We start from the raw sequence: 49,483 nt of genomic DNA on the forward strand, positions 1-49,483 counted from the left end.
CTATCAGCTATCAGCTATCAGCTATCAGCTATCAGCTATCAGCTATCAGCTATCAGCTATCAGCTATCAGCTATCAGCTATCAGCTATCAGCTATCAGCTATCAGCTATCAGCTATCAGCTATCAGCGATTAGCGCTATGGGCACGCTACTTTACGAACAGCTTTTGAATACAATAAGCTGACCACTGACGGCTGACGGCTGAATGCTTACGACCCCAGTTTGACAGAAACGTTATATATTTATTTTTGTACTAAGTCACGAATCATGATATAATACCGCGCCCTGAAACTGTGATCACGGAATTGTTTTAGGGACTTGCGTGTAAACAAAATAGTGATTAAAGTAGGTAGAGAAAAGTAATATAATTTACAATTATAAAAAAAACCAAACTGTTTTTGCGTAAGTATTCAGCTATCAGCCGTCAGCCGTCAGTGATTGGCCGTAGGCCACGCTACTTGAGGTGCCGTCAGCCGTCAGCCTTCAGCTTATTTTATTCAAAGGTGCGCTTGACCCATTAATAATTAAATTCGCTATAGGTGCGCGCCTAAAAGCACCGATTGCGCTACGGGCATAAGCTGATTACTGATAGCTGATAGCTGATAGCTGATTACTGAAGGCTGACAGCTGAATGCTTACGTTTTTGCCCACCCTACCAGCTACAAGCTTAAACTATGATAAAGGCATTGTTTTAGATTCTATTTGAGGTTTTTTTAGTCATGATTCTTCTTTTGATTGCTGTAATTATAAATACTACATTTTGAAGTGGTAAATGTGGATTGTAGCACTAAGGGAGATGCTGGCGAATCTGATGCAATGGCCTAGGAAGTGGCCTAGAAAATTCACTATCCGTGCAGTAGGTGGAGGAGTTTGTTGTTTTGTAATAGTCCTGTGCTTCACTTTATGGCCTTACCCTGGATCAGCCCAAGCCTGGTCTCTCCGGGAATGGTTAAATACCTTAGTCGTTCAAGAAATTAATCTAGGCCGTCAGTATCACCATACCCCCCTCCAGGTGCAGGGAACAATCCTGGGAACGGGGGGTATGCCTCTGGGTAATATTCCGGTTCGCCTAGGGCAAGCAGAAACAATTACTAATCCATCAGGGCAGTATCGCTTTATGTTGATGCCCCGTCATAATGCCCTGTTGGAAATTGATGCTCCTGACTATTACCAGGAAGTGATTCCTCTAGTTCTGGCCTTACCCCTGACAGTTTCGGAAGTGGAAGTAGAGCCGATTGCCCTGGTAAAACGGACAGATTCGGAGGCCAGGCTTCTGTTCGGGGGAGACGTAGCAATGGGTAGGCGGTTTCTCGACCCAGAACAGAATACCCCCCGCAATCGGATTCCTAAAAATAACCCTGATGCGCTGATTCAAGCATCCCATCCGAGACGGGGCAGTGCCAAGGTGTTAGAAGGTTTACAGCCTCTGTTCCAAGCTAAGGTCAGTGATTTTCGTAGTGTCAATCTGGAAACCCCTGTCCTGGATGACCCGACGACCCCCCACTGGGCGAAACCCTATAGTTTTTTTACCCTTCCTGAATCAGTCCGCCAGCTGCGCAAACTAGGGGTTGATTATGTCGCTCTAGGGAATAATCACCTCTGGGACTACTTAGCTTCTGGTTTGACTACCACTCTGGAGCAGTTACAAACTATTGGCCTGGCCTACAGTGGCGCTGGACTTACCCCACATGCAGCCCAGGAACCCGATCACCGACAATTGGGCAATACCAATTACAGCCTATTTTCCTTTACCTCCATTGCAGGCGATCGCTATCGAGAACCCCTACAGTTTGTGGCTAGCGACCATCAGGGGGGTGCAGCAGACTTGCGGGACATAGCAACAGTAAAATCCCTAATTGCCCAGGAACGAGAGCAAGGGCGTTTCCCGATTGTCCAAGTCCACACTGGTACTGAATACACCTATGCCCCCACTTCTTATGGGAGGGGTCTGATAGACCAAGTGGCGAGTGCTGGAGCAGGGCTAGTGGTGGGACACCATCCCCATGTGGCTCAAGGCTTAGGGTTTCGTCAGGGTGTGCCTTTATTTTATAGCCTTGGTAACTTGGTGTTTGATTCCGATCGCCTGGAGACCTTACTGGAATTGGTAGCCTTGGTGGATATCGAGGATGAAGAGGTGAGGAGGCTCCAGGTTATTCCGATTTATTTGGAAGACTATCGTCCTCAACTGATAGGGGGAGACCTAGCCAATCGGTTTATCCGGAGGATTGGGGAGTTTTCTGAGGATGGAGTGCTGGTTTATCCCTATCTAAATCGGGGCTGGGTTTCTCTGGAAGGGGCTGATGGGTCTGATGTCAGCATTCAAGACTACAGTATTCAAGACTACAGTATAGATGTTCCGGTCATGATCAATCAAGATGGCTGGGGAGTAGTGGATTTGCGGGGGCTGGCTCCGAGTGAAGCCTCTCTATATCAGGTGCAAGTCAGCGCTGGTGACGTCTCTCAACTCCGTTTAGGGCGGGATTTAATGGGGTTTGGTGAGGCAGAAGATTGGGACATGGACTCCAATGAACAAGACCTCAACCGCTGGGGGGTATCTACGACAGGGAAGACATCCTTTCCCTGTTATCAAGGAGCCTATCGAGGTATCACCGGGATTTGTCTAGAGCGATCGCATCGCAATCGTGAGGTGGCTGTGGTTCCTTTTCGTCATCGGATACGGGTATTTGGAGATGCCCTTGATCGCCCTCAGAAAGACCTGACGATGGTGGGATATGTACGGGGGGAAAATGCCGGTCCGATAGAGCTGAAAGTCCGCTATCGTGCCAGTGAAGGGGAGCAAGGGTTTGGGGATAGGACTGTATTTACTCACCCTGGTCATACTTTTGACTGGGAACGGATTGTGGTAGACTTAGCAATGCCTGAGGATAAGCCAAAGGAGCAGGTGGCCAATCCTAAAAGAGATAATCCTCGTGCTGTGATGCTCTGGTTGCGTCACTATCCTCCCCAAGAAGGAAAGGGGCTAGCAATGTTCGATGACTTTGCCTGTGTCAGTTGGGAAAAGCCCCATTATCTGAACAATCCGATTCAGCTTTCGGTGCCTCATGCCCTTGACTTTTTACGGTTGACTGGGACCTCTGGTCTAGTGAAACTGCACCTAACCTTTCGAGCTTTTCAGCCTCAGTCTTAAATATTGGTAGTGAATCATTGGGAGGCTTAAGTTTGAGATGTTCAAGGAGGCTTTGCCTTTTTTACTGACTCTAGCCAGCTTGGTAGTCTACATTTTATATTTACTTGTTTCCTATTGGCAATTTCGTCAAAAACGGGATCAAATTCTGTATCGGGTTCATGTTAATGGCATTCGAGGTAAGTCCACGGTGACCCGCTATGTGGCAGCAGTTGTTAGGGCAGCAGGGTATAAAACGTTTGGCAAGATTACTGGTAGCACTACCCATATTCTCCATCCCAATGGTAAAGAGTCTATTTGGCCGCGAAAAGGCTATGCCAATGTTAACGAGCAAGTGGCAGTGATGCGCTATTTTTTTCGCCAGCAGGTAGAAGCGGTGGTGATGGAATGTATGGCGATTAACCCAGTCTATGCGGAATGGCTGGAAAAAAAAGTGATGCGCTCTCACGTTAGCATCATTACTAATGTTCGCTACGACCATCCAGAATATTTAGGGGAAACTCTGGAAGAAATTGCCCATTCCCTAGCAGTGACTATTCCTGAAAATGGTATTGTGATCACGGCTGAATCAAATCCTGTATTACTGGATATTCTCAACAGGGAAGCTAAACAAAGGGGCGCTAAATTGATTGCAGCTAATGCTAGTGACGTGATGGCTGAAGACCTGAAAGGATTTAGTGCTGTGGCTATAGAAGATAATGTTGCGATCGCACTAGAAGTAGGAAAGCTATTGGGAGTTCCTCGTAAACGGGCGGTTCAGGCTATGTGGCAGACTCTCAATGATGAGAGTGCTCTGAAACTGGAATCCTTTAATTGGCGAGATACTGGCATCGTTTGGGCTAACTTGTTTGCGGTCAATGACAGGGAAAGCTTTAATTTACTTTGCGATCGCATTTTTAACCAATATCCTGACCACGCCAAAGTGGTTTTACTCAACAACCGTTCCGATCGACTACCACGAGTAGCGTTATTCGCCAATCTTGCTAAGAGCTTGAGCTTTGATCGAGTGGTTACCATCGGAAGCTGCGAAGCGGAAGTACAGAAGTTATTCGCTAGTGAACCAGAACGTTTAGTGTTACTGGGTGACTCTACTCCTTTTAAGGATGCTCCTGGGACGACCTTACTAACCCAAATTACCGAAACCATAAAGGAGCCAAAGATTCTGTTGGTGGGAGCTGTCAATATCCATACTCCTCAAGCCCAAGAACTCTTAAGTTTATTCCAAACCTTAGTCCAGGCTGCAAAATTGGAAGCAGTACCAAAACCGAAACAGAAAAAGAACAAACAGCAAAGGAACCAACAGAAACGACTCAAACAGAAACGACTCAAACAGAAACGATTCAAACAGAAAAGAACCAAACAAAAAGTATGTTCGAAACCATCAATACGTCAGAAATCACTCGTTTAGCCTTGCTGATTGGGGCTTATTCAGCCCTTCATTACAAAAAAACTGAAGGGGTAATCCCAGGGGGAATTATTGTTCCAGGGCTTTTAGTGGTAAGCCTAATCTTGTCGCCCATGTGGGGGATTAGCTTAATTGGATTGGCGTTTGTTTTATATGCTTTTTATCAATGCTACTTTAAACAATCGTCCAAACCTCGAACACCAATGTATATTTTGGCAATGATATCCCTATTTTCAGTTTATCCGATTGCCATCCTATACGACAGCTTAGGCTGGATGGAATTATCCCAGGATAGTCTGACCGGTAGTTTGCTCCCCGCTATCATTGCCTTTAGTTGGCTTAAACAGAAGCGGTTGAAGGTTCTACAAGGTATTGGTATCACTACCCTATTTACAGGGGGAATAGTGGCGACAATTTATTGGCTGGGTTGGTCTTGGCTCGATCTCGATTTTAATATTGTTCATCCTGCCTATGCCGATCAACTGGATATTGAGTTCAATTATCCGATGTTTCAATTTGGGATAGTACTGCTCTTAGGTTACTGGATTTACCAAAAGTCATCAGTACGATCCGGTGGTTATATTGTGCTTTCCGCTGCTGCTGCTTTGTTAATGGAACCCCTTAGTGCGGTGGCTTTTTTGCTGGGATGCCTGTTAGTTGGTACGTTAAGTTGGTTTATTTCTCGCTATAGCCTGATCATAGGACTTAATCGTTATAGTTTAGTGTTATTTATGAGTGTAGTCTATGTTTGGGGTGTGGAATTATTAGTACTGCTAGTTAATCCGACATTAGTTCCCTTCCGGGGCTTAAATTTATTAGTTGTAATTGCTATGATATCCTTGGTGAATGATGCCCTACTGTATTGGAAACAAGGAGGGGTAAAGTATATGACGCTTATTGGTTTGGTGGCAATTGTTATTCATGTATTAGCAAATAATATATAGGAAAGGGAGTAGGGAGTAGGGAGTAGGGAGTAGGGAGTAGGGAGTAGGGAGTAGGGAGTAGGGAGTAGGGAGTGTGGGGAGTGTGGGAAGTGTGGGAAGTTTATTATAATTTTTTGCTAATTTCAAAAGTGCTGCATTGCTTTATCATAATACTAAAAAATTATCGGATATCTTGACACTATTCCCGATTCCTTATTCACTGCTCACTGCTCCCTGCTCCCTGCTCCCTGCTCCCTTTTACCATCAATCCTATGTTCACAACTCAAAATATTTTCTATAAAAAGGATAACTAAAATGAAGCAGTTACTGTTACTGTTAGCTTTGGCAGGATTTCTGAGTTTAGGGAGTGCGATCGCTAAATTAAATTACCCTCAACCTCCGGATCTACAGTATCTGCTAGAGAGGGGTGAGTGTTCAGCTTGTGTATTAGAGGGGGTACATCTACAGGGGCTCAATTTTCATTTTGCTGAGCTAGAAGGAGCAAATTTGCAACATATTCATGGCAAAGGCACTAACTTTGAGGGAGCAAATTGTGAGAAAAGTCAATGGCAAAATTCTAAGCTTCAGTATGCTGATTTTAGGAATGCTAATCTGAGCAATGCTAGCCTACAATATGCTGATTTAATGGTAGCAAATTTCAAGGGAGCAAACCTGATTGAGGCTGATCTAGATTACGCTAATCTCCAAGGTGGTAAGTTTCAAGCTGCCCAAATCAGTAATGGACATTTACAGAGTGCTAATTTGGCCTATGCTCATTTAGAAGGAGCTAATCTAGCTAATGCTGATTTAAGCAACAGTCGGTTGGAAGGAGCAATACTGAAGGGGGCTAATTTGCAGGGAGCAAGTTTAGCAGGAGCTAATTTGAGGAAAGCTAATTTACAGGGAGCTAATTTAAAAGGGGCTAATCTAAATTTTACTAACTTCACCAACGCTAACCTATCTGATACTTATCTTGGGGGAGCAATTCTAGACCAAACTAACCTTGAAAAGGCTGTGCTGGAAAGAGCTTGTTTCGGTCCTGTGGAATGTACGTTCAAAACAAATTCAATAACATCGTTTTCAACAGCGGCTACTTTCAAAGAGGTTAACTTCAAGGGAACGAACGTAAAGGGAGCAAGTTTTAAGGGAATTGATGGGGAAACTATTCCCTGGGAAACTATGGAACTGTGCAATACAATTTTACCTGATGGAGTGGTAAGCGATCGCGATTGTTAGAATTAAGAATTTAGAATTTAGAATTTAGAATTGGGAGTAGGGAGTAGGGAGTAGGGAGTAGGGAGCAGGTAAGAGGTAAAAGGCAATAGGCAAGAGGCAAGAGGCAATAGGTAATAGGCAATAGGTAATAGGTAATAGGTAATAGGTAATAGGTAAAAAATCCTATGTACCTCTTAGTTATGGAAAACGCTGTATTAGCTTATTAGCTCATTATATAGCAATTCTCTATGCCATCAGGTACAAAGGTATCCCCCTAAATCCCCCGAGCGAGGGATTGCTCGCTCGGGGGACTTTGAGGTTGAGAAGCGTACCTCATAAATCCTATAAACCCTATAACTAATAATTTTATCATCCTTTGATGATGTTGTGATCCAAAATTACTAAACCATAAGTATTCCATTCCCGATTCCCAATTCCCGATTCCCGATTCCCGATTCCCGATTCCCGATTCCCAATTCTCAATTCTTAATTCCCAATTCTAAATTCTAAATTCTTAATTTCCTAAAAAAATAGCCGTAGAAATACTATCCACGGCTATGTCAATCACATATGTCAGAAATTTCCGAAACCCAAGGCCCCCGGGGGGGAAAACCCCCCAGAATTTTAGCGATGCAGCGCGGTCTTGGGGGTTTCCCCCATGAGCGACTGCATCAAGACAAGGTGTTATGGCAACAACCAATACTTGGTCATAGTAGTCATCACTTCACCTGGAATATCGGTCGGTTCTAGAGGCGTCCACTCCGCAATCTCCGCATAGCCTAGGGCATAAAGCATCTGCATACTATGGATTACTGATTGACGAGGACCTTTGAGAGTGTGCTGAGTAGGTTGTTTCTTGAAGTTGCGAGTAAAGTTGTCTGACATAGTGAAAAAGTTCAACTTGGTTTATATTGATTATTGTAATGATTATAAAATTATTTGTCAAGGTTTTTAAGAAAGTTTTTTTGGGAAGTTTTAGGGTTAATTAAAAAAGTTATTTGACCGATAATAGGCTAGATAATTTTATTTTTTAATATCATTTTTTTTGGTATAATTTTAATTATGCAGCAAGTTCCAGACCCAGTGGTGCGTTACGGGGCGGACTATACCAACCCTGGCTACGAGGCCAAAAATAAGGGCAAGTCCGCCCCTAACGCACCCTACGCACTACTCCCTACTCCCTACTCCCTGTTCCCTGTTCCCTGTTCCTTATTTAATGTTAAAATTATGTCCAACAATCCTAACTATGATGCTCTTAAGGCAGCAATGAAATCTTTGCACGACCAGACAGTATTTCCTGTGGCTGGTAAAGATTTCCGTCATATTGGATCGACGTTTATGTGTCGTACAGAAATCGATTCTGTCTCCTCAGACTTTCACCGTGGTATTGATATTGGAGAAATGGATGGTCAGGCTGGTGATGATGATATTATTGCTGCCTATGACGGGGTTTTTTGGGGATACCGGGAATACTCTGGTGCTGGTTTTACGGTGATGCTCAGTCATCAGTTTCCGACACCGTTTACTTACCATGGCAAAACAGTCAAGTATTTTTATACGTGGTATTGTCATCTCGACAAAGACAGCAGTTTGCCGATTGTTAGTGATTGGAAACAAGGAAAACATGGAGAAGCGATTAGTGCTGGTCAGTTAATCGGCAAAATGGGAAAAAGTGGAGAAACTAATGTGGTTCATTTGCATTTTGAGATTAGGATAGGTACTAATAATTCTTTAGAATATCAATTAGCAAATCCTAAGGTGACTCAATGGGGGTTCGATCCACATATTCACCCAATGCTACTCTACCAACCCCACGCTCCAGCTGCTTCACCATCGTTAACTCAGGTTGGTAGCTGTGTACCAGGAAATCCTGTGGTGCTGGAATATGCAATACACCGGGAGCAACCTCTGCTTAATCGAGTTGAAATTAAGATTATTGATCGTAGTACGGAAATGGCGGTTAAATCTCACGTTGTTGATTTAACTCTCCGGGAGGGAATGGATCCAACGAAAACCAAAAAATTGGATAACCTTGACCGGGATAAAACTCATTTTGAGTGTATTCCCTTTGGGTATCATCCAACAGTAAGTGAGTATAAGACGAAAATAATTATACCTGCTGAGTATATCGATAGTTACTTTGATTCTAATTATCAACTGAAGATTGAGGTATCTGATATTTGGGATTATAAAGTGGGTGAAATTTTGTCTCTTAGTGTTTAGGGAGCGGTGCGACCCGTGGCGAATTTAATTCGCCTACGGAAAGCGCACCGTAGGGAGTAGGGACTTCGGAGCAGTGTCAAGATATCCGAGGAGTGTTTGGTGTTACGATAAATTAAGATTGATTGTCATGATTTATTGATAAATGCTATAAATTATTAAATCTTGCTTCTTGCCTCTTGCCTCTTGGCTTTCCCTAAGAGATTCCGTTCACAACTCAAATAGAAATAGTATATTGACTGACCTGTCACTCCCATGAACGAAGAACGCCTCCAAGCCTATCGAAAGTTGATTGACCAACTACTCGCGGAGTCTAATGATCAAGAAGTCTCTCATATTTTGAATAGCTACCGGGATTTGGTTGATACGGGATTGCAGCAGACAATGCTGGCAGTGGCGGAAAATTTGCGAATCCAGGGCGATTTAAATTAGTTGAATTTTGTAATGAATATTGTCAAGCGGTTGTCTAATTTTGTAATAACTCTTGTAGAGCGGTTGATGGGGGTGAATCGCAACAGATCTGATGCCCAACTTGACTTTCTCTTAGAGGTACTACTAGCAACCGCAGACAGTAGTGGTGACGCCCAGGTAGTTTACCCATTACTGGCAGACAATACAGACAAACTTAATCAGAAGTTAGCAGAATTATTGCGGGCTTTGGGAACAACTGCCCTGGCGGAAGCGGAAGCAGATGAAGCGGAATCCCTAGCAGCAGTTATTGTCAATTTCAGCAATCTAATTCAGCAATTCCCCTTGGGTGACAAAGCTAAAAATATTGAAATTGCCATCACTGGCTATGAAGTGGCACTAACTGTTTTCACCCGTGAAGGGTTTCCTATTAAATGGGCATTGACTCAATACAATCTCGGTATTGCTTACTATTACAGAATCACAGGGGATAAAGCACAAAACCTCGAAGATGCCATCGCTTGCTCCCAATCCGCTTTAGAAGTAAGCACCCGTCAAGCTTTTCCCATTGATTGGGCATCGACTCAAAACAATCTCGGTCTTGCTTACTCAAACAGAATCACAGGGGATAAAGCACAAAACCTCGAAAATGCGTTCGCGTAGCGTGACCTACGGTCAATCGCTTGCTACCAATTGGCTTTAGAAGTACGCACCCGTGAAGCTTTTCCTATTGATTGGGCAATGACTCAAAACAATCTCGGTAATGCTTACTTAGAAAGAATTACAGATCAGAAAGCACAAAACCTAGAAGATGCGATCGCTTGCTACCAATTGGCTTTATCAGTTTTCACCCGTGAAGCTTTTCCTATTGATTGGGCAATGACTCAAAACAATCTCGGTAATGCTTACTCTGAGCGAATCACAGATCAGAAAGCACAAAACCTCGAAGAAGCGTTCGCGTAGCGTGACCTACGGTCAATCGCTTGCTACCAATTGGCTTTAGAAGTAAGCACCCGTGAAGCTTTTCCTATTAATTGGGCAGGTACTCAAAACAATCTCGGTAATGCTTACCGTAACAGAATCACAGGGGATAAAGCACAAAACCTCGAAGATGCGTTCGCGTAGCGTGACCTACGGTCAATCGCTTGCTACCAATCCGCTTTATCAGTTTTCACCCGTGAAGCTTTTCCCATTGATTGGGCATCGACTCAAAACAATCTCGGTAGTGCTTACTCTGAGCGAATCACAGGGGATAAAGCACAAAACCTCGAAGATGCGTTCGCGTAGCGTGACCTACGGTCAATCGCTTGCTACCAATCCGCTTTAGAAGTACGCACCCGTCAAGGGTTTCCCATTGATTGGGCAACCACTCAAAACAATCTCGGTAATGCTTACTCTGACAGAATCACAGGGGATAAAGCACAAAACCTCGAAGATGCGTTCGCGTAGCGTGACCTACGGTCAATCGCTTGCTACCAATCCGCTTTAGAAGTAAGCACCCGTGAAGCTTTTCCTATTGATTGGGCAATGACTCAAAACAATCTCGGTAGTGCTTACTCTGAGCGAATCACAGGGGATAAAGCACAAAACCTAGAAGATGCCATCGCTTGCTACCAATTGGCTTTAGAAGTACGCACCCGTGAACCTTTTCCTATTGAATGGGCAACGATTCAAATCAATCTCGGTGGTGCTTACTTTAACAGAATCACAGGTCAGAAGGCACAAAATCTAGAAGATGCCATCGCTTGCTACCAATTGGCAAAAGACGTTTTCACCCGTAAAGCTTTTCCAAAAAAATGGGCATTGACTCAAAACAATCTCGGTTTTGCTTACCAAGATGCTCAAAATTTCCCTGAAGCTTACAAGGCTTTTGATGCTGCCATTAAAACCGTAGAATTCCTGCGAGATGAAATTATTTATGGTTCTGGAGTAGAAGACTACAAGACCAAACTAGCTGAAAAATGGAATAGAGTCTATCGAGGCATGGTAGAAACTTGCCTAGACTTAACTAAGATCACCGCAGCCATTGAATATGTTGAACGGAGCAAAACCGGCAATTTAGTTGAAAAGATTATCAGCCGTGACCTGAAAACTATCTTTCCTGTAGATGTTGCTACTCAACTACAACAATACAGGGATGAAATAGCGGCAGGTCAGGATAAAATCCAACAGGGTAAAGCTGAGAATCCAAAAGTATTAGCACAACATCTTCAAGAATTGCGACAGCAGCGGAATGAATTACAAGAGCAATATTTACCTATCGGTTCTAGCTTTAAGTTTGAGCAATTTCAGCAGAAGCTGGATCACCATACTGCCATTGTAGAATTTTACATTACAGGGGATAAGCTGCTCACTTTCATCTTTACCAGCGAAACTCAACAACCCATAGTTTGGCAATCTGAACCACAAGACTTCAAAAAATTTCAAAAATCGGTAAATGGGTATCTCAGAGCCTACTACAACAAAAAATACCATTGGCAACGTCGCCTGACTACCCGTCTACATTTGCTTGCAAAAATTATACACATTGATGACATCATTGAGCAAATCCCCCCAGAGTGCGATCGCTTAATTTTAATCCCCCATCAGTATTTACATTTGTTCCCCCTTCATGCTTTACCTATCAACAGTCAGCAGGGAGAAGGTAAATATAAAATTCTGATCGATCGCTTTCCAGCAGGGGTAAGTTATGCCCCTAGCTGTCAACTACTCCAACTTGTTCAAACCAGAAAACGCCCGGACTTTACCCAGTTGTTTGCGGTTCAAAACCCTACTGATGATTTAGTTTACACTAACCTAGAAGTAGAAGTGATTAAATCATTTTTCCAGGATGCTGAAGTCTTAGCCAGCCAAGACGCAAAGGAAGCTGCTGTCAAAGTAAATCAGAACTTGACAACAGCCCACTGTTGCCACTTTTCCTGTCATGGTTACTTCAACTCAGAATCACCTGTAGAATCAGCACTCCTTTTAGCGGAAACTAAAACAGAACAGGTAGTCCAAGACAAAACTACAGAAGATGGATTTCTTACCTTAGGGGAAATTTTTGCCCTAAAATTAGAACAATGTCGCCTTGTCACCCTTTCTGCTTGCGAAACCGGATTAATCGACTTTAGTAACAGTAGCGATGAATACATTGGTTTACCCAGTGGTTTCCTAGTTGCGGGTAGTCCAGCAGTAGTTAGTAGCCTGTGGACGGTAAACGATTTATCGACAGCGTTGTTGATGATTAAATTTTATGATAATCTGCTAAACTACCACATGTCCTTAGCAGTTGCCCTTAACCAAGCGCAACTCTGGCTGCGGGATAGCAGCAAAGAAGAATTAGAGGAGTACATTGATAATTTGCCTGCGACTTTTGTTCAGAAATACGTAAGTAAGGCTATGCTTCACAATTTTGATAACAGCGATAAACCCTTTAATTCACCATTTTATTGGGCTGCATTCTGTGGGATTGGTCAATAGGAGTTAAGACTATGAAAGCTGAAAATTATCTATTTTTATCTGCTTTTAAACAACTACTGGATACCAAAACTGAGTTGTTTAAAGACTCAGAACGAACGGACCTAGAAGAATTAATTACTTCATTACCAAGTGATACGGAACAGCTAGCCAATGGGATTTCTCGGTGGTGTGCTTCTCACTCAGACATTAATAATGCTTTGATAGCTCTACTTGCTAGTAAAACAATTGATAAGAAGGGAATTGGAGGCACTTTCCCCACTGATGAAACTAAAGCCGAAGAGGAAAAAAACTTAAAGGAAACTCTGATTAATGCCCTCCGCAAGAGTTCTACTGAAGAAACCGAAAAACCCAAAAATCCCAAAGGCTGATGACTGACACCGCCTTGCCAATCAAAAACCCCAGCGTCACCCTTTATGCCTTCCATCTCTGGCAAGACCTCAGCCAAGAACTGGGACAGTTGCGACAGGATGCGGATCAGTTGTGGCAACACTGTGCTAACCTCAGCGAACCCCTAGCTATCCCAGACCTGAAATCTTTACCGGAAAAATTACAATCCCCTCCAAGCCAAACAGGGATCACAAGCGATCACGTAGACTTACTCCCAGGGAATGGTCGCTTAACCTATACGCCACCATTGCAAATAGAAGGCTCTGCCCTAACAGTAGAGGTCTATCCCCGACAAATTCATGACACCTATGCCCTTGACCTAACCCTCTATTACCAGAATGTCACCGTTGCAGCCAGTCAATTTAGTCGGTTAAATCCCCAAGGGTGCCTCCTATCCAGCACTATTCAAGCTTCTTTGGGACAAACCTTAGTGCTCTATGGCGAACCAGTGGGCAGTCCCGATGAAGATAGAAAGTTAGCCGATGCCTGTGTGGATGCTTTTTTCCAGGGAACCGACCAAAAACCTGAATTTAGCGCATTTGGGCAGTTATTTGGTAGCCCAATTTTTGCCTATGACAACGGTAAGGAGAAACCAACGGAGCAATGTCACCTTCTGGTCTGCTTAAACCGTCACCCAGAAACCTTAAAGCTGGTTGAAAAGACGTCTTTGTCATTTTTCAATCTATTGTGCTGTCGCAGTAAAATCCTGTTTGCTTATCATGAATCTCGTTGGTGTTATCGCGAAACTAGAGAGCTATATGGGCAACTAGAACAAGACGTTCAACGCTTCAAGGAATTGCCAACAGAGCGAGAAACACGGCTAGAGCAACTGAAGCAAAAACTGACCGAGATGCCATCCAAGACCTTTGACTATGCTGGTTATCTGCGAGACATGGAGGATCACAACACTGCGATCGCTACCAATGCCGCCAACTATGACTACTGGCTAGAAAAAATCCGCGAATATAGTCTCAAAGACGATAATATCGAGTTTTTGGAATACTTCCTCAACCAAAGAACCAAGCTGTTTCAAAATCAGATTCAAGTCAACCTCAATTATCTCAAACCGGGTCAGCAATTATTTGACCAGATGCTTGGTAGTATCCGAGGCATTGTGGAGACTGAACAAGCACAACAAGAGAAACGATTAGAACGTTGGATTGCCTCGGTGGGTATTGGTTTAGCGGTCAGTGGTATTTCTTCCCAAGCTGCTGGTAAACCGGTAGAGTCTATTATCGCCCAACTAGACCCTAAACAATCCTTAGATTGCCCCACCGCTGGTTTTACACCTTGCTTGACTTACAGTGTCGTGTTTGTGCTATTTCATGTGGTAGTTGGTGTGATCGCTGGGTTAATTGTGTATCGCATTATTCATCGGGTATCAAAATGATAAGGTTGTAGGGTGGGCAAAGACCGTTTATTTATTTTGATAATTCTAGATAATAGCACTTTGCCCACCCTACTTTCTATTCTAAGCATTCAGCGGTCAGCCGTCAGCTTGTCGGGTGGGCAAAAACCGTTTGGTTCTTTTGATAATTCTAGATAATAGCACTTTGCCCACCCTACTTTATAGCGTTTATCGCAGTTATGAGGTACGCTCCTCAACCTCAAAGTCCCCCTTATTAAGGGGGATTTAGGGGGATCAATTTGTACCTTATTGGATATAGGAAGGTTGTAGGGTGGGCAAAGACAGTTTATTTTTTTTTGATAATTCTAGATAATAGCACTTTGCCCACCCTACTTTATTGTGATGCAAGATATTAAAAAAGCAACTGTTTATTATGCACACAGTTGAACTTGAAAGGCTAAAAGCGAGAAAAGGAGCAAGGAAGCGTTCTGAAATTCCTAATGAAGTTTTATCGGCACTCAATCAAGGAAAAATTGAGACCGTCAATCTCGTCGAATGGTTAGCCATTGATATGCCTTTTCTGCTTCGGACTAGTCTTACAGAAATAGGTTGGGAAGAACAAATTGATCACTTGTATGATCAGAGCTTGAAACTTCAAGACCAAGGCATTACCAAGCGACTAAAAGGCATTGGCACAATACTCTTTCAGGCTCTAGAAGAAGAAAACCGAACAGAAATTTTTGAAAGGTTGGCTAGTCATACTTCTGACATGGTTAGAGCTTGGGCTGCTTTTAGTATAGCCGCTGACGAGACTTTATCCTTACCCGAGAGGTTAGAAATAATGCGTAGGTTCGCCACTGATGGTAGTTTCTCTGTCAGAGAATGCGCTTGGGATGCCCTTCGCTCTTATCTTGTGGATGATTTAGCTTATAGCTTCGAGTTACTAACAGAGTGGGTGAAAGATGAAGACCCCAATATTCGACGCTGTGCGGTAGAAGCTACTCGTCCTCGTGGCGTTTGGTGTAAACATATTCCGACTTTGAAGAAAAACCCCGATCCAGGTTTGACCATATTAGAATTTGTTCGTTCAGACCCCAGTAATTATGTGCAGCGTTCGGTTGGTAACTGGTTGAATGATGCCAGCAAATCTACTCCAGATTGGGTAATCAATACCTGTTTGCGGTGGCGAAAAGAATCTCCAACCAAGGAAACAAGTTGGATTATTAAACACGCTCTTAGGACTCTCAAAAAGCATAATACTTTATCCCAGAAGCTTCAATTAATAGCAATTAATTAGTCAAATGTGAACCTAATTAGCCAGTTGTAAACCCCTTATTATTAAGTAGGAATAGGTCATGGATTTATTGCTAAAATACATTTATACTTCAGAAGTATTAGACATATTTAACTCTCGTTTGAATCAGATTATTCAAGAGTCATTACAAGAAGAGCTACCAGAACTTGAAACTGACTTAATTGCAAATATTGCTGAACAATAGTCTACACTAATTATCAAGACATTAACTGAATCAATAAATAAAAAATATTTTGTCCCAAAGAGTGGGATGGTAATTGTGATATCATTGATTAAAGGATATTTAAAATCGACGTTTAAAATCAATTTTTTTATGTCTGTAAATAAGGCTTTGTTGGCAACGTTTTTCCTAACTATTAGGTGCCCTTTACCCATTAATAATTAAATTCGCCATGGCTCGCAGCTGAGGTACACAGGATTTTTTCCCTGCTCCCTCTTCCCCTCCTGGGAGGCCTTAGGGGTGGGTTTCTTATCTGTCTTCCCTGTTCCCTAAAACCAAATAATTTGTACCTCACCCAATTTAAAACTGCTAGATCGATAATAAAATAATCACAATTTTATTTATGAAAAATCTAAATTTTAAATCCCATCAAATAGCTCCAATGGCAGCAATTTTTACTGTCTGGCTAACCTATATGGTACATACCAATCAATGGGATTTATTTATCCAAAATTGGTTCATGTCCGTGACCATGATGTTTGCCTCTTTTATCGCTGGTGCTACAGCGGAGGGAGGTGGGGCTGTTGCTTTCCCCATTATGACCCTAATTTTTCAGATTGAACCAGAAGTAGCGCGTAATTTCAGTTTGGCGATTCAAAGTATTGGCATGACCTCAGCCACCTATCTGATTTTGACGAGAAAAATACCCATTCAAAAAAACTATTTATTATTATGTAGTTGGGGAGGAGTTGGCGGAGTTATTTTAGGAAGTTACTATATTGCTCCTCTGATTTCCCCTCCCTATGCCAAAATGTTCTTTGTTTCTCTATGGTTAAGTTTTGGCATAGCTCTTTTTTATTTAAATATGAACAGATCTCGCTCAGTTGTCGAGAAACTTCCACCTCTTTCATCAGGAGAAAGAAAACTTTTTATTTTTTTGGGCTTCCTAGGGGGAATAGTAGTTTCAATTGTGGGAAGTGGAATTGACATTTTAACTTTTTCAGTGGTGACAATTCGATATCGCCTGTCAGAAAAAGTTGCTACTCCTACAAGCGTCTGCCTCATGGCGGGAAATAGTATTGTAGGATTTGTTTGGCATCTTTTCTTTCTTCATGATTTTGGAATTCAAGAATTTCACTACTGGTTAGTTGGCATCCCTGTGGTTATTTTAGGTGCTCCCCTAGGAGCATATTTCATTAGCAATCGCTCTCGAAATTTTATTACTAATGTTCTCTATTTTATTTTGCTAGCTCAATTTATTGGAGCCTTATTAGTTATCCAACCAACTGGTGGTTTGGCTTGGTTTACTCTGAGTATTTTGATTGGTGGATTAATAGTATTCCTTAGTTTAGCTGTATTGGCTAAAAAAAATAGTATTATAGAATGACAAAATAAACTATAATTAAATAGCATAGGGTAGTTTAGGATGGTTACAAAAACACAATCTGGAGCTGCAACTCAAAACCAGGAAGCAAATGCGATCGCAGTATATCTCCAGGAAACAGAGTCTCGACTAGGGTAAGCTTGGCATTTTTTCGTCGATAAACCTCAACTTTAGTAGTGCGCCAATCCACAATCCAGTATTCCCGAACCCCCCGCACTGAATAGAGTTTCAGTTTTACCTCTCGGTCACGACGCTCATGTTGAGTTCCTGATGATAAAGACTCTATGATCAGGTCTGGCGCTTCAGTTAAATGGCCTGCTTCATCCAGCATCTGTGGCAAGCGATTCTTGTCGCAAACCCAGACAGCATCAGGTTCCACAGCATTTTCTTGGTCAAAAACAATACCTGGAACTAGGACAGCTTCACCATAGCCCTTATCACTTAAAGACCAGGAATCAAGGGCATTGTATAGTCTTCCCACCACCTTGTTGTGGTTCCAATGGCGGGATCTGGTCACAAACAGGTCTCCATCGATAACTTCATATCTATTACCGTCCTCTGGTAAAAGATCTAGGTCTGTAGTAGTGAATCGAATCTGATCAACGGTGGTTTCAGTCATGACTTCTTTTCAAGTTCACTCTTGTGATCAACTGCCAACTCTGACTAATGAATTGTGATAATTTTTGACTCTATATTCCCGACTCCCGACTCCCGAGTCCCGACTCCCGACTCCCTGTTCCCTTTCCTAAATAACAAAATTATTGGCAATCGTACCATAAATCGTCACAATTTAAAGGTAACCTAGTTCTAAGATATGGAATGGGGCGCGCTAAGGGTGGCAAAAATGTGCCTCATCAGGGTTAAAAAAATATAGTTATCATAATAGTTATTATAGTTATCTAATTATCTACTTATTGCTGGCTTCGTGCTCTGTTAAGTCTGACTAATTCTGACCAAATCTGACTACGTCCGGTTCCAGGTTCTTAGTCAAGAACTTTATATTATGGTTTATAACTCAAGAGGGAAACCAGATTACCCTGGTGATGGGTCATATGCTAAGAGACTTTCAACTGCAGCAACTGTGTTGGGTGAGGATATATGTTAAAAGAGCGTAGACAGCAATTTCGTTTATTGGCTGGAGCCATAGTGCTATTGGTATCAGTGTGCCTGGGAGCTGTATTCTTAGGTGTCACCGTAGCGAATCAACTAGAGGAAAGAGAGGAAAACAAGACTGCTAACCAAGGGTTAACGGAGTCAACAGGCAAATCCGCTGTAGCACGGCTGGTTTCCCTGCCACCTCAACAACGAGCAACTAACCTAGATGCCTTTGCCTCCGGTCCGAAGTCTCGGGAACAGTATCGCGCCCGTTATCTGTTGGCATCGGATTTAATTCAACAAAATCAGCCAGAACAAGCCCTAAAGCATCTCGAAGGGCTTGAGTCAGATTATCCGGTTTTAGCATCCCACGTTGCCCTCAAACGTGCTCAAGCTTACCAAGCCATGGGGGATAGGGAATCGGCTACAGGAGTTTGGCAAACTATCCTGAAAAAGTACCCCAACCAAGCAGTTGCAGCAGAAGCCCTTTATCATCTAGGCAAATCTAATCCCAAGTACTGGGACGATGCGATCGCAAAATATCCCAGCCATCCCCGTACTCTAGAAATTGTCCGACAGCGCCTCAAAAACAATCCCAACCAACTCCCATTACTATTAATCTTAGCCAAGCACACTCCTAAAGCCTTAGGAATGCAGGAGATCCGAGACCGGATCGTTGACAAGTACCCTGAGCAACTCACCCCCGAAGACTGGGAAATGATTGGCACTGGTTACTGGGAAACCTGGAAATATGGCAAAGCTGGTAAAGCCTACGCCCAAGCCCCCCGCACTCCCCGCAATCTCTACCGAGCAGGTCGAGGACTTCATTTAGATACCAAAGCCAGCAAAGGCAAAATCTTTTATGAACAGTTAATCAGCGCCTATCCCAATGCCAAAGAAACCGGATTAGCCTTAAGGCGTCTTGCCAGTATCTCTAAGCGAACAGAAGCCTTAGCTTATCTGGATCAAGTCATCCAGAATTATCCCGATGAAGCTCCTCAAGCCTTGCTCGACAAAGCCAAAATCCTAGAAAAGCTCAACAGCAAAGTGTCTGCTGGCCAAGCTCGTAAGTCGGTACTAACCCAATATGCTAGTTCTGATGCTGCGGCTAATTATCGTTGGCAAATGGCTCAAAAAAAAGCAGCAAAAGGCCAGCTACAAGAAGCATGGCAATGGGCGCAACCGATTACCACCAACAATCCTGATAGTGACATCGCTGCCCAAGCTGGCTTCTGGGTAGGTCGATGGGCAAGTCAGCTCGGGCGTCCTAATGATGCCAAAGCTGCCTTTGAACATGTACTAGCTCGTTATCCAGAATCCTACTATGCATGGCGGTCGGCCAACTATTTAGGCTGGAATGTAGGGGACTTCACCTCCGTGCGCTACTTAATGCCCAAAGTTGTCAGACCCCAAGCTAGACCCTTACTAAAAGACGGTTCTGGAACCCTAAAAGAACTGTACCAACTTGGTCAAGATCAGGATGCTTGGGCTCTGTGGCAAGTGGAATTAGGAAACCGCAAGGAACTCAGTGTCTCGGAGCAATTTACTGATGGTGTATTGCGCCTAGGGATTGGGGATAATCTCAAAGGCATTAACCAAGTCTGGAGCCTAAAACGACGAGAGACTCCCCAAGAAAAAGCCGAATGGGCAGCACTGCGTGACGAACCAAAATACTGGCATGCTCTATTTCCCTTCCCTTTCCAAAATTCAATTCTTAACTGGTCTGGTCAACGGCAGCTTAATCCCTTACTAGTAACTGCCTTAATTCGCCAAGAGTCTAGATTTGAACCAGAAATCCGTTCCGTTGCTGGTGCCATGGGTTTAATGCAAGTGATGCCAGGAACAGGTAGTTGGGTTGCCCAAAAAATCCAGTTGAAACAATACAATCTTAAAAATCCTGATGACAACATTAAATTGGGGACATGGTATCTCAGCTTTACCCACCAACAGAACAGTAACAACTCTTTATTAGCCGTTGCCAGTTACAATGCTGGTCCCGGTAATGTCTCCAAATGGGTGAATAGATACGGTTTTAGTGACCCCGACGCCTTTATTGAAAAAATCCCCTTTCGAGAAACCAAAGGTTACGTGAAAACAGTGTTTGGTAATTATTGGAATTATTTGCGACTCTATAATCCTGATATTTCCCGGATGGTAGAAGCTCACGCTGCTAATAAATCCGTAGCATCATCTAATTAATTCTAGGGAGTCGGGAGCGGTGCGACCCGTGGCGAATTTAATTCGACGACTGTAAGCGCACCGAGGGAGTCGGGAGTCGGGAGTGATTGTAAGCTATCAGCTAATGCGCTACGCGCACGCGATCGCGTTCAGCTATCAGCTTAAGCGCTACGCGCACGCGATCGCGTTCAGCCATTAGCCCTAGGCCAAGCTACACCGAACAGCTTTTGAATAAAATAAACTGACGGCTGACTACTGACGGCTGACCGCTGACAGCTAAATGTTTACATCCACAAAACCTGAAACTATGAATACTACTGAAACAATTAAACCCGTTTTGAACAGTTCTTTAATAATGAACTAGTCCCCAAAGCAGCTAATCCTAATAAACCTAAAATTGATGTGGTTTCAGGAACAGGGGCGGGCTGAAGATCAAGACCTTGGCTAGCTGGTTGAAATAGACTGGTTACGTCTATACCATTAGCATCAATTGCCGAGGTAACGGTAACTACTAAGTCAGGCAATCCATCATTCTTAAACCCAGGCAGTACTTGGTCAGTTGTCCCAACTATCTCTAGGATAGAGTCTGGAGAAACTCCAATTGAATCACTACGTTGAAAAAGTGCTGTAGATATCCCCAAGGGTGGGTTTTCTACTGGGCTGAATGTAAACTCTGAAAAGGCAGCTTGATCTGCATCTGTCCTAAATCCTTCTAGAGTAACAAGCTCAGTAGAATCTTGTTGTACAAGAATGTCTAATGATTGTAAATTAGCGGTGAGACCGCTAGTATCTAACACGAAAGAGAAATCAATGGTGTCATCAACATTGACTTGAAGGTCATTGATGGCATCCTTGTCTAATTGTGACCCAGTCGGACTGAATGATACGGAGGCTCCATAAGCTGGAGTAACTGCGATCGCTCCCAGGAGTACTAAAGAAGCACTAATGTCAGTTAATTTCATCAGGATTGACCTAAAAAACTACTATCAATAGTTAATCAAACATTCCTGGATTTGATTTTGAAGAGTCAGTAAAGTTAGCTAAAAGATTAAATGATGAAAGTAAAAACTAATGATGAAAGAAAAAACTTAAGCATTCAGCCGTCAGCTGTCAGCTGTCAGCCTAATGCTTAAAATAAACCTCAGGAGAATTTAAAGGTGCGCTTTCCGCATCTAATTATTAAATTCGCCACGGGTCGCACCTAATAGTTCGAGATGAATCAGAGTTGAAAGTCTGAGGAAAATCCCATCTAACCATATGCCCTACGCACAGGCTAAGCGAACAGTAGTTAGGGGTCAGCCGTTGGCCATAGGCCTTTGGCTGATAGCTGAGGGCTGATAGCTGAGGGCTGATAGCTGAGGGCTGACGGCTGAACGCGATCGCGTGCGCGTAGCGCATATGCTTACGTTTATGCTTCAACCTCCAACAATCCCTGTAAAGCCTCTTTCATCTCATCCTGACTAGTGGTGGCTGTACCAAACTGGCGCACCACAATGCTAGCGGCCAAATTCCCCAAAACCGCTGCTTCCCAGTAGGAAGACCCCAGACACAAGCTCAAGGTCAGGGCTGCTACCACCGTATCCCCAGCACCAGTTACATCAAATACATCGGTGCGATTAAACGCTGGGATATGCTCAACCTTGCCATCACGACCAAACAAACTCATCCCCTGTTCACCACGAGTAATCAGAATTTCTTCCCCTTGAGTCAGTGCCAACAAATCTCTACCAGCTCTCAACAAATCCTCAAAACTCTTAATCCCATACCCCACTGCTCGCTCCGCTTCTGGCAGATTGGGAGTAAAAACTCTAGCGCCATGATAACGTTCCAGATTCTTCTGAGTATCTACAATGGTGCGGTCGTGAGACAAAACTGCTTCAATTACTGGTGGTGTAAACACACCATCTCCGTAATCAGAACAAACTACAGCATCCACCTGACCTAAATGCTGTTGTACTTGTGCTGCCAACTCTAACTGCTTATCCCGGTCGGGCAATTCATCTGACTTGCGGTCTATTCGTACAATCTGCTGAGTCACCGACTGACGGGCATGACCAGCAATCCGGCTTTTGGTCACAGTTGGTCGGTCTGGATCAATCACGATCGAACTAGTATCAATCCCTACCTCCTCAAACATCGTCCGCAGCACTTGCCCTTGAGGATCTTTACTCAAAAACCCAGCTACCTTAACCTCTGCTCCCAGCTTAGCGAAATTATAAACAGCATTTGCCCCACCACCAGGGGTTTGACGAGTGGTTTCATGACGTATTATTAATACTGGAGCCTCTCGTGAAATTCGTTCCACTTCACCTGTGAGAAACTCATCAAGAGTTAAATCACCAACCACCAGTACCTTAGATTGCTTAAAACCATCAATTAGCTCAAACAAACGGGGAGCTGAAGCAGCTAGTTGAGTTTTGAAAGACGCAAATTCAATCATATAGCAAAGGGAACAGGGAGTAGGGAGTAGGGAGTAGGGAGTAGGGATAATAAAATTTAATGTACCTGATAACTCTGATAAACGCTAGAGTTTAGTATTAATTAGTTTCTCCTTACTGTTACTTGAAATACCAGCGATCAGGGTGTCGCGTATCAGCTATCAGCTTTTACCGAAACTTTCAATTCTCATTAATCTCGAACTATTAAATGCTCTCGTTTTGCCATTGCGCATTGCGCATTGCCCACGCTAAGCAAATGGCTGAAGGCTGAAGGCTGAAGGCTGACGGCTGAAGGCTGACGGATTAGTTTACCAGAATGTAGTTGGGATTTATCAACAAGTTTTCAAGTAACTACTTAGACATCAATTCTGTTAACTGTGTTAATAAATTTAAAGTTTATCAACCCCTTTTTGTTCCCTATTCCCTATTCCCTACTCCCTACCCCTATTGCTATAGTCTCAACCGTTATCCACAATGGTATTTTATAATTTTTAATTAAATTTTCTGTAAAGCTTCTGTAATGTTGGTCAACTATAATGACCCTTGGTATAGACTTAATTAGATGAGTGAAAAATCAGTAATATCAACAAATAAGAGACAGGTTTAAATTAATGTTTAAGGGACAAAGGATCTGCCAAAAATTAGCAATAATCACTACTGGTGCGGCTTTAAGCCTAGCAGTGATTGAAATTAATCCTGCCCAAGCTATTACTATTACCTATGAGTTTGGAACAGAAGAATTTTCTGGTAAGTTCAGCTATGATGACGCCAATGAAACCCGGAGGAAATTTTTTGCTTCTATACCGGATTTTCCAGTGATCGAGATAAGTTATCCGGTAGATAAGATTGAGTTTTTTTTCGACAATAGAACCTATACCAAGGCCGATTCTACTACAGAGCCTGTGTGGTTAATCTTCGAAGGAGCTGGAGCTGGCCAGCAATTACGTTGGAGTACAGAAGATTTTAGTTTTAGCCCTGCTACTGGTCCGGCTCCGAGTTTTCCAGAGTTTTTTACTGTGTTCGAGATAGATGGAGAATTTGTAGAGACAGCGAGTTTTGGGCTGGTTGAAGATGAACCAGCAAGTGTACCTGAACCTGGGACAGTTATAGGACTTAGTCTTTTAGGTTTAGGCTGGCTCTCAAAGAGAAAGATAGCATCTTCTCCAAGGGTATAAAAAAAACTGGCGTTGCTTAATAATGGAATGATTTTAAGAATAATGGAATGATTTTAAGAGTAGGTGCGCTTTCCAATGGGCGAGTAAATCGCCCTTGGGTCGCACCTGTGGAATGGGCATCTTGGTGGAACTGGCATCTTGCCAGTTTCATGCTTATTTTCGGGCGGGCAGGATGCCCACTCTACTCCTATTAATTATTTTCGGGCGGGCAGGATGCCCACTCTACTCCTATTAATTATTTTCGGGCGGGCAGGATGCCCACTCTACTCCTATTAATTATTTTCGGGCGGGCAGGATGCCTACTCTACTCCTATTCATTCCTTGATTCAGCAACGCCAAAAAAAAAACATATGCTGAACGCGATCGCGTGCGCGTAGCGCATTAGCTGATAGCTGATTGCTGTCAGCTGATTCCTTACTTTGATCTTCCTTCTTCCACAAACCCCCTCACTTCTGATAAAACATACAATGGTCTGCCTTTAACTTCTTCATAAATCCGTCCTACATATTCCCCCAAAATACCAATAGATACTAACTGCACTGCTCCCAAAAAGAAAATTGCAATCATAATAGTGGCAAACCCAGTCACAGGAGAATTAGGTTCAAAAATCCGCCAGTAAAGCACTAACCCTGCCATCAATAGCGCTATCGCTGTTGCTAATAATCCCAAATAAGTAGCGATTCGCAATGGCACTTTAGAAAAAGAAACCAGTGCATCTACTGCTAGGGCTAAGGATTTACGAATGGTGTACTTGATATCACCAGCAAAGCGGGGGTCACGTACATAGGAAACAGAGGTTTGCCGCAACCCTACCCAAGAACGCAATCCCCGCACGTAACGGTTCCGTTCTGGCATGGCATTGAGTACATCAACCACCCGTCGATCCATTAAACAAAAGTCCCCCGTATCTATGGGAATCTCGACATTGGCCAGACGGCGCAGTAAGCGATAAAATAGGTAAGCGGGAAAGCGCTTTAACCAACTTTCACGACGTCTCTGGGTGCGCTGAGCATAAACAATTTGATAACCCTGCTGCCATTTTTCGACTAGCACTGGGATGATCTCTGGTGGGTCTTGTAAATCAGCATCTAGGACAATAATCCCTTGACCCCGCACAAAATTTAGACCGGCAGTGACAGCAATTTGATGACCAAAGTTACGGGAAAGACTTAGGTAACATACCCTTGGGTCTTTTTGATGAAGGTCTCGCATCAGCTCTAGAGAGCGATCGCAACTGCCATCATTCACTAGAATTAACTCCGCCTCCCCCAACTGATCCATTACTGTACTGATGCGTCGGTACAGTTCTAAAATACTGTTTTCCTCGTTATATACAGGAATAACCAGGGAATAGGTTGGGTTCATCGTTCTTCAACATTTTTGAATTAAGAATGTAGAATGCAGAATGTAGAATTCTACATTCGCGCATTCTACATTCTGCATTCTGACAGACGACCTTCTAACGCCCTAATTTATTAGGAATTCCCTGACAACCACCGGGGATTGTTTTTCTTGACTTTTCACCGCACCAAGCACAGCAATAGTAGTGCTGCTTTTCATCCATCCGCTGGACACCGGTGAAGTTAACATTTTCGACTACTGCACCGGTGTAAACTCCAGTGCGATAGTCAGGGGGATGGGTACGACTGCGGGGACTGGCAGTTTCTACTGAACCATAAAATAGGCGGACTCCCTTGAGGTCAGCACCAGTGAGGTTGGCTTCATATAAAACAGTGCGGGATAGATTCGCTTGCACTAAGTCACAGAAACTCAGATTCGCTCTGACCATATTAGCTTCACCGAGTTCTGTCCAACGCAAATCTGTACCACTCAGGTCTGATCCAGCTAACATTACATTCAGGTCAATAACTCTTATACCATAAACTCGGTCTTCTTGGTATCCTCCATACCCATCCAACATGGGGCGTCCTAAATGATTATCCCGTCTGAGGGGAGTTAGTAAACGGGCTTGGGACAAAAATCTGAGCACTTTGGCTTTCCCATGGGCATCCACACTACTGAGAATCGCAGCAGTTCTTCCTTCGCAAAATGCCCTCTCTTGGGGCCAATCTTCTAGCAATCCCTGATCATCTAAGGCTAGATCTGAAACTCCCTGAAAGTAAGCATCAATGGTTTGCTGCTGAGTAATCATATTTTGCTGGATGGTCAAGTCTTTGGAAATGACATATTGTCGCCAAGCAATGAATACTGCTAGGACGGCAATCAAAATCTGTCCCAAAGCACCAACCCACTCAGCCCATGACCCAAATTCATCCCATTTAATTTGAACTAACCAATTGCTGATGTTTTGGTAAACACCAAGAAATTTCAGTAAGCCACTTATTGCTGCTACCACTCCGATCGAGGCAATAACTTTGATTCTTTGTGGTGGTGGCAACAAATCAGTAAGCCATTGTTTGAGAACCGGTAAAATCACTGGCAGTGAAACCAGCAACGCCACAATAGCTCCGGATATCCCAATCCAGAGGTTATCAATCACTACCCCAAAAATCATGATAGCGATCGCACTGAGAATAATTAGGCTTAGGGAGCGATTGGCAGGACTAACTGATCCAATAGTTGGTTTATTGGGTAGGTTTGACAACGGCAGGGTAGATAAATGTTGCTCCTCTTGAGTTTGGGGAGGAGATGGTGGTGAATTACCATTGGCTGAGTTCTTGGCGGTACCGTTGTTACTATGTTCAGGCTGATTGGGTGGCACAGGCTCAGGCAAGTTAGTCATGGTATTCCCATCAAAATAAGCTCAAGGTCAAGCAACATTACAAAATAATACAGCTCTTAGACACTCGGATCGTTTTTTAGGTGATTTGCACCTCAACAGATTAGCAAATTTTCAAGTGAAATCCGGTAGACTTGACTTGTGTTAAATTTTATTTTGTACGTTATCTAAATCCAAGCGGGAGCAATAATAATCTGTAACTTTATATAGCGTTACTCATAGTTATCTGGGTTCCCAAGAGCATACTGCATTGCTACTCCCTACTCCCTACTCCCTACTCCCTACTCCCTACTCCCTACTCCCTACTCCCTCCAACCCAGAACTTTGTACCTCACCCGATGGAGAAGTGCTGTACCACAGATGAGCATTCCAGTTTGTATTGAAAGGGTTGGGCATCCGTTCCTGAATCCTAGTCGATTGTACTTGTAGTAACTGTGGCTGAGATTGGGTAAGAGGCACGACAGTCCATTCTTTGTTTTCCCTCAAGGTCTGTGCCAGGTCTTTTGAGTAAGGGAGCACCGCTGCAGTGACTTTATGGCCTAGCACCATATCGAGCAGCTGTTTGTGATCACAGATGACGGGAATGACAATTTGATCAAATCGTGGTGTGCCTTGCCAATAGTCTGGAAAAGCACTCAACTGGATGCCACTAGAACCGAAGGTCTCAACTTGGAATGGTCCAGTCCCAATCGGCTTTATCCCAAAGTGTTTTGTACCATAACAATGGCGCGGTACAATTCCCAAAGTTAAAAGTTGGGGATGAATAGGAGGTTTAGCTACCGGGCCTGGGTCGATTGCTAAGGGATGGGAATCCCTAGGCTCAATGGAATCAATTTCCCTGAGGGGATGGGATTGAGAGGGTAACCTTTGAGAGGCAGACTGTAATGTAAACGCAATGGTTTTTTGATCTACCACTTTTGATATCCCTGATGCTTGTCAAAACCAGTTTGCGCCAGGGTGAGTCAATTTTCCGTAGTACCTGATAAGTGAACTCAACATCAGCAACCGTTAGAGGGGTGCCATCGTGGAAACGTAGGTTGTCATGAAGCTGGAAATAAAGAATTTTAGTGATTTTGTCTACAGTTTCTAGCTTCCACTTGACAGCAAGATCGGGAACCAGCAACCCACGTAAGGAATTAAAACGACATAAACCCCGGAACACCAGACTCAATACATCTGCTGGTCCTAGGTTTGGGTTGAGCAAAGGGTCAAGGGTCTTAATCGGACGAAAATCAGCAATGGTAAGCTCTTGGCGCGATTTGACCCAAATCTTTTTGGTAAAGGTGCTGTTGCTTGGGTTGATATCGGCGAGTTGTTGTTGTGGATCAGCCGTGAAGCGGATCATATGGAAGCCAGCCTTAAACCTAAGTTGATGACGAATGCTGCTGTCTTGCGATCGCTGATTTGGTTGTAAGGTGCCATGGGGACTAAGGTCAGATAGATTATTAATAGTCCACTCAACTTGGAAAGAACCGGAAGGGCTACTTCCTTGATTAATTAGATCTGCTTCTAATGTAATTAAATCCCCTGCTACTGGTAATGGCGGATTTAGGATAATGTCACGCACCAATAAATCAATGGTAGTGGCTTCCCAAGGAAGAGTATTGGTCGTTTGACCATTAATCACAGCAAATAGCACACCAACACCCGTGACTTGGGGCATAATCACACTCAGGCGGGACTCACTCCAACTGATGATTTGGGCTGGCTGACCCTGAAACAAAACTAGAGCATCGGGTGAAGGCACAGAACCGAAATTACCCCCTTCAATCACCACACTACTCCCTGGCGGTGATTTGGCTGGTTTCACTTCAGTCAAAAATGGCAGTTGTCGCCACATCCGAATCCGTGCTTCTCGAAGATCAGTTTTGCGGCTAACTTCGGCGATCATTGCTGGGGTTTGGGTGTAGCGATCTAGGTCATCAACGGAGTAAATTGCGATCGCATTTAGTTGTTTGATCTCAGCATCAGTAATATCTGGTAACGTAGCCAGAGGACGGTTATCTACTGGTCGATCTAGGGGCTTATGTACCCCATGCAACTGACTCTGTAGTACTTGGGTAAAATCCAATTTGAGAACAGTACCACCATTTTCCTTGGGATCAACAACCGTCCGAAACCAAATTTCTCGATCTTGACCACGGCGCACTGTTACTTCCAAATCCAGGTTTAGCTGTTTGATAGCCAAAGACTTACCACGAGCATAGGATTTGAGGGAGAGAGTATCTTCCGCATAGTCAATTTCCGATGCGATCGCATCCACCAATTCTGCCAGCTGCCATTCTTGGTTATCCTCTGTTACTGACTCATCATTACTCATCGATCCCAAGTTCCCTCTTCTGACTTCCCTACTCCCGCGTCACTCCAAGGGTGGGGTACCTCACCCAATTGATAACTGCTATACATGCAATAGTTTATCCTTTAGCTTTTGTCTTCAGTAGTGATAGTGATTCCGATACGACCATTACTACCAACTGGTTCTATTTCACGAGCTGATGGCATTGTAACTATCACTCTATTTGACTTTTCTGGTAAAGACTGGGGGTCAGTTTGCAGCCGTAGATTGGCAGGAATCTCAACATCCACATCAGTGACCTGTAACTTCAATGGTTCACCACCGCGATCACTACCCCGATCACTTGTTTCTTCCAATGTGTCAGTGATCTCTCGGAAAATCAATGTAATTAAATCTCCTAGTGTGATGTCAGCCATCAGAAAATCTTGGTGATTAGTAGTTGAATTATAATCCTTTTTTATGCTTTGCGCTCTTGTAGAGTCTAGAAACAGAGACTTTATCAACAAACCCAGCGGTAATCAGGCTATACTGTTTCAGTAAGATTTAGTCCAGGTTTTTTTTAATCAACAGTAAAAAAACTATTTCAATACTGCTCTAGCATTTTTAGTTTATATGTAAACCTAGGATTGATATAAAAAGCAATGCAGCGCCTTAATACCGGGGTTTCCCCCAGTCGCACTTTGCATCAAGACTTCTTATCAGGGAACTTCGGATCACGGAAGAGTGTCAAGATATCCGAGGAATTTTTGGTTTTCTGATCAAGGGATGCAGCGATGCCAAAGGGGGTTGCCCCCAGTCGCGCTTTGCATCAAGACACAGGATTGGTTTTCATTATCTATTTAGAGGTTGTCTGAAAAGTCTCATTTGCTACATCCAAGCCCCCGTTGGTCCCCCAATTTTGGGGGACTTCTACCAGCAAATTGATTCTTGTTCCCCCCAGAATTGGGGGGCTAGGGGGGCAAAATTCAGTATCAAAAAACTTGGGAGATATCCTCTTAGAAATGCTATATCTAATTCTTGATATATAGCGCTATTCATATTCATGAGGTACACAGGATTTTTTCTATGTTCCCTATTATGAGTTACCTATTCTGAGATTCCCTATTACCTATTGCCTATTTCCTAAAATCAAAAAAATATCAGGGTAAACGCATCTAATTTGGTATAAATGGTAACAGACAAAAATATCATTAACTCCATTTTTTGGGTAAATTCCCATAAATCCCATCCTAAATCAGTTTTTTTGTTCAAAGTCAGCGGAAAATTCGTTGACTTTGAACAAAAATCAAAGTCGGATTTGCGTACGCAACCAGAATGTAGAGTACTCTCAAATCGACCTTGGATAACACGGCCAATAATTGAGAAGAAATTGGGCTTATTGATAATAACCAGGGTGATTCTATATTTTCTATACTATTGTTTACTTTTTAACTGTAAGTTTTGATACAAATTTAGATGCGTTTACCCTGGGTTGATCAGGCCATCACTACATGTTTATCACTACCGTCACCCTTTGAGGGACAGAAAACTTATCCAGCAAGAGTTTCCTCAATTCTGCCCGAACTAGACTCTAGCACCCGTACCTTAACCGTTGTCCTCACCCTGGATCCCTTGGCAGTCAGGCAAGTGTCCCCTGGACAGGTAGCGAGGTGGAAATTAGCTGAAACTATTCCTACTGCTGGTTACTGGCTGCCCACCACCGCTCTAGTGCAAGGAGTACGTGGTTTGTGGTCTTGCTACGTCTTGGGGGAATTGGCTGAATCGGATCTTTCTGGTGCAACTCACGTCTTCAGTGTCGAACGGCGAGATGTGGAAATTTTGCAGACACAGAGTAACCGCATTCTGGTTCGCGGTACCCTCCAACCAGGGGATCAAGTCATCGTCGGCGGAACCCATCGCCTTGTGCCTGGACAATGGGTGCGGTCAAAAACAGTTGCTGGGGTCAAAGTGCCATGATAGTGTCTTGGGCTAAGTAGAACAAGTATTATTGTTTAAGTTTAACCTTCTTGCTAATGTAATTAGTAGTTAAGATAAACTCTGTAACAAGATTGTATAGAAAAACACTCTTTACTGTAACCACCATAGTCCTACTCACCAGTATCCTGGGCGCTTGCGCCAAGAAACCTTCCCCCCCTGAAACTAAGTCTAATCTCAGGCTGACTGCAGACGGTTTGGGTAAACTCAACAAAACTAGCAACTTTGATGCTGATACCATCAAGAGTGCTCTGCCCAGTTATACCGTAAAAAAAGAAACCACCTCTGCTGAAGGGGAAACTTACGATATCTTCAGAGCCTACTGGCAAGATAGCCCGGTAGTGGAAATCGATGCCGACATCTCCCAGCAGAAAATCGGCAGGATTGAAGTGCTAAGCGATCGCATCCCTGGTCCAAAGGATGTGAAAGTAGGAATAGCCTACTCAGACACTCCTGGACACGAGAAACTAGACTGCTTCCCAGGTGAGGAAGGGTCCACTGGGCAAGTTATTTGTTGGTTTGAGGAAAATGCCTCGATCATATACGTCTATCAACCCCTTAACTGGGAAGGACCTTATGATAAGTTGCCTCCCCTTGAGGTTCTGACCAAGGCTAAGCTAGATAGTCTACTTTGGGTAGCACGCTAGTGAGCAAATAGCAAATACTAATTACTAATTAGCGCTCTAATTACCGCTCTTTCAGGGCTGGGGAATGGCTCAATGGTGTTTTTGCTGAAGATTCCAACAGCAAACCATACTCAATGCCTTCCACCACAGCTTCATAGGACGCTTCGAGAATATTACTGGAAACCCCCACAGTTGTCCAGCGCTGTTCTCCATTGCTCGATTCCACTAGCACTCGTGTCTTAGCCGATGTGCCAGCAGCACCATCGAGAATCCGCACTTTGTAGTCAGTTAGATGGAAATCAGCAATCTCTGGGTAAAACTTCACCAAGGCTTTGCGCAAGGCGGCATCAAGGGCTGACACTGGTCCATTGCCTTCTGCTACTTCCAAAATATCCTGGTTGTTAACAGATACTTTAATGGTTGCCACAGAATTACTGTAGGGTTTACTGACCCCTTGTAGCATATCGCAATGTATCTGACAGCCTTTGAGTTCAAAGGGATGTTCTCGATATCCCAAAGCATCTCGCATCAACAAATCAAAACTGGCTTCCGCTGCTTCAAATTGATACCCTTCATTTTCCAGATCTTTGAGCCGTTCCAGGATTTCGCGACAGGCGGGGTCTTTTTTATCCAGGTCATGACCGAAACTACGGGCTTTTGCTAATACATTGCTCAATCCCGACTGGTCAGAAATTACGATCCGACGCTGGTTACCAATCTGTTCTGGCTGAATATGTTCATAGGTCAGAGGATTCTTTGCCACCGCTGACACATGGATGCCACCTTTGTGAGCAAAGGCTGAACGACCCACAAAGGCAGCATGGTCATTGGGAGCAAGATTGACAATCTCGCTAATTAAACGACTAGCTTGGGTCAGTCTGGCCAGCTGGTTATCTTCAATACAGCGTAACCCTAGCTTCAACTGTAAGTTAGGAATCACAGAACAGAGATTGGCATTACCACAACGTTCACCATAACCATTAATCGTTCCCTGAACCATACAGGCTCCCTCAGATACCGCAGCTAAGGCATTAGCAACCGCTGTATCTGAATCATTATGGGTATGGATTCCTAACATGGGTTGGAGGTTAGGCGGTTGAAGGTTAGCCGGTTGAAGGTTAGCCGGTTGAAGGTTAGCCGGTTGAAGGTTAGCAGGTTGTTCGCCTTTGGCGTTCCCGTAGGGTAGGTTAGTTTCGGTTCCAGGTTGAAGGTTCGCAGGTTGAAGGTTAGCAGGTTGTTCGCCTTTGGCGTTCCCGTAGGGTAGGTTAGTTTCGGTTGCAGGTTGCAGGTTAGCAGGTTGTTCGCCTTTGGCGTTCCCGCAGGGTAGGTTAGAACCTTCAACATTCAACCTTCCAACCTTCAACTCATTGTCAACATTCAACCTTCCAACCTTCAACTCATTGTCAACATTCAACCTTCCAACCTTCAACTCATTGTCAACATTCAACCTTCCAACGTTCAACTCATTTTCAACATTCAACCTTCCAACTTTCAACTCTTTAGCTACATCTCTAACAATCTGAGCAATTTCCTCGGGTAGGGTGCCACCGTTGGTGTCACACAGTACTAGCCATTCTGCACCCGCATCTCTAGCAGCTCTCAGGGTTTTGAGGGCATACTCTCGATTGGCTTTATAGCCATCAAACCAGTGTTCTGCATCGTAAATCACCCGACGCCCTTGACTACGGAGGTATTCTATGGTATCCCGAATCATGGCTAGGTTTTCCTCTAGGCTAGTTTTCAGCCCTTCGGTGACATGAAGATCCCAGGATTTACCAAAAATAGTCACCCAGCGCGTTCCTGCAGCTAAAATAGCTTGCAGCATCCGGTCTTCTGCAGCAATCATGTTTGGGCGTCGAGTTGAGCAAAAGGCTACTACTTCTGCTTGTTTGAGAGGTTCTTCTTTGAGCTTCCAGAAAAATTGCACATCTTTCGGATTTGCCCCTGGCCATCCTCCTTCAATGAAGGGAATACCTAACTCATCCAGTTGCCGAGCAATGCGTAACTTATCTTCGAGAGACAATGAGATTCCCTCACGCTGGGCACCATCCCGCAGCGTTGTATCGTAAATCCAGATCGGGTGAGAAGCTGTTGAAGTCATGGGCAGTTAGAATAGTTGAGTTTATCGTAAAGAAATGTAAATTATAGTTAAGGGTAAGCTTTGATGGCCTAAAGCTTAGTCAAGGGCAAGGCACGCAGATAACCTTCCGACATTTACCCGCGCTTAGCAGTGTAGGAAGGTTACCCATCTCTTAAGCCTTGATAGATCAAGGGTATCAAGCGATGCAGCGCCTTAATGCGGGGGTTTCCCCCACTCGCGCTTTGCATCAAGACAGAGGACTCGACCAAACTATCTAAAATCTAGATATTTATAAACGCAGCTTATCTAGAACCATCAAACAATAAGAGCACCTTGGTGTATTGCCAGATTGGCTCTGTTCACAACATTAAACATAGCTGCATCTAATTTTATTAAAAAATAAGCTACAGATAAGGAGTAATCTTGAATAATGCCTAAAGTAACAGCACAAGGAAAAAGCTTTGAATGTGACCAGGGCAGTAATCTGCGCAAGGTCTTACTAGAGCATGGCGTTGCCCTATACAACGGCAACGCTAAACTAATTAACTGTAGAGGATTAGGAAGCTGTGGTACCTGTGCGGTTGAGATAGACGGGGAAGTATCCGAGGCAAATTGGAAAGATAAAGCTAGGCGATCGCTTCCGCCCCATTCTCCGACAGCAAATCGCCGCTTAGCCTGTCAGACAAAGGTTTTAGGTGATGTTTGTCTTAGCAAATATGATGGCTTTTGGGGGCAAGGGGATCAAACTGTATGGACCCCAGAATCATGAAGTTGCCAATGGTAACTGGAAACTCGGATGTAGTTAAAAGCTATGGCTTGTCGTCAGTAGTGAATGTAAAATTATTTGTACTTAGGTAATTATTTTAATTTAGGACTGCTATAGTTATCAGGGTAAGCGCCATAAAAATTGAGCCAAAATGTAATATAGGGCAAGGATTAGGATAATATTAAGCCCTGATTATCAGCGCTATTGCAATTTATATTAATAGTGTTAACAAGAATGCAGCCTTATTGATTATTGCGTTTACCCTGCATCCCTTACCCAATTTGGCGGTATGGAATATCACTATTATAATTATAGATGCAGTAGATAAAGGCGATGGCATTTTATGAGTGTTGCAGAAATCAAAGAAGCAGTAATGAAACTCTCTACGGGAGAGTTAACAGATCTGGTTCAATGGCTTGATGAATTCTATGAATCTCTATGGGATAAGCAAATTGAGGAAGACTTTGAATCTGGCAAGCTAGATCATCTAATTAAACAAGCAAGGCAAGAATTCAGAGAGGGAAAGTGCCAGGAAATTTAAAGCATTTCAATACTTCACAGTTTTGGGAATACTACCGTCAGTTGCCACAGGAAATTCAAGAATTAGCAGATAAGAACTATGAGTTGCTTAAGCAAGATCCCAAACATCCATGATATCTTAAAGCAAATCTAGCTTTTGTAGTGCGATGGTTGTAGTGAATGAAAGATGCGATCGCGTTTTGGAGAATGCGATCGCTTTTCTGGTGAGCATGACTGGAACTGAATCCAGCAACAGTTAAAATCGAAGAAACAGGAGGTCATCAATGGTTGCTGTTAATCAAATTAGACAAACGTTGACCCTGGCGGAATTTTTAGAACTTCCTGAAACGAAACCTGCTAGTGAATATGTCAATGGACAAATTCAACAAAAACCTATGCCTCAAGGAAAGCACAGCATCCTTCAACGGGAATTGAGTTTTGCTTTAACACTCGCTTTAAAGCCAGAGCGAACTGCCCAGGCATTCCCCGAACTGCGGTGTACCTTTGGTGGGCGATCAATTGTCCCAGACGTTGCCGTCTTTCGTACAGAACGGATTCCTCGTGATCATGATGGCCAAGTGGCCAATTCGTTCAATCTACATCCAGATTGGACTATCGAGATCTTATCCCCCAAGCAGAACCAAACCAAAGTCATTCGCAACATTCTCCATTGTCTCGACAACGGTACTAAGATGGGGTGGTTATTGGATCCGGAAGAGTCCTTGATATTTGTCTATAGTGCCGATAAATCCGTGCAACTGTTTGAGAACTTAGAGGTAGTGTTGCCCGTGCCAGAGTTTGCCGAAGCAGTGCAGCTTAAGGTGGGTGAGATATTTGATTGGTTGAAAGAGTAAACGGATCTTGTAGAGTGCGTTCGCGTAGCGGCTCGTACCGAGCATCGCTTTTCTGGTGGGCATAACTGGAACTGAATCCAGCAACAGTTAAAATCTAAGAAACAGGAGGTCATCAATGGTTGCTGTGAATCAAATTAGACAAACGTTAACCCTGGCGGAATTTTTAGAACTTCCTGAAACCAAACCTGCTACTGAATATGTCAATGGACAAATTCAACAAAAACCTATTCCTCAAGGAGAACATAGTACCTTACAAACTCGTCTTGCTACAGCGATTAATGAACTTATTTTACCGAAAAAAAATGCTCATGCTTTTACTGAATTAAGATGTACTTTTGGGGGACGTTCTATTGTTCCAGATATTACAGTATTTAGTTGGAATCGTATTCCGAAAACAGAAAAAGGAAGAATAGCCAATAAATTTGAGCTTTATCCTGATTGGGTAATCGAAATTCTTTCTCCTGAACAATCTGCGAATAAAGTTATCAAAAAAATTCTGTTTTGTCTGAACCAGAGAACAGAGTTAGGCTGGTTAATTGATCCTGAAGATGAATCAGTGATGATATTTCAACCGAATCAATTGCCAGAAATAAAATCAGATCAAGAAATTTTACCTGTGTTAGATAGTATTAAAGATTGGAAATTATCTGTTGCCGAAATGTTTAGTTGGTTAAGTGTTAAATAATTTTTGGTTGGCGTTTCTTTTTTCCATTGAACTGAGTAAGAGATCAAATATCAATGATCGTAAGCATATGCGCTACGCGCACGCTGCTTGAGGTGCCGTCAGCCGTGAGCTAAAAGCTCACGCTGCTTGAGGTGCCATCAGCCATTCCCATAGCGTGGCCTTTGGCAAAGGCGCATAAGCTGAAAGCTGTTCGCGTAGCGTGCGCGTAGCGCATAAGCTGATAGCTGATAGCTTACCAATGATCAATGACCAATTACCAATTACCCAAGCTTGAAAAGAGCAATCCTACCGGAATCGATATGATATTCCAGTTGAGGAATTATCCCTCTGGCTCGATGCCTGCTGCTCTTAGCTGCGCTGCCAATTGCTCAGCTCGTTGCCGTTCCTGTTCAGCTCGTTGCCGTTCCTGTTCAGCTCGTTGCTGTTCCTGGATGACCAACTCTGAACCCCACAGCAACAGTTCTCCTTGCTGATCCCACCAACGTAACCAGTAACCAGTTCGGTTTTCCCTAGTTCCTTGCCAGATACCCAGAAATAAGCTCATTTGATCAATCCAGTAACGGTTATTGGCATCGGGTGGTTCGAGTTGATAACGTCCTGAATCATCTAACCGATAGGCTTCTATTACTCCAGTGTCTGGCTCAAAAATTACATAGTTGGGAACCTGTAACACTTGCTCATAGTAAAACCACTTGCCCGGAGGATAGGTTGGCTTGTTGGAATACTCCCCAGCTTCAGTATCACAGAGAAATTCCATGACAATAGCAGGAATATCCCCTTGAAGTCTTGGGGTATAATTACGTTTAAGTTCTTCTCTTGACACCCGAATTGATGGCACATATCCCCAATCTGGGGCTTTTACCACGATTTTGCGATTCAAAGTGGCACAGATGCCATAATTGGTAGTAGTCAGGGCATTAGCTGGTAGTTTGCCAGCAATTTCAAAACTTTGTGTCAGAGCAGCAGCCAGGGAGGTTGATTGATATCATCCACTGGTTCGTCGTCAAGAAGGAAATCATCAGTTGACACTCCCCGCCCTGGAAGGACGGGGATTCTTGCTTCCACGGGGTGACTTGTTTAACCAGGCCGGAGCCAGAAAAAATAGAGGTCTCCTCTTCACAAGCGTACTTGGTCTATGACCCAGGTTTCGGTGTGCCCCACCGTACCTAATCTAGCAGGGTAAGCGCAAGAAAAAATTGCCCATAATGTGCATTGGCTGGATATCGGTTGATCGTGGCTCGAAACCCCTATAATCTCGTAGAACTTGATTCTCAATAGAGTTTAATAGTTGATAATGAACCCAGTTTTTTCTCAATAAGCTACAGCTTATTGATTCTTGCGCTTACCCTGCCTAATCTAGTTAACAAGTTAGATAAACTTTTTCTTGATCTTATGTTTTCGTAGATATCCAAATCGTTAGATTTGATTATGCAATAAGCTTATCTCTTAGCTTATTTTTTACATCATCTACTTATTTTAAGATCATGTTTATCTAGACCATTAATTTTTTTTCGTTAGGCATCTATAATAACACGATGTTAGAAAACCGTCAAGTCTTAATTTCAAAAAAAACCGTCCTATAAGGACGGGGCGCGATTACCCAAATTTTTTGGTAACTTTTCCCAGGTAACTTGGTAAGTAGCTGTGCTAGCTATCATAATTAGTTCCTCTCGGAGCCTGCTCTTATTATCATAAGTTAGCGAATTCCAGAGAACTGACGGGGTAACAGTTTACTTCACTCGACCCCGGAATCGGATAAACCCATAGGAATTTGGCGGTTCTCCTGGTGCAGTAGCTTCGGGCACATCTCCGACTTCGACCACCACTACTCCATTTTGGTTGATAGGTACATTACATCCTGCGGGCACTGACGTTCCTGGTGAGTAATAGCGACCGCGATCGCTATCGGGGATATTAGTTAGATAGATATTCGGTTCAGCTGAACCACTGGTGGGTAAAGGATCGGTAGTCTCGAACAAGGCAATCCCGACATCACTAGCTGGGAAACCAGCAGTTTGATTGAAGGCATCCGGAATAAAAGTAGTTTCTGCCGGAACTCGGTCACAGATACGCAGGCTCTTAGCGTAATTGCTGCCATTGGAGAGGAAGTACACAGTATATTCCAACTCATCCCCTGGCATGACTGTGCCAGAGTTAATTAATCCCCGCAGATATACATTGGGATTAGGCCAGTTAGGGTCATTATCCTCAGGAGCGCGATCGCTTCCAACATGATTGTCAGTACCAGGACTATCAATACCATCAACGAAAAGTGAGCCAGATGTCGGTAAAGATTCCCAAACGTTACTGTCTTTGCGCTTAATAGCGGTAATACGTTTGACCAGTATCACGTTGGGGAGGCTTTCAACATCAAACCCAAAGTTAATGTCACCCACAGCAGTAGTAGTCACCTCAATCGGTATATCATTAGAGGTTCCTAACATCAACTCATCGGGGATCTCAGCATCGTTGGTATCGACTTGCACAATGTATTTCCCTGCCCTTAAGCTGGTGAATCTGTAATTCCCACTATTATCAGTATCAGTAGTGGCTTCTTGGGTATCACCAGCATCGATAACATCATTACTGTTAACGTCTTGGTATAAGACTACCCTAATGTTGGCAGGTAGAGTCGATTCACCATTGTCAAAAGTATCGTTTTGGGGATTATCGTCTTGGTAGAGAGTACCGGATACTTCACCAGTAGATGTAACTGGAAGGGCAATCATCCCCACATCCAGGTCTCGTTTGTCTTCCGATGCACCCAGAGCAAACACTTCGGTATATCCCGTAGTTGGGTCAGCATCAGAATCAATCGTGTCATCATTGCCCACATTTTGGAAACCAATCTCATAGCCAGATGGGGCAATAAACTCTAAGAAATAGTTTCCTGCTGCTAAACTAGAGAAGGAGTAGAAACCCGGATTACCAGCCACATCGTTAGTAGTCACTGTAGTGGCGAGTAGACTATCATCCCCGCCACCAGGTTGACCATCAGCACCAGGATTATAAAGGTTAACCGTCACACCATTGAAACCCAATTCACCAATGTTTTGGAGTCCATCACCATTATTATCAATCCAGACAAAATCCCCTAAGATCGGCTGAGGTACTATTCCTGCATCTACATCCTGGTTACTGTCTCCAGCATTCAAGGTAATGTTAGCCGTTTGTCCAGTAGCGTCAGCATCCGAGTCGAGAGTGTCATCACCCTGGTCTTGGGGAGAGAAAGCATGACCAGGGGGTGCAATGAACTTTAGATAATAGGTGCCTGGTGTCAAGTCCCGGAAGCGATAGAAACCAGGATTATCATTGAAGTCATTACTGGTTTGGGTCGAGTCGATCAGAGTGTTACCAGTATCATAGAGTTCAACAGTGACGCCATTGACACCAACTTCACCCCCATCTTGAGTACCATTGTCATCGGTATCCAACCAAACGAAATCACCTAAGCTAGCGGTAGTTGGGTCTACAGAGGTTAGTCCAGCATCGAAATCACGGGTGTCTGTAGTCTGGTTGACACTAAAGACGTTTGTCTGTCCAGTATTGGGATCAGCATCGGAGTCAGCGGTCTCATCACCACCCTGGTCTTGAGGAGAGAGATTTAGGTTGTCTGGGGGAATGAATTTAACGAAGTAATCTCCGGCTGGCACTTCCGAGAAAAGGTAAGCGCCATCATTACCGGTACCATCCGGAGCAGTTAAGGTAAAACCATAGAAACTATCGTCACTGGTACCAGGTTGACCATCACCCCCGTCTTGCCACAACTCAACCAGCACCCCATTGATACCTGGTTCACTATTATCTTGAATCCCATTACCGTTTTGGTCATCCCAGACCAAGTCTCCAATGATTGCAGGGGTGGGGGGTTGAATTTGAATTCCGACTTTGGGGGGTTCTGCGGGTAACAGGGTAGCTGCGGCACCGGATTGATCCGTTCGTGTAGAGACGAAAGCAAAGGAATTCCAGGCAATCTCGCCGTTGGTTGGTGCTCCAGCCGGTGCTCGCATCGGCCAGTTCAGCATCACCGACTCTAGGGGGTCGAGAACCAGGTTACCCAAGTTAAACCTCAGAGCGGTAACCGCACTGGGGTCACTGGGAAAGGTAGTACTCCAGTCATCGACGCAGCCACTAGGCCAATTGAGGTCTTGACCATCACTAGGATTGGGACGGCAAGGATTGGAGTTGGTGGTGTATTCAACAGTGACACCAGGAATCGCCACGGTAACCGGACCAGCGAGATTAGGACGCCATTGGGAACCCCTGGCTGAACTAGTATTGAGCACTTGAGTATCGCCGATGGCAGGCAACATATCGACTACAAGTATATTAGTCATCGGCACCGTGCCTTGATTGGTGATAGTGAGCTGGTAATCTACCTGTCCCCCCGGAACCGTGGTGCCACTAGTGGAGAAACTGGTATCGACCTCACCCTGAACTACCTTTTGTGAATCGAGGGTTGCGATCGCAGCTACTTCAACGTTTGCTGTTCTTCGACAAATAGTCTCATCGGTGATGCCATCCCCATCCACATCAACCGTATCCTGACTTCTGCGGTTACTACTGTTGCAATCGAACACACTATCGTTGGACATGATGAATAATTCATTAGTCAACGAACCTGTACTCACCCCCTGCTCAACTACTGTATCGACATAGATTCTGAGCCACTTATTCTCTGGTATTTGGGTTCCTGTAATTTGCCAACGCAGCAAGGTGCGACCGGTGCCGTTGTAGTTCGGAATCGCCTCGAAGTTGATCTCAGCGTTATCGGGCACAGTACTTGATCCCACACTATCAAACCTCCAGGCACCCCCATAGTCAAGCCCTGCTGGCAGTAAATCGGCAATAATGGGATTGACATAATCTGCGGTAGCGCTCGACTCGTTGCGAAACTGTAGCCGAAATTCTATGGTGTCACCAGGAGCATAGGGACCACTCTGAGTTTCGTCTCTTTTGTTTGGATTTACGATGGCTTGTAATGCCGAGATTTCTGTCTGTTGGCACTTTTCCAGGGGGTCTGTTGGTGAATTGGGCTTCCAAGTCAGTTGGGCACAGTTTTTGATCGTCTCCCCCATCGAGCGGTCAGGCTGAACCTCTACAAACAGTTTTGGTCGATTACTGCTTGCTGTAGCTTGAAAACCTACTGGTACATTGGTGTACTCGAACTCAACCCCTGTAATGTATTCCCCTGCTCCTAAGGTGATGTCCGTCCCAATGGTGAGGGTGGTGTTCTGAGGGTGTGAGGTACCGGCTGTCAAGGGGTTGAGATTAGTTTTGTAGCGGACAATCACATCCCCGGTGTAATTGTTGTATCTGCCTGTGCTAATTTTAGTGACCCGCACCTGATCTAAGAGGTTAATCCCATCGTCATTGACTTGATCTAGGTCGTCAGTGACTGTTAGAGTAGTCATCGGTACATTACCGGTATTTCTTGGGTCAAGCCGAAACTCAAATTCATTGCCAATAGCCACCTGACCCGAGAATGATTTAGAATTCAATGTGCCTTGATAGTTCGCGTCTGTAAAACCATGTTCAGCCTCACCATTTAAGTTCAACTCGGTGCCATCAATCAGTTCTCCTGTTGCGGTAGCTGGGTTAATCACAGTACTATTGGCACCAGTAGTGTTGAAGGTAGCACTAGGATACTCAACAGAGACTTGTGCGTTGAAACAATTTCTGCCACTCTGAATACTGAGGTTACCGACATTCCAAGTGACAACCCCGGAGTTATGGGTACCCCCATCGGTAGCACTAACAAAACTTGACCCAACCGGAAGAGTATCTTGCACAACTACATTTTGTAGGTTGATACCACTCTCAAGATTCTGGGCATGGCAAAGCTCAAGCTCATAGGTCACTGGTGAATCAAGAGCCGGATCACCATTGCTAGGAATCACCCGATTTTTCTCCAATGTCCACTTATTTAAAGCAGCGTTTGAATCGACATCAGAGGTAACCGTTAGAGCATTGGAGGTGGCATTCCCTGCATTAGCACTCGTCCCTTGGGCTTGGTTAATCGCTGGTGTATTGTCTACAGTCGTACCGGGGGGAAACTGGACTCGAATCTCCAAGTTGACAGGGGAACCTGCTGGAATCGGTGAATTATACTCAACGGTAGCCAGTCCTGTATCCTCGTCATAGTTGACAGTAGCAGGACGTCCAGGAAGGATGCTGACATTGTTAGAAGACCAATCAATTTGAGGAGGGAGTTGGTCAGTAATCACCACATCCTGGCAGTCCTCATCCCCACTACAGGAGACGCGGATGGTGTAGATAAATTCTTGTCCTGATGGAACTTCTGTCACGATCTGACCATCGGCATCATTAGCGACTTTTACCAACTGGAGTTGGGCATCAGCCCATACTGGAGTAGCGTAACCGGCGATCGCACTGACTAACATCACACTGCCAATCAGTGTATGGCGAGGAAACTGGGAAGGGAAAATTTTCCCTAGAGGATAGGGTAGGCTTTCTGAACCCACATTGGCTGCGATCGCTTGGAGATAGTTCAATAAAGATTTCATGACTGGCCGGGATGAATAATTGGAATCGGGAAATTAAGCTAAACACGTTTTTAAGAACAAATCGGGTATAGAGAGATTACTCAGAGGATATCTCCCAAGTTTTTTGATACTGAATTTTGCCCCCCTGACCCCCCAAGCGAGCAATCCCTCGCTTGGGGGGAACAAGAGTCAATTTGCTTCTAAAAGTCCCCCAGAATTGGGGGACCAACGGGGGCTTGGATGTAGCAAATGAGACTTCTCAGACAACCTCTCAGACGATAGGGAGTTAAATACAAATCAACTGAAACACCAATCAAGTTTAAGGGCGCACGGTGTGTGCCCCTAAACTTGATTGTGCTAAAGGCCAAGTGAAAACCCGCCATAGTTAGTCAGTCAATCTCCCGAGTGAGAACATATAGCGCTACGCGCAAGTCAGCAAGGTTCTTGGGTCAGAAGTCAAAGGTGCGCTTTCCGTTCTCCGTAGGAGACGCGGGGCGCGTTCGGCGAATTAAATTCGCCACGGGTCGCACCTAAAAGTAAGCGATTACTTACGTTTCGGAGTTATGGAATGTCAAACATCTTAATGGGTAGTGCTATAGCTTTTTATTTAATTAGTGTAATTTATTCAGCTAAGCGATCGCACCCTGATTTTCCGCTGGTTTTAACTCATCTAGTTAAACTCTTGTTATTGACCTAATCTAGGATTTCCTGATTTAAGCTGCTGTGGCCTCGATATAATTACTGAAATTTCAGCGGAAATTTAACAATTTTAAATAGGTGATATCCGTAAATTGCACATGATCATGTTTTGTGATCTGTTTCCTCAGTGCATCAAAAGTTGGACTGATTGCTGCCTGTGATCAGAACTTGCTTTTGCAACCTAGGAAATACAAGAAAAAGCTCAACTCGAACACCAACGAGCTGAACAACTCCCAGAACGGTTACGACAGCTGGGCATTAATCCCGATGAAATTTAACATAGGGTGTTGCTAACGCGCAACAATTATTCTCGTTATCTGTTGTCAGCTTGGGTTAAGGTTAAATGCAGCCTTACTAATGAATTTCTCATCCTTAACTGTTTCCCTTAAACCCGAAATTACCCTCACCCCTGTTGAGGGAAATATTGTGATCCAATCTTCAAGCCGTAAGCTGACATTTCATCAACCGGAACCGGGATTAAAAACTGCTCTAGATGCTCTGAAACAGGGAACCCACACCCCCTGACAAGGGTAGGTTTTTTACTTTGGAGATAGGTAATAGGTAATAGGTAATAGGTAATGGGTAATGGCTAATCGGTAATGGGTAATGGCTAATCGGTAATGGCTAATCGGTAATGGGGACCGGTCCCCTAACCCCTGTGAGCCGTCATCCCCTGAGCTTTCTCCCCTTGCGATCGCTATCCCCATGGTAGGGGATTATTACTTCGATTGTCCTGAGATTGATTGGGATGCGTTCGCGAAGCGGTTCCAAAGGAACATCGCGTTTACTATCTCTCGCTTCCCCTATCTCCATCAAGTCGAAGCAATTTATGTTAGCTTCTGTGGTAGCAAAAGCTTAACAACTGATGCACCCAAGGGCAAACAACCAAACACCCATGAATGCTTCCCCCACCTGCGTTCTCGTGGTGGGGGTGTCCGTCTTAATTACAAGGTTTTATCCCTCGCGACAGGCGGCATTCTCGCGCCTGTTGCCAGAACTTTTGCGCTTACTATTCCCCCAAGTCGTTGTCTTGATGCAATAGCGAGTGGGGGAAACCACGCCAGTTGCTCATGGGGGAAACCCCGAAGACCGCACTGGCTCCCCAAGACCGCGCTGCATCGCTTCCGCTATGGGGCTTGTATTATAAACTTTTACCTAGAGTCTGACGTATATAAACCGACTACAAAGGATTTACACCTCGTGCCTCTAGGTTGCTCAGAATCTTGTTCTGTCCTTTGCCGTACCGCTCAAGCTAAATTAACTATAACACAATAGGCAGTTCCTTGACCCCCACCTGCGTTCTCGTGGTGGGGGAATGCGTCACTCATCTTGTTCAACCTTTAAAACTGATCGGTTTCCCGTGGTCCGGTGGCACCACCTTGGTTGAGGAACAAGTTACCGGTTGCATCGTTTTGATAGATACAGCGGATTTCCGGTGAACCTTCAAGCACACCAGTGAAACCAAAAGTATTCATCCTGTTTTTGCATTCCCGTACCTGTTCCGATGAGATCAGCCTCCTCTGTTCTAGAATTGACCAGTTATTCCGACGTAAAACACACCCAGGTCGCATCTTGGGCTGAGTCACATACACATTAAAGGGATTGAGAGTCACGAAAACTTGCATATCTGTCACCATCGCACTGGCACCATACTGAATACAAAGCTCTGGGTTGGGTGCGCTGCGGTCAATCACTTCACGAGAGGCAACATTTTCTGGGTTGAGAGTGGCACCAGAGCTAAAAGCAATACCAACTCCAAGTCCCAAGACAAAAACCCCACCAAGAATCGCTAAGGTTGTGTAATTAAGTTCAGGTATCCCATTAGAACTGTTGGATTCACGTTTCATTGGATTGAATTAACGTTTGAATTAACGTTTAGAATTTGCTGGGTCAAGATTTCCTGGGAGTAGTTGCTACTTGCCCCCTTCTTTCAGTATGCCAGGTACGCCAAGATTAATCCGGAGATGGGGAGCTGGGAAGCTGGGAAACATTTTTATAGCGTTTATCATACTGACGAGGTACAGGATAGTTTTGTCTTAACCCGACTCATTATCACCAATTGCTGCTTTCAACAATACATCTGCTCCAAATCGCACGGCATCGGTACAAGGTAGGCCAGTCTCTGTTTGTACCTGTTCAATTGCCGACCGGGCAGCTTGATCATCCAAGTGGCCAGTATTAAGTGCGATCGCAATCACCTTGACCTGACCAAATGCCCCACCAGCACTAGCAACGGTCTCGTAAAGCTCAATCACCTTGGTTAATGGGGGAATCGACACATGGTCATGATTACGAACAGACTTCTGTCCGGCTCGATGCACCAATAGTAATCCCGTCGGCTGAGTTCCTCGAATTAGCGGTAGAGTAGCTGTAGAACCAGGATGCAACAGAGAACCTTGCCCTTCTACGATCAATAAGTCGTGGTCATTACCATAGCGCAATACCATTTGTTCCACAGCACCAGCCGCAAAGTCTACCCGAATCCCATCCAAGGGAATGCCATCCCCAGAAATCATAATGCCAGCTTGACCAGTTGCTAGGAACTTCGATGATATGCCCTGACGTTGGGCGCACAGATATAACTCTAGAGCTGCTGACATTTTGCCCACTGCCATATCTGTACCTACTGTCAAGATGCGCTGACAAGGTAGCGATCGCGCTTGAGCACTTGCTATGCCTAATCCCTTCGGTTCCCGACGAATATCCCAAATTACCTGACCGTCTTGCAGTAATTTCTGTAACTCTGGGTCAGATGCCATGGGAGTATGCAAACCATTGATAATCGATAACCCTGCTCCAACCCCTACTTTCACCTCCTGCCACCAAGGCTCTGGTAATGCTCCCCCAGATGGCGCAATACCAATGGCTAGGATATCCGGTTGATAAGCTAGGGCAGCAGACACAGAATCTACAATCGGGACATTAACCTTAATTCCAGTTAATTTAGACAAAGATTCCCCAGCACACTGGTGGTCAATCACTACCACAATCTCCGTTGGGCAATACCGTAACAGAGTCAGTCCGGTTTTGCCTTTTGAACCAAGAAACCCTTCATGGAGTAGAATCGCAATACGCCGATTAGTGGTTAAATTCACGGCGTTTCACCCCCAGTCCTGGTAAATTATTCGGTATCAAATGCCCATTTTGTAGGGTTGCCCCTAAGAAGGGGTCATCTACTAGGTTTAAGTGGCTGTCTAAATCTAGATAATCTGCCAGTGGTGAGAGATGAGAAGCTGCTGTATTGGCCAGAGTACTGTCAGAATAGCAACCAAACATCACCTGCAACCCACAAGCTTTTGCGGTATGCACCATCCGTATTGCCTCAGTTAAACCACCGGATTTCATTAGTTTGATGTTAATACCATGGACACAGTTTGCCAACGGCGGAATATCTTGGCTAGTCTTGCAACTTTCATCCACAAAAATTGGTAAAGGGGATTGCTTATACAACTGGGGTAAATCAACCTCTTTTCCAGGAGCGAGGGGTTGTTCCACATGCCTGACGCCCTGACTCGCCAGCCAGTTACACATCTCTATCCCTTCCTCCAAACTCCAACCTCCATTGGCATCTACACTCAACTCGGCTTCTGGTGCTTCATCTCGGATGGCCAGTAGCATCTGTTGATCAGCAGCAATCCCATCCGGGGAACCTAATTTAATTTTGAGTACATGAGCACCAGTAATGGGAATCCAGTCCTGGACCCGTTGCCTGGCCTTGTCTGGGTCACTAATGCCTACCGTAGAGGAAATTGGCACAATTCGGCGGCGGTTCAATCCCCACAGCCGCCAGAGGGGCAATCCCACCCGCTTCCCTAGCCAGTCATGTATTGCCAAATCAATGGACGCCCAAGCCGCTGATGGCACCTGTACCTCCTCCAAGACCCGTTCAATTTGTTGGTGTTCCCAAGGACTAAATGCCTCCAGCATCGGGATAACCACCTCTAGAGCTTCTAGCAGAATCTCAGTGGTTTGCTTATGGGGTGTAGGGGGCAGGAAACCCTCTGTGCCTGGATCTGACGAGCTACTGCTGAGGCTAGTTGCCTTTCCTAGGGAAAACGGAGACCCTTCGCCCCACGCTTCAATACCCTCCTGTTCTATCCTGACCCAGACATTGGTGGTTTCAGACGTGGTGCCACGACTGATGGTTAAAGGGAACCGCTTATGTACCGTGAAGGTTTCAACGCCAATACGCATTGTTTATTTAGTAATGGTTATTTGGTTGAAGGTTGTTCGCGTAGCGTGGCCAAAGGCCAAGATTATTTGGTTGAAGGTTGAAGGTTAGTTGGTTGAAGGTTGAAGGTTAGTTGGTTGTTCGCCTTTGGCGTTCCCGTAGGGTAGGTTTGAAAGTTATTTGGTTGTTCGCCTGAGGCTTCCCTTGTAGGGTAGCTTGTTCGCGTAGCGTGGCCTATTGGCCAAGGTTATACTCTACTAGGACGATGGTGAGGAATAGGTGTGCCCGATCATCTGCCGCCTATAAGGTGTAACCTATAACCTACAACCTACAACCTGTAACCTTCAACCTGTAACCTTCAACCTTCAACCTTCAACCTGTAACCTTAAACCTCTAAATCAACCGGTAACCTTAAACCTTTATCCTTCATACTTTAACTTATAGTTTTGTAATTATTCAGTAATTTAATGATTTCAATAAAGCCATGGAAAACCCTTAAATCAAAGTTGGTTTTTGACAACCAATGGTGTCGAGTCAGGCAAGATGAAGTGGAATTACCCAGTGGTCAAGTTGTTGATGACTACTTCATTAATGTTAGACCGGATATTGTGCTGATCATGGCAATTACATGCGATCGCAATGTTGTTTTTGTCCGTCAATATCGCCATGGAGTGGGAGAAATTTTATTGGAACTCCCTGGGGGTGGTTTCAACTCAATGGAAGAAGATAGTATAAAAGCAGCTGCTAGGGAATTAGAAGAAGAGACTGGTTATGTTTCCGAGCATATGGTTTCCTTAGCAACTTTATATGATAATCCGGTAAAAGATACCAATAAAATTAATTTAATTATGGCGCAAGAAGCTCAACCATCGGGTACTCAAAATCTAGATATTACCGAAGAGGTTGAAATTTTTTTGGTACCTGTAGACGAGGTTATGAAAAAAATTGAACAAGGAGAAATTTGTGTTTCTGGAACAATTGCTGCTTTGTTTTTAGGCTTGAAATTTTTGTCGTAAATTAGTAAGAATTAAGCTATCAGCTGTCTGCTGATAGCTTAATTCTTACTTGGGTGCAGCGCTATGGAATCACGAATCACCCAAATCCCTAAGAGTCTTCAGAGTCTGGTTCCATCGGCTTCCCTAAATCAAAAATAATAATAAATTCAGCATCGGGCATCAGTCGTTATAAGCTATGACTTATAGGTTCGCTCCCTAGAACCGGTGCAGGTTTTTAGCGATTGAGTGCTCACCAACCATTGACTGACAACGACATTTCCCAAATCCTGTTACCTAACCCCCCTGATCCGCATAA

Annotated in this window: 42 protein-coding genes and 2 pseudogenes; 26 read left to right on the forward strand and 18 right to left on the reverse strand. The window is 44.2% G+C overall.

Annotated features, from left to right (window positions below):
- The first annotated feature begins 396 nt into the window (after positions 1-396).
- The 4 genes from F6K64_RS30075 (at position 397) to F6K64_RS30090 (ending at position 5,492) form a co-directional block, all read left to right on the forward strand.
- Entirely contained in the window at positions 397-519 is a 123-nt protein-coding gene (locus F6K64_RS30075; RefSeq protein WP_267875691.1) for a hypothetical protein, read from the forward strand.
- Between the two features lie 251 nt (positions 520-770).
- Positions 771-3,146, forward strand: coding sequence for a CapA family protein (locus F6K64_RS30080; protein ID WP_008185598.1), 2,376 nt, complete (start codon positions 771-773; stop codon positions 3,144-3,146).
- Between the two features lie 37 nt (positions 3,147-3,183).
- Positions 3,184-4,551, forward strand: a complete 1,368-nt coding sequence (pgsB, locus tag F6K64_RS30085; protein WP_287267304.1) for a poly-gamma-glutamate synthase PgsB — start codon at positions 3,184-3,186, stop codon at positions 4,549-4,551.
- Complete coding sequence (locus F6K64_RS30090) at positions 4,512-5,492, forward strand: poly-gamma-glutamate biosynthesis protein PgsC/CapC (protein ID WP_008185594.1); 981 nt, start codon at positions 4,512-4,514, stop codon at positions 5,490-5,492. Before pgsB ends, F6K64_RS30090 begins: the two co-directional genes overlap by 40 nt.
- Here F6K64_RS30090 and F6K64_RS30095 read toward each other — a convergent pair.
- Positions 5,475-5,618, reverse strand: a complete 144-nt coding sequence (locus F6K64_RS30095; RefSeq protein WP_154659827.1) for a hypothetical protein — start codon at positions 5,616-5,618, stop codon at positions 5,475-5,477. The two genes, F6K64_RS30090 and F6K64_RS30095, sit on opposite strands and share 18 nt — an antisense overlap.
- 168 nt (positions 5,619-5,786) lie before the next feature.
- On the opposite strand from F6K64_RS30095, the gene F6K64_RS30100 reads away from it, so the two are divergent.
- Entirely contained in the window at positions 5,787-6,707 is a 921-nt protein-coding gene (locus F6K64_RS30100) for a pentapeptide repeat-containing protein (RefSeq protein WP_287267306.1), read from the forward strand.
- Between the two features lie 663 nt (positions 6,708-7,370).
- On the opposite strand, the gene F6K64_RS30105 is transcribed toward F6K64_RS30100, so the two are convergent.
- Positions 7,371-7,571, reverse strand: coding sequence for a hypothetical protein (locus tag F6K64_RS30105; RefSeq protein ID WP_008187318.1), 201 nt, complete (start codon positions 7,569-7,571; stop codon positions 7,371-7,373).
- 177 nt (positions 7,572-7,748) lie between these two features.
- Here F6K64_RS30105 and F6K64_RS30110 point away from each other — a divergent pair, with 177 nt between their 5' ends.
- The 8 genes and pseudogenes from F6K64_RS30110 to F6K64_RS30170 all read left to right on the forward strand — a co-directional run bounded on the left by F6K64_RS30110 (position 7,749) and on the right by F6K64_RS30170 (position 17,373).
- Positions 7,749-8,909 (forward strand): M23 family metallopeptidase, encoded by a 1,161-nt coding sequence (locus F6K64_RS30110; protein WP_287267308.1) that lies wholly within the window; start codon positions 7,749-7,751, stop codon positions 8,907-8,909.
- 252 nt (positions 8,910-9,161) lie between these two features.
- Positions 9,162-9,338 (forward strand): hypothetical protein, encoded by a 177-nt coding sequence (locus tag F6K64_RS30115; protein ID WP_287267310.1) that lies wholly within the window; start codon positions 9,162-9,164, stop codon positions 9,336-9,338.
- Positions 9,339-9,404: 66 nt separating this feature from the next.
- Positions 9,405-12,776: pseudogene (locus F6K64_RS39195) on the forward strand (CHAT domain-containing protein).
- 11 nt (positions 12,777-12,787) lie between these two features.
- Positions 12,788-13,144 (forward strand): hypothetical protein, encoded by a 357-nt coding sequence (locus F6K64_RS30150; protein WP_287251713.1) that lies wholly within the window; start codon positions 12,788-12,790, stop codon positions 13,142-13,144.
- The gene (locus tag F6K64_RS30155; protein WP_287251714.1) at positions 13,144-14,553 is read left to right on the forward strand and encodes a hypothetical protein; all 1,410 of its coding nucleotides are present in this window, start codon (positions 13,144-13,146) and stop codon (positions 14,551-14,553) included. Before F6K64_RS30150 ends, F6K64_RS30155 begins: the two co-directional genes overlap by 1 nt.
- A 391-nt stretch (positions 14,554-14,944) precedes the next feature.
- The gene (locus F6K64_RS30160) at positions 14,945-15,808 is read left to right on the forward strand and encodes a DNA alkylation repair protein (RefSeq protein WP_287267317.1); all 864 of its coding nucleotides are present in this window, start codon (positions 14,945-14,947) and stop codon (positions 15,806-15,808) included.
- Between the two features lie 58 nt (positions 15,809-15,866).
- A complete protein-coding gene (locus F6K64_RS30165) occupies positions 15,867-16,010 on the forward strand; it encodes a hypothetical protein (protein WP_008187296.1) in 144 nt (47 codons plus the stop codon).
- 379 nt (positions 16,011-16,389) lie between these two features.
- On the forward strand, positions 16,390-17,373 hold the full coding sequence (locus F6K64_RS30170; protein ID WP_008187293.1) for a sulfite exporter TauE/SafE family protein: 984 nt from the start codon (positions 16,390-16,392) through the stop codon (positions 17,371-17,373).
- 43 nt (positions 17,374-17,416) lie between these two features.
- Here the strand turns inward: F6K64_RS30170 and F6K64_RS30175 are convergent, their stop codons facing one another.
- Positions 17,417-17,989, reverse strand: a complete 573-nt coding sequence (locus tag F6K64_RS30175; protein ID WP_287267318.1) for a Uma2 family endonuclease — start codon at positions 17,987-17,989, stop codon at positions 17,417-17,419.
- A 54-nt stretch (positions 17,990-18,043) separates the two neighbouring features.
- On the opposite strand from F6K64_RS30175, the gene F6K64_RS30180 reads away from it, so the two are divergent.
- Both F6K64_RS30180 and F6K64_RS30185 read left to right on the forward strand, forming a co-directional pair.
- The gene (locus F6K64_RS30180) at positions 18,044-18,175 is read left to right on the forward strand and encodes a hypothetical protein (RefSeq protein ID WP_287267319.1); all 132 of its coding nucleotides are present in this window, start codon (positions 18,044-18,046) and stop codon (positions 18,173-18,175) included.
- A 293-nt stretch (positions 18,176-18,468) separates the two neighbouring features.
- On the forward strand, positions 18,469-20,664 hold the full coding sequence (locus tag F6K64_RS30185; protein ID WP_287267321.1) for a lytic transglycosylase domain-containing protein: 2,196 nt from the start codon (positions 18,469-18,471) through the stop codon (positions 20,662-20,664).
- A gap of 305 nt (positions 20,665-20,969) precedes the next feature.
- Here the strand turns inward: F6K64_RS30185 and F6K64_RS30190 are convergent, their stop codons facing one another.
- The 3 genes from F6K64_RS30190 to F6K64_RS30200 all read right to left on the reverse strand — a co-directional run bounded on the left by F6K64_RS30190 (position 20,970) and on the right by F6K64_RS30200 (position 23,083).
- On the reverse strand, positions 20,970-21,605 hold the full coding sequence (locus F6K64_RS30190) for a hypothetical protein (RefSeq protein ID WP_008187290.1): 636 nt from the start codon (positions 21,603-21,605) through the stop codon (positions 20,970-20,972).
- 217 nt (positions 21,606-21,822) lie between these two features.
- A complete protein-coding gene (locus F6K64_RS30195; RefSeq protein ID WP_287251720.1) occupies positions 21,823-22,041 on the reverse strand; it encodes a hypothetical protein in 219 nt (72 codons plus the stop codon).
- A 10-nt stretch (positions 22,042-22,051) separates the two neighbouring features.
- Positions 22,052-23,083, reverse strand: a complete 1,032-nt coding sequence (locus tag F6K64_RS30200) for a bifunctional heptose 7-phosphate kinase/heptose 1-phosphate adenyltransferase (protein ID WP_287267322.1) — start codon at positions 23,081-23,083, stop codon at positions 22,052-22,054.
- A gap of 609 nt (positions 23,084-23,692) precedes the next feature.
- Here F6K64_RS30200 and F6K64_RS30205 point away from each other — a divergent pair.
- Positions 23,693-24,256, forward strand: a complete 564-nt coding sequence (locus F6K64_RS30205) for a PEP-CTERM sorting domain-containing protein (protein WP_008187287.1) — start codon at positions 23,693-23,695, stop codon at positions 24,254-24,256.
- 47 nt (positions 24,257-24,303) lie between these two features.
- Entirely contained in the window at positions 24,304-24,450 is a 147-nt protein-coding gene (locus tag F6K64_RS30210) for a hypothetical protein (protein WP_154659863.1), read from the forward strand.
- 220 nt (positions 24,451-24,670) lie between these two features.
- Here the strand turns inward: F6K64_RS30210 and F6K64_RS30215 are convergent, their stop codons facing one another.
- The 5 genes from F6K64_RS30215 to F6K64_RS30235 all read right to left on the reverse strand — a co-directional run bounded on the left by F6K64_RS30215 (position 24,671) and on the right by F6K64_RS30235 (position 29,708).
- Complete coding sequence (locus F6K64_RS30215) at positions 24,671-25,621, reverse strand: glycosyltransferase family 2 protein (RefSeq protein ID WP_008187284.1); 951 nt, start codon at positions 25,619-25,621, stop codon at positions 24,671-24,673.
- A 94-nt stretch (positions 25,622-25,715) separates the two neighbouring features.
- Positions 25,716-26,999, reverse strand: coding sequence for a pentapeptide repeat-containing protein (locus tag F6K64_RS30220; RefSeq protein WP_008187283.1), 1,284 nt, complete (start codon positions 26,997-26,999; stop codon positions 25,716-25,718).
- Positions 27,000-27,284: 285 nt separating this feature from the next.
- Positions 27,285-27,911, reverse strand: a complete 627-nt coding sequence (locus tag F6K64_RS30225; protein WP_044494051.1) for an ABC transporter substrate-binding protein — start codon at positions 27,909-27,911, stop codon at positions 27,285-27,287.
- Positions 27,826-29,316 (reverse strand): ABC transporter substrate-binding protein, encoded by a 1,491-nt coding sequence (locus F6K64_RS30230; RefSeq protein ID WP_287267324.1) that lies wholly within the window; start codon positions 29,314-29,316, stop codon positions 27,826-27,828. The genes F6K64_RS30225 and F6K64_RS30230 overlap by 86 nt, the downstream gene beginning before the upstream one ends.
- 101 nt (positions 29,317-29,417) lie before the next feature.
- Positions 29,418-29,708, reverse strand: a complete 291-nt coding sequence (locus F6K64_RS30235) for a hypothetical protein (RefSeq protein WP_287257401.1) — start codon at positions 29,706-29,708, stop codon at positions 29,418-29,420.
- Between the two features lie 1,039 nt (positions 29,709-30,747).
- On the opposite strand from F6K64_RS30235, the gene F6K64_RS30240 reads away from it, so the two are divergent.
- Positions 30,748-31,248 carry an efflux RND transporter periplasmic adaptor subunit gene (locus F6K64_RS30240; protein ID WP_287267325.1) on the forward strand — a complete coding sequence of 167 codons (501 nt, stop codon included), beginning with the start codon at positions 30,748-30,750 and terminating at the stop codon, positions 31,246-31,248.
- Positions 31,249-31,340: 92 nt separating this feature from the next.
- On the forward strand, positions 31,341-31,913 hold the full coding sequence (locus F6K64_RS30245) for a DUF1131 family protein (protein WP_287267327.1): 573 nt from the start codon (positions 31,341-31,343) through the stop codon (positions 31,911-31,913).
- A 40-nt stretch (positions 31,914-31,953) separates the two neighbouring features.
- Here F6K64_RS30245 and cimA read toward each other — a convergent pair whose 3' ends face one another.
- Complete coding sequence (cimA, locus tag F6K64_RS30250) at positions 31,954-33,993, reverse strand: citramalate synthase (RefSeq protein ID WP_287267328.1); 2,040 nt, start codon at positions 33,991-33,993, stop codon at positions 31,954-31,956.
- Positions 33,994-34,402: 409 nt separating this feature from the next.
- Here cimA and F6K64_RS30255 point away from each other — a divergent pair, with 409 nt between their 5' ends.
- From F6K64_RS30255 to F6K64_RS30275, 5 genes are all read left to right on the forward strand, one after another.
- The gene (locus F6K64_RS30255; RefSeq protein WP_287267329.1) at positions 34,403-34,741 is read left to right on the forward strand and encodes a 2Fe-2S iron-sulfur cluster-binding protein; all 339 of its coding nucleotides are present in this window, start codon (positions 34,403-34,405) and stop codon (positions 34,739-34,741) included.
- A 340-nt stretch (positions 34,742-35,081) separates the two neighbouring features.
- Positions 35,082-35,279, forward strand: coding sequence for a hypothetical protein (locus tag F6K64_RS30260; RefSeq protein WP_008187253.1), 198 nt, complete (start codon positions 35,082-35,084; stop codon positions 35,277-35,279).
- Positions 35,264-35,392, forward strand: a complete 129-nt coding sequence (locus F6K64_RS30265; protein WP_267875688.1) for a hypothetical protein — start codon at positions 35,264-35,266, stop codon at positions 35,390-35,392. The genes F6K64_RS30260 and F6K64_RS30265 overlap by 16 nt, the downstream gene beginning before the upstream one ends.
- 149 nt (positions 35,393-35,541) lie before the next feature.
- Complete coding sequence (locus F6K64_RS30270; protein ID WP_071105702.1) at positions 35,542-36,111, forward strand: Uma2 family endonuclease; 570 nt, start codon at positions 35,542-35,544, stop codon at positions 36,109-36,111.
- 115 nt (positions 36,112-36,226) lie between these two features.
- Complete coding sequence (locus F6K64_RS30275; protein WP_287267330.1) at positions 36,227-36,796, forward strand: Uma2 family endonuclease; 570 nt, start codon at positions 36,227-36,229, stop codon at positions 36,794-36,796.
- Between the two features lie 319 nt (positions 36,797-37,115).
- On the opposite strand, the pseudogene F6K64_RS30280 reads toward F6K64_RS30275, so the two are convergent.
- Positions 37,116-37,861, reverse strand: a pseudogene (locus F6K64_RS30280) (Uma2 family endonuclease).
- A 665-nt stretch (positions 37,862-38,526) separates the two neighbouring features.
- Complete coding sequence (locus tag F6K64_RS39200) at positions 38,527-43,323, reverse strand: SdrD B-like domain-containing protein (RefSeq protein WP_287267332.1); 4,797 nt, start codon at positions 43,321-43,323, stop codon at positions 38,527-38,529.
- A 1,035-nt stretch (positions 43,324-44,358) separates the two neighbouring features.
- Between F6K64_RS39200 and F6K64_RS30290 the strand changes: the two genes are divergently transcribed.
- Positions 44,359-44,526 (forward strand): hypothetical protein, encoded by a 168-nt coding sequence (locus tag F6K64_RS30290; RefSeq protein ID WP_008187239.1) that lies wholly within the window; start codon positions 44,359-44,361, stop codon positions 44,524-44,526.
- A gap of 14 nt (positions 44,527-44,540) precedes the next feature.
- On the opposite strand, the gene F6K64_RS30295 is transcribed toward F6K64_RS30290, so the two are convergent.
- From F6K64_RS30295 to F6K64_RS30310, 4 genes are all read right to left on the reverse strand, one after another.
- Complete coding sequence (locus F6K64_RS30295) at positions 44,541-44,708, reverse strand: hypothetical protein (protein ID WP_008187237.1); 168 nt, start codon at positions 44,706-44,708, stop codon at positions 44,541-44,543.
- A 633-nt stretch (positions 44,709-45,341) separates the two neighbouring features.
- Positions 45,342-45,848 carry a DUF3172 domain-containing protein gene (locus F6K64_RS30300; protein WP_008187233.1) on the reverse strand — a complete coding sequence of 169 codons (507 nt, stop codon included), beginning with the start codon at positions 45,846-45,848 and terminating at the stop codon, positions 45,342-45,344.
- Positions 45,849-46,037: 189 nt separating this feature from the next.
- Complete coding sequence (locus F6K64_RS30305) at positions 46,038-47,096, reverse strand: N-acetyltransferase DgcN family protein (RefSeq protein ID WP_008187231.1); 1,059 nt, start codon at positions 47,094-47,096, stop codon at positions 46,038-46,040.
- On the reverse strand, positions 47,080-48,195 hold the full coding sequence (locus tag F6K64_RS30310; RefSeq protein ID WP_008187230.1) for a dipeptide epimerase: 1,116 nt from the start codon (positions 48,193-48,195) through the stop codon (positions 47,080-47,082). The genes F6K64_RS30305 and F6K64_RS30310 overlap by 17 nt, the downstream gene beginning before the upstream one ends.
- A gap of 444 nt (positions 48,196-48,639) precedes the next feature.
- Between F6K64_RS30310 and F6K64_RS30315 the strand changes: the two genes are divergently transcribed.
- Positions 48,640-49,188, forward strand: a complete 549-nt coding sequence (locus tag F6K64_RS30315; RefSeq protein WP_008187228.1) for an NUDIX hydrolase — start codon at positions 48,640-48,642, stop codon at positions 49,186-49,188.
- Positions 49,189-49,483: the final 295 nt, after the last annotated feature.

It is taken from the genome of Moorena sp. SIO3A2, from assembly GCF_010672265.1.
GTDB classification, from domain to species: domain Bacteria; phylum Cyanobacteriota; class Cyanobacteriia; order Cyanobacteriales; family Coleofasciculaceae; genus Moorena; species Moorena producens.

What these genes read in the sequence shown, in the direction of transcription:
- F6K64_RS30240 (WP_287267325.1), top strand. Translation starts at nt 30,748, where the DNA reads ATGCGTTTACCCTGGGTTGATCAGGCCATCACTACATGTTTATCACTA.
- F6K64_RS30210 (WP_154659863.1), top strand. Translation starts at nt 24,304, where the DNA reads ATGATTTTAAGAGTAGGTGCGCTTTCCAATGGGCGAGTAAATCGCCCT.
- F6K64_RS30220 (WP_008187283.1), bottom strand. Translation starts at nt 26,999, where the DNA reads ATGACTAACTTGCCTGAGCCTGTGCCACCCAATCAGCCTGAACATAGT.
- F6K64_RS30290 (WP_008187239.1), top strand. Translation starts at nt 44,359, where the DNA reads ATGAATTTCTCATCCTTAACTGTTTCCCTTAAACCCGAAATTACCCTC.
- F6K64_RS30100 (WP_287267306.1), top strand. Translation starts at nt 5,787, where the DNA reads ATGAAGCAGTTACTGTTACTGTTAGCTTTGGCAGGATTTCTGAGTTTA.
- F6K64_RS30190 (WP_008187290.1), bottom strand. Translation starts at nt 21,605, where the DNA reads ATGAAATTAACTGACATTAGTGCTTCTTTAGTACTCCTGGGAGCGATC.
- F6K64_RS30235 (WP_287257401.1), bottom strand. Translation starts at nt 29,708, where the DNA reads ATGGCTGACATCACACTAGGAGATTTAATTACATTGATTTTCCGAGAG.
- F6K64_RS30310 (WP_008187230.1), bottom strand. Translation starts at nt 48,195, where the DNA reads ATGCGTATTGGCGTTGAAACCTTCACGGTACATAAGCGGTTCCCTTTA.
- F6K64_RS30260 (WP_008187253.1), top strand. Translation starts at nt 35,082, where the DNA reads ATGAGTGTTGCAGAAATCAAAGAAGCAGTAATGAAACTCTCTACGGGA.
- F6K64_RS30160 (WP_287267317.1), top strand. Translation starts at nt 14,945, where the DNA reads ATGCACACAGTTGAACTTGAAAGGCTAAAAGCGAGAAAAGGAGCAAGG.
- F6K64_RS30215 (WP_008187284.1), bottom strand. Translation starts at nt 25,621, where the DNA reads ATGAACCCAACCTATTCCCTGGTTATTCCTGTATATAACGAGGAAAAC.
- F6K64_RS30295 (WP_008187237.1), bottom strand. Translation starts at nt 44,708, where the DNA reads ATGGGGATAGCGATCGCAAGGGGAGAAAGCTCAGGGGATGACGGCTCA.
- F6K64_RS30200 (WP_287267322.1), bottom strand. Translation starts at nt 23,083, where the DNA reads ATGATTGAATTTGCGTCTTTCAAAACTCAACTAGCTGCTTCAGCTCCC.
- F6K64_RS30205 (WP_008187287.1), top strand. Translation starts at nt 23,693, where the DNA reads ATGTTTAAGGGACAAAGGATCTGCCAAAAATTAGCAATAATCACTACT.
- F6K64_RS30155 (WP_287251714.1), top strand. Translation starts at nt 13,144, where the DNA reads ATGACTGACACCGCCTTGCCAATCAAAAACCCCAGCGTCACCCTTTAT.
- F6K64_RS30115 (WP_287267310.1), top strand. Translation starts at nt 9,162, where the DNA reads ATGAACGAAGAACGCCTCCAAGCCTATCGAAAGTTGATTGACCAACTA.
- pgsB (WP_287267304.1), top strand. Translation starts at nt 3,184, where the DNA reads ATGTTCAAGGAGGCTTTGCCTTTTTTACTGACTCTAGCCAGCTTGGTA.
- cimA (WP_287267328.1), bottom strand. Translation starts at nt 33,993, where the DNA reads ATGACTTCAACAGCTTCTCACCCGATCTGGATTTACGATACAACGCTG.
- F6K64_RS30230 (WP_287267324.1), bottom strand. Translation starts at nt 29,316, where the DNA reads ATGAGTAATGATGAGTCAGTAACAGAGGATAACCAAGAATGGCAGCTG.
- F6K64_RS30105 (WP_008187318.1), bottom strand. Translation starts at nt 7,571, where the DNA reads ATGTCAGACAACTTTACTCGCAACTTCAAGAAACAACCTACTCAGCAC.
- F6K64_RS30090 (WP_008185594.1), top strand. Translation starts at nt 4,512, where the DNA reads ATGTTCGAAACCATCAATACGTCAGAAATCACTCGTTTAGCCTTGCTG.
- F6K64_RS30270 (WP_071105702.1), top strand. Translation starts at nt 35,542, where the DNA reads ATGGTTGCTGTTAATCAAATTAGACAAACGTTGACCCTGGCGGAATTT.
- F6K64_RS30175 (WP_287267318.1), bottom strand. Translation starts at nt 17,989, where the DNA reads ATGACTGAAACCACCGTTGATCAGATTCGATTCACTACTACAGACCTA.
- F6K64_RS30165 (WP_008187296.1), top strand. Translation starts at nt 15,867, where the DNA reads ATGGATTTATTGCTAAAATACATTTATACTTCAGAAGTATTAGACATA.
- F6K64_RS30110 (WP_287267308.1), top strand. Translation starts at nt 7,749, where the DNA reads ATGCAGCAAGTTCCAGACCCAGTGGTGCGTTACGGGGCGGACTATACC.
- F6K64_RS30255 (WP_287267329.1), top strand. Translation starts at nt 34,403, where the DNA reads ATGCCTAAAGTAACAGCACAAGGAAAAAGCTTTGAATGTGACCAGGGC.
- F6K64_RS30185 (WP_287267321.1), top strand. Translation starts at nt 18,469, where the DNA reads ATGTTAAAAGAGCGTAGACAGCAATTTCGTTTATTGGCTGGAGCCATA.
- F6K64_RS30300 (WP_008187233.1), bottom strand. Translation starts at nt 45,848, where the DNA reads ATGAAACGTGAATCCAACAGTTCTAATGGGATACCTGAACTTAATTAC.
- F6K64_RS39200 (WP_287267332.1), bottom strand. Translation starts at nt 43,323, where the DNA reads ATGAAATCTTTATTGAACTATCTCCAAGCGATCGCAGCCAATGTGGGT.
- F6K64_RS30315 (WP_008187228.1), top strand. Translation starts at nt 48,640, where the DNA reads ATGATTTCAATAAAGCCATGGAAAACCCTTAAATCAAAGTTGGTTTTT.
- F6K64_RS30080 (WP_008185598.1), top strand. Translation starts at nt 771, where the DNA reads ATGTGGATTGTAGCACTAAGGGAGATGCTGGCGAATCTGATGCAATGG.
- F6K64_RS30150 (WP_287251713.1), top strand. Translation starts at nt 12,788, where the DNA reads ATGAAAGCTGAAAATTATCTATTTTTATCTGCTTTTAAACAACTACTG.
- F6K64_RS30170 (WP_008187293.1), top strand. Translation starts at nt 16,390, where the DNA reads ATGAAAAATCTAAATTTTAAATCCCATCAAATAGCTCCAATGGCAGCA.
- F6K64_RS30195 (WP_287251720.1), bottom strand. Translation starts at nt 22,041, where the DNA reads ATGCGCTACGCGCACGCGATCGCGTTCAGCCGTCAGCCCTCAGCTATC.
- F6K64_RS30275 (WP_287267330.1), top strand. Translation starts at nt 36,227, where the DNA reads ATGGTTGCTGTGAATCAAATTAGACAAACGTTAACCCTGGCGGAATTT.